The sequence below is a fragment of the uncultured Kocuria sp. genome (assembly GCF_947500125.1).
In the GTDB taxonomy this organism is placed as follows: domain Bacteria; phylum Actinomycetota; class Actinomycetes; order Actinomycetales; family Micrococcaceae; genus Kocuria.
Genome location: NZ_CANMRA010000023.1, coordinates 1 through 53,717, shown reverse-complemented (window position 1 = coordinate 53,717; position 53,717 = coordinate 1). Strand labels below are relative to the sequence as shown.

Below are 53,717 nucleotides of genomic sequence, written 5' to 3'. Positions count from 1 at the left end.
CACATGATCGCGACGGCGCGGTCCTCGGCCAGGCGCTCGAGCTCGGCGAGCGCGGTCCGGAACTCGTCGGTCTGCATGTGGTCGGCGTAGCCGCGGAAGGACTCGTTGCGCCAGGCGGTGTTGACCGAGTCCTTCGAGGTGGGGCGCAGCCCGCCCAGGCCCTTGCAGTAGCTGTGCCCGATGCCGGCCGCCGCGAGCGTGCCCGGCAGCGTGTCGAGGTCGAACTGCGGGTTCGTCCGCGAGCGCGGCACCGTGCGGATGTCGACGAGCTGCTGCACCCCGGACTCCCGCAGCAGCGCCACGAACTCCTCGGCGGAGCGCGTGGAGTGGCCCACGGTGTAGACGGTGTGCGCTGTCATGTCCCCACCCTACTGACCGGGCCCGGAGGGTCCCCCGGCCCGACACGGCCTGCTCCGCGGGAGCCGGGCACGGGGCGTCACGAGCTGCCGGGACCGGCCTCGCTCCAGCGGGCGGAGCCGCCCGGGGTCCGCCGGCCGACGGCCGCCGTGGAGTTCCACGCCTCCTGGTCGGCCATGGTGAAGCGGCGGCCCGTCACGGCGGTCGGGACGATGCGGACGAACTGGTCCTTCATCCCCTCCTGCCAGGGGAACAGCGGCAGCTGCAGGGCTTCCATCAGGGCGTGGCCCGGCCGGACGCTCTCGGCGTCGCCCTTGACGATCACGCTCCACGCCGTGGCGGTCGCGGAGTCGTGCCCGTCGATCTCGAGGGCCACGGCCCGGCCCGCGAGCGCGCCGCTCACCTTGGTGCCCAGGCCCGAGCGGAAGACGATCGTCTCGCGGTCGACCACGTAGTTGATCGGGAAGATCTCCGGCGCCCCGTCCACCACGACGGCCAGCCGGGCGACGCCGTCCGCCCGCAGCCGGTCCCAGCAGTCCCCGGGCGCGAGCTCCTCCACGTCCTTGCGGTACCAGTCCACCGTCGTCCCCTTCCCGTGCGCCTCGGCTGCCCGGACGTGCCCGGCCACCACCTCCAACCTACGGCGCCGCCGCCGCCGGGGGAACAGCACCGGAGCGCGCCGCGGCGCCCGGACCGGGACGTGGAAGAATCGGGGGCATGAGCGTGGTGATCGCGGGATGCGGAGACCTGGGCACGGAGATCGGGCTGCGGCTGGCGGAGCAGGGGCACGAGGTGCTGGGCCTGCGCCGCCGCGCGGAGCTGGTGCCGCCGCCCCTGACCGGGCTGCCGGTGGACCTGAGCACGGAGGTGCCGGAGCTGCCGGGGGACGTCGAGCTCCTGGTCGTCGCCACCGCCGCGGACGCGCGGACGCCCGAGGTCTACCGCGCGGCCTACCTCGACGGACTGCGCCACGTGGCCGACGGGCTGCGCGCCGCCGGGGCCCTCCCACGGCGTGCCCTGCTGATCTCCTCGACCGCCGTCTGCGGGGACGCCGACGGCGGGGAGGTCACCGAGGACACCCCGCCGGACCCCTCGACCCCGACCGCGCAGATCCTGCTGGAGGCCGAGGAGCTGTTCCACGAGCAGTTCCCGCACGGCACGGTGCTGCGGCTCTCCGGGATCTACGGGCCGGGCCGGACCCGGCTGATCGACAAGGTGCGCGCCGGGGACGGCGCGGCCGGGGCCGCATGGACCAACCGCATCCACCGCGACGACGCCGCGGCCGCCGCCGTGCACCTGCTCACCATGGACGCCCAGCCGCTCACCCTGTATCTCGGCACGGACGACGAGCCCGTGCCCGAGCTCGAGGTCCTCGAGTTCCTGGCGCAGGAGCTCGGCGTCCCCCGCCCCGAGGACGTCCCCGAGGCGGACACGCCGCGCCGGGGCTCGAAGCGGCTGTCCAACCGGCGGCTGCGGGAGTCCGGCGTCGAACTCCGCCACCCCACCTACCGGGAGGGCTACCGGGCCGTGCTCGCCGGGGAGGGCGTGCGCCACCCCTGATCGGCACCCACCCGCAGGACGACGTCGCGCACCTCGTAGGCGGCGATCAGCTCGACCCACGAGACCCGCGGCGGGTGCGCGAACTCCAGGGGCAGCCGCAGCAGGCGCTGCAGGAACACGTCGGTCTCCTGGATCGCGAGGAACCCGCCCGGGCACCGGTGGGCGCCGTCCCCGAAGGACATCGCCTCGGGCCGGATCCCCCGCGGCCGGGACCGCTCCGGGCACAGCTGCCGGGCGTCCTCCCCGAACGCCTGCTCGTCGGTGTTCGCCTGGCGGACGTAGAGGTCGAGCAGGGCCCCGGCGGGCACCTCGTGGCGCTCGTCCCCGTCCGCCAGGACCAGCTCCCGGGTGGTCCGGCGGTAGAGGTGGCCCACCACCGGCTCCAGGCGCAGGATCTCGTGCAGGATGCCGTGCCGGACCGGTTCCTCGGCCGCGAGGTACTCCTCCCTCAGCCCGTCGTCCTCGAGCAGGTGCCAGGCGGCCACCGCGATGAACTCGCGGGTGGTGGCCATGCCGGCGGCGGCGTAGGTGAGGCACTCCACGAGGATCTCCCGGTCCGTGTAGCCCTCCGAGAGCAGGTGGGACACGACGTCCTCCTGGGGCCGCCGGCGCCGCGCCCGGACAGCCGGGCGCACGTCCTTGAACTGAAAGGCGGTCATCGCCCACACCGGTCGCAGGGATCCGACGACGGAGCCCACCCGGCCCGGGAGCCGGCGCCGCGGGGCACCGGCGGCGCCGGTGCCGGGACCGCTGAAGAAGCGCTCCAGACGCCGGGACATCCCGTCGATGTCCGAGTTCGTCAGCCCCACCACCTGGGCGGCGACCTCCACGGAGTAGCGCAGGGTGATCGCCGACAGCTCGGCCCCGCCGTCCCGCCGGATCCGCTCGACCAGCTCGTCGGCGCGCTCCTCCATCAGGTCCCGGTAGCGGCGGCTCACCGCGGCCGGGGTGAAGAACCTCGCGGTGGCGGTGCGCTGGCGCCGGTGCTCGGGTCCGTCCGCGTAGAGCACGGGCGGGTGGTCGCCGGTCAGGCCCTGCCGCGCTGTCTCCGCGCTGAAGCCGGCCTGGACCGTGCCCTCGGCCTCCCGCAGCACCTGGCGGACCATCGGCAGGGAGCGGACGTGCCACACCCCGTCGAGGACCTCCACCCGCGGCGTGCCGCGCTCGCCGGGCGGGGCGGTCCGGCGCCGGTCGCCGTGCGGGACGGGGCAGCGGGTCTCGGGACGCGCGTCGTCGTTCATGGGGTCATGCTAGTCGTGGCGACCCGCCGCCACGAGGTGCTCAAGGTGCTCGCGGAGGTCCGCCGTGCCGGCTCCCCGGCCGGGCCGGCTTCGCCGAGCGCTCCCGCCCTCCCCGGCGACCACGCCCGTCGACCGGTCCCGGACCGCCGGCAGCAAGTGGACCAGGTGATCGCAGCCCTCAACGCCCACGACGCCGCGACGTACGCCTCCCTTTCTACCGCCAGGACGCCGTCGTCTACGACCCGGCGGCGCCGGAGCCGCTGCGCGGGAGGGGCGCGATCCAGCAGGACGCAGAGGCGATCCTGACCGGCATGCCCGACGTGGTGATGGAGGTGGAGGACCTGATCGTGGACGGCCCCCAGGCCGTGATGCGGCTGCAGACCGTGGGCACGCACACCGGGCCGATGCTCATGCCCAGCGGTGAGGTCCCGCCCACCGGCCGCCGGGCCTCGATCCCCATGGCCGTCTTCAGCCGCGTGGGCGAGGACGGGCTGATCGCCGAGGAGCACCGCTACTACGACGTGCTGGGCCTGGCCCAGCAGCTCGGGCTCGTCTGAGCCGACCGGGCGCAGAAGGACCGGGCATCCGGCAACGCTCGGCTCGTGCGCCCGGACGAGGTCCTTGCACTTTCCGCGGCGCAGAGCGGTTGCGGGCAGAGCTTCAGATCCGGTCCGCCTGGTCGTTCTCGATCTGCGCCGTGGCGGGCAGGACCAAGGAGGAGGACGGTCCGTCCAGCACGACCAGCAGCACGCGCAGGTCCGCCCCGGAGAGGTAGGCGCCCACGAGGCGGTGGTTGGAGTCGAGGACCACGAGGGACCCCTCGGTCCGGTAGGCCGGGACGGTCAGCTGGACGGGCCCCGACTCCTCCGCGTACTCCTGCCGCAGGTGCTCGATCTTGCCCTGTCGGTCGTCCGGCCACTGCTTCTCCGCCGCCTGGGCGAGGGTCTGCGGCCGGTGCTGCGGGTGCGACCACTCCCCGGGATTGCCCTCGGGGTCCACGTGCCAGACCGTGTAGAGGTCGCCGAGCTCCTGCCGGGAGGAGATCACCAGGTCCTCGATCCGGGAGTTCTGGTCGTCGACCGCGCCCCAGTCGAGCCAGGCCCGGATGTCGTCGCCGAACAGGGTCCTGAAGTCCGAAACGTCCATGCCGTCATCTCAGCAGACTTGGGTGCTCACCGCCACAGGCCCCGGCGACCCGAGGACGCGCCGACCCGGACGTCAGGAGCCCGCGGCGCCCCGCCCGGGCGTGCGGGGTGCCGGGCCGGGCCGGACGTTGAACGCCGAGGCCGAGCGCTCGGGCGGCTCGGTCGGGAAGACCGTGCGCCCCTCCGCCCACTTGTGCCGTGCATAGGCGTGCAGCCGGTCGGCGAAGGGCCCGTCCCGCCACTCCAGATAGGGCATGTCCTGGCTCGCGTCGAGCAGGAAGTAGCTGCTGAACGCCCGGACCACCTCCGGCGGGCGCGGGTCCGCCGCAGGCTCCTCGGCCGCGGCGGGATCCCCGAGCACCAGGTAGATCGGGGCACCGGGCGGACCGTCGTGGACCCGCACCTCCAGCCGTTCGGCGACCACGGGGTCCAGTTCTCCCAGGGCCCGCAGCTGGTGGACCAGCGTGTCGAAGCTGCGCCGCAGGTCCATGGGCGAGAGCCCGTAGTGGTGCCGGATCTCCCGGAGCCGGGACGCGAGCGCGGGCGACTTCGGGTCGAGGACCAGCAGCCGGACGCGGACCCCGGCGCCGAGCGCCTTGTGGATCGCGTCGAGGTCGCCGGCCAGCGTCAGCGGGAAGGTGTCCATCCACCACAGCTCCTGCCCGGGCAGGACGCCCCGGAGCACGTCGACCGCGTCGAGCTCCTCGCGGACCCCCACGAGGCCCAACCGGTCGTCGCGGGGCGCCGAGGGGACGAGGACGGGAGGAGGTTGCGCCTCGACGGGGCCGGCGCCGCGCCACCGTGCCAGTCCGGCATCCAGGAGCAGCCCCACGCCGCCCACGGTGAGCAGGACGGCCCCGGCGTCGAGGAGCAGTTCCGACCCGGCCCGTCCGGCGGCCAGCGCGACCACGACGAGCACCGCGCCGAGGCCGACCAGCACGACCGGCGCCGTGAGCGGGCGCCGCCGCGGCGCGGTGCGTGCGGCTCCGCGCCACCCGTCCCCCGTGGCCCGGTCCTGGGCTGCGCTGCGGGTCTCCAGCACGGGACCCCCCTTCCTCGAGCGGCTCTGCTTCCAGCCTGGCACGGCCCCTGACCTGGGCGTTAGCCCCGCGGACACCGGGGCATTTTGTGACGACCGGTGCGCCGCGCCCGCCCGGACGCCCGTCCCCACTTGTGCGTCACCCCGGGGTGACCATGCGTTTGCATAACTAAACTCGTGCTGGGACGCACGGCGTCACGCCCGCTCCCCCGCCGGGGAGCGACCCACGTCCCGCAGCAGACCGCCCGGCCGCGCTGCCCACCACCTCCGGAAGGCACCTGCCGTGGCCATGACTCTCCACGAACGTCTGGGCGATCGCCACAACCACCTCAACGCCCTTCGCCTGGCCCTCGCGTCCCTCGTCGTCCTCGGCCACGCCTGGCCGCTGACGGGCGCGGACGGCCCGAGTCTCGAGCTCCTGTCCGACGTGGCCGTCAACGGCTTCTTCGTCCTCAGCGGCTACCTCATCGCCGAGAGCAGGGTGCGGACCCGGTTGATGCCGTACTTCTGGCGACGGTTCCTGCGCATCTACCCGGCCTTCCTGGTGAGCCTGCTCGTGGTGGCCGCGATCTTCGCACCGCTCGCGGCCGCGATCGAGGGCACGTCGTTCGACCTGGCCTCCGCAGCCGGCTTCGTGCTGAACAACGCCGATCTGAGGATCTCGCAGTGGGGCGTCGACGGGACCCTGACCCGGGTCCCGGCGCCGGACTCCTGGAACGGCTCGCTGTGGACCCTGTTCTACGAGGCCCTCGCCTACGTGCTGCTCGGCCTCGTCCTCAGCCTCGCGGTCGCGGCACGGCACGCCCGGTGGGTGCTCCCGGCGCTGTTCCTCCTCGTGCTCGTCCTCCGCGCCCTCGCCGAGGGACCGCTGGACGTCACGAGCCACCTCTTCCTCCACGGCGCCCGGCTGGTCGGCTACTTCCTGGCGGGCGCGGCGGTCTGGGCCTGGGCGAGGACGTGGCGCCCCACCTGGGTGCACGTCGCAGGGGCCGCCGTCGTCTACGGCGTCCTGACGGACCTGGGCTGGGCGGACCTGTACGGGCAGCTGCCGCTCGCCGTGCTGCTCCTCGGCCTCGGCGCGGCCCCGTCCGACAACTGGACCACGCGCACGGACCTGTCCTACGGCGTCTACATCTACGCGTATCCGGTGCAGCAGCTCCTCGTGCTGCTCGGCACGGCGTCCTGGGGTGTCGCCGTGAACTCCCTGCTGGTCCTGCTGCTGACGCTGCCCCTGGCGCTGCTGTCGTGGACGCTCGTCGAGAAGCCCGCCCTGCGGGCCAAGGCGTGGCTCGATCCCCGCGACCGGCCCGACCGGCGGGTCCCCTCCCCCGACGCGGCGGACGCGTCCTCCACGGTCCGGGAGGGACGCCGTCCGGACTGACCCGGCCGGCTCCCGCCCGCACGGCCCGGACGGCGCGCCCGGCGCTCCCGGGCCTCCTTGTCCGGCGCCCGGAGGGTGCCTAGCGTGAGGAGCAGGCGCACGCGACGCCGCCGGCCCCGACCCGTCAGGAGCACCCATGGACACCCCGGTGATCGAGGCCCGCGGGCTCGTCAAGACCTTCGGCCCCACCACGGCCCTGGACGGCTTCGACCTCACCGTGGCGCCGGGTCAGGTCGCGGGGTTCCTGGGCCCCAACGGCTCGGGGAAGTCCACGGCGATCCGGGTGCTGCTGGGCCTGCTCCGGGCGGACGCGGGGACGGCATCGGTCCTGGGCCTCGACGCCTGGCGGGACGCCGTGGAGATCCACCGCCGCACCGCCTACGTCCCCGGGGACACGAACCTGTGGCCGAACCTGACCGGGGGCGAGATCGTGGACCTGCTGACCGGCATCCGCGGAGGACGACGACGGCGCCGCCGCCGCGACGAGCTCATCGAGCGCTTCGAGCTCGACCCGACGAAGAAGGCCCGCAGCTACTCCAAGGGCAACCGGCAGAAGGTGGCGCTGGTGGCCGCCCTGAGCGCCGAGGCCGAGCTGTACGTCCTGGACGAGCCGACCTCCGGGCTGGACCCGCTCATGGAGGCCGTGTTCACGGACGAGGTGCGCCGGCTGAGCGGGCAGGGCAGCACGGTCCTGCTCTCGAGCCACATCCTGGCGGAGGTCGAGAAGCTGTGCGACACCGTGACCATCATCCGCGCCGGCCGGGACGTGGAGAGCGGCACCCTCGCCCAGCTGCGCCACCTGACCCGCTCCGCCGTCACGGCCACGACGTCCGCCGACCCCGGCCGGCTGGGCGGCCTGCCGGGCGTGCACCACCTCGTGCACGACGACGGGAGACTGGGCTTCGACGTCGACGACGCCCGGGTCCCCGAGGTCCTCCGGGCGCTCGCCGACCTGGGCGTGCAGAACCTCACCGTCACGCCCCCGTCGCTCGAGGAGCTCTTCCTGCGCCACTACGGCGACCGCCCGGCCGAGCCCGCCGCCCAGGAGGAGGCCCCGCACGGCGCCGGCCGGGACGCGGGGGCGCCCCGATGAGGACCGCCGAGCCGTGGGCAGCGACCGGCCGCCTGTTCCGGCTCAACCTGCGCCTGGACCGGGTGCGGATCCTCGTGTGGGTGCTCGCGCTCACCGGGACCGTGTACGCCACGGTGCTCGCCCTCGCGGAGACGTTCCCGGACGGCGAGGCCCGCCAGGCCCGGGCCGCCCTGCTGGACAACCCGTCCGCCGTGATGATGACCGGCCCGGCCTTCGGCGCGGGCGACTACACGCTGGGCGCCATGACGGTCAACGAGCTGAGCCTGTCGGTGCTCGTGGCCACCGCGATCATGAGCATCCTGCTCGCGAGCCGGCACGTGCGGGCGGAGGAGGAGTCCGGGCGGCTCGAGGTCGTCCGCGCGCTGCCGGTGGGCCGCTTCGCCCCGGCCGCGGCCGCCCTCGGGGCGGTCGCCGTGGCGGACGCGGCGGTCGGCGCCGGGATCACGGCGGGGCTCGTCGCGGCGGGGCTGGGCGGGACGGACGCCGTGGCGTGGGGACTGGCCACGGCGCTCACGGGCCTGGTGTTCGGGGCCGTGGCGGCCGTGACCGCCCAGCTCACCGAGCACGCGCGGGCCGCCTCCGGCACGGCGATGGCCGTGCTCGGCGCGGCCTTCCTAGTGCGCGGGATCGGGGACGTCATCGAGCCCACCGGCTCGTGGCTGTCCTGGCTCTCGCCCATCGCCTGGGCCCAGCAGACCCGGCTCTACGTGGACCTGCGGTGGTGGCCGCTGGCGCTCTCGGCGGCACTGACGGCGGTGCTCCTGGGGACGGCCGTGCTCCTGGCCCAGCGGCGGGACCTGGGCGCCGGGCTGCGACGGGGTCGGCCCGGACCCGCGACGGCCGGGACGTCCCTGCTCTCCGCCACCGGGCTGGCGCGCCGCCTGCTGCGCGGCACGTTCCTCGGGTGGACCGCGGGGCTCGTCCTCTTCGGCCTGGCCTTCGGCTCGCTGGCCGACTCGCTTGAGGACAGCATCGCGGACATCCCGACGATCACCGAGTGGCTCGTGGTGGACCTCGCCGCGCTCACCGAGTCCTTCGCCGCCGCGACGCTGTCCTACCTCGCGCTCGGTGTGGTCGCGTTCGCCGTCTCGGCCGTGCTGCGGCTGCGCGCCGAGGAGGAGTCCGGCCGCACGGGCCTCACCCTGTCGACGGGTCTCGCCCGGTCGCGCTGGGTGCTCGGCTGGCTCGCCGTCGTCGTCGTGGAGGCCCTCCTGGCCCTGGTGCTGTCCGGGGGGCGCTGGGCGCGGGGGTCACCGTGACCACCGGTGACCTGCGCTGGACCGGCGAGCTCGCCCTGGCGGCACTGGCGTACTTCCCGGCCGTGCTCGTGGTGGCCGGGCTCACGGCCGCCCTGGTCGGTCTCGTCCCGCGGGCCGCCGGCCTGAGTTGGGCCGTGGTCGCCTACGTCGTGTTCGTCGCGTGGTTCGGCCTGCTGCTGGACCTGCCCCAGTGGGCGATGGACCTCTCCCCCGTCCAGCTCACGCCGCTGGTGCCGTCCGAGGACTGGGAGGCGACGCCCCTGGTCGCTCTGGCCGCGCCGGCGCTGGTGCTCCTGGCCGCGGCCGCCGCCGGGTTCCGCCGCCGGGACCTGCTGGCCTGAACGGCCTCCGTCTCCCCCTCGGGTGGCGCACACCACGATTGTCCGTAGACTGGCACACCAGGTGAGCCGGGAAGTCTGGTCGGCACGAGAAATCTGCCGCCCGAAAACGGAGGAGCCCCGTGTCCAGCCATGACCCCACGGTCCGCCCGGAGGACCAGCCCGAGAACCGCCCCCAGGACCACAGCACCGACACGCTGCGCCGTGGCAGCTACCGCGAGGTGCTGCGCGTCGGCGAGATCCTCCGCAAGGAGACGATCGGCGGCCTGCTGCTCGTGGTGGCCGCGCTCATCGCGATCGTCTGGGCCAACTCGCCCTTCGCCGACAGCTACTTCGCCCTGCGCGACTTCGAGATCGGCTACGAGCCCTGGCACCTGAAGCTCAGCCTCGGCAAGTGGGCCGCCGACGGCCTGCTGGCGATCTTCTTCTTCCTGGTGGGCCTCGAGCTCAAGCGCGAGTTCGTGGCCGGTGACCTGCGCGAGTTCCGCAAGTCCGTCGTGCCCATCACCGCCGCCGTCGGCGGTGTCGTGGTGCCGGCCGCGATCTACGCCGCGATCAACTTCTCGAACCCCGACACCGTCGACGGCTGGGCCATTCCCACCGCCACCGACATCGCCTTCGCCGTGGCGGTGCTCGCCATCATCGGCTCGCACCTGCCCGCCGCGCTGCGGCTGTTCCTCCTGACGCTCGCCGTGGTCGACGACCTGCTGGCGATCACCATCATCGCCGTCTTCTACTCGGAGGACGTCTCGGTCCAGCCGCTGCTGCTGGCGCTGATCCCCTTCGCCCTCTACCTCTTCCTCGCCCAGAAGTACCGCCGGTTCTTCGGTCTCAAGGCCCCCGCCGCCTGGCTGATCCTGCTGCCGCTCGGCATCGTGGTCTGGGCCCTGGTCCACGAGGCCGGGATCCACGCGACGGTGGCCGGCGTGCTCCTCGGCTTCGCCGTGCCGGTGATCCGCAGCCAGGCCAGCGGTGGGCCGGAGGCCGGGCCCGGTCTCGCCGAGATCTTCGAGCACCGCTTCCGCCCGCTCTCCGCCGGCTTCGCGGTGCCGGTCTTCGCGTTCTTCTCCGCCGGGGTCGCCGTGGGCGGCTGGGAGGGCCTGACGTCCGCGCTCTCCGCCCCGGTGACGCTGGGCATCGTGGCCGGTCTGGTCCTGGGCAAGCCGATCGGCATCGTGGGCGCCACGTGGCTGATCACCAAGGTCACGCACGCCCGGCTCGACCCCACCTTCCAGTGGATCGACCTCGTGGGCGTCGCCCTCCTGGCCGGCATCGGCTTCACCGTCTCGCTGCTCATCGCGGAGCTGAGCTTCGCCCCGGGCAGCCTGCCGGGCGACCAGGCCAAGGTGGCGATCCTCAGCGCGTCCGTGCTGGCGGCGGCAGTGGCCTCGGTGCTGCTGCGGGCCCGCAACAAGCGCTACCGCATGATCGAGAAGCTCGAGTCCGTCGACGCCGACCACGACGGCATCCCGGACGTCTACGAGGAGGACGAGGCCCGGGAGCAGGGCCACCGCTAGCCCGTCCCGCGCGGCCCGCCCGTGCGCGAAGGACCCCCGCCCGGACGTCGTCCGGACGGGGGTCCTTCGCGCACCGGGCTGCCGTCAGCCCGCGAAGAGCTTCAGGGCCTCCCGGTTGAAGGCCTCGAGGTCGCCGGGGTTGCGGGAGGTGACGAGCCGGCCGTCGACGACGACCTCCTCGTCCACCCAGTCCGCCCCGGCGTTCTTCAGATCGGTGGCCAGGGAGTGGTAGGACGTGAGCCGCTTGCCCTGCGCGAGTCCGGCCTCGATGAGGATCCACGGGGCGTGGCAGATGGCGGCGATCGGCTTGCCCGCGGCGTCGAACTCCTGGACCAGGCGCAGCGCGTCCTGGTCCACGCGCACGTTGTCCGCGTTGAGGGTGCCCCCGGGCAGGACCAGCGCGTCGAAGTCCTCGGCCTTCGCCGCGGCGAGGGTCCCGTCGACGTCGTAGCTGCCGGCGCGGTCCCAGTCCCCCTGCATCGCCGTGATGCTGCCCTGCTCCACGGACAGGAGCACGGGGGTGCCGCCGGCCTCCTGGACGGCCTTCCACGGCTCGGTGAGCTCGGGCTCCTCGACGCCGTTCGTGGCGATGAACGCGATCTTCTTGCCGGTGATGTCGGTGGTCATGAACTGTCTCCTGGATCGGTGAATTCGGTGAATTCGGTGGAACGGTGAATCGGTGAATCGGTGAATCGGTGAATCGGTGGAACGGTGCTGGGGTGTGTGCTGCGGCGGCTACTGCGCCCGGATGCCGCCGAGGACGTCGAGCGCCGCCCGCAGCCGGACGCCGGCGTCGTCGGCGACCTCCTGCACGGCGGGGCTGCCGCTGAGCTGGACCATGGTCTGGGGGTCGATGGCCTCGACCGTGGAGCTGCCGGCGTCCGCGCCCCGGCGCACCAGCACGTTGCAGGGCAGGAGCGCGCCGAGCTGGGGCTCCGCGGCGAGGGCCTTGCTGGCCAGCCCGGGGTTGCAGGCGCCCAGGATCACGTAGTCGCCCACGTCCTCGGCGGCCTCGGCGCCGAGCTTCTTCTCGAACGTGGCGCGCACGTCGATCTCGGTGAGGATGCCGAAGCCCTGCTCGGACAGGGCCGCCCGCGTCCTCTCGACCGCCTCGGCGTAGGGCAGCGGGACGACGACGGCGTTGGTGTAGCTCATGCTGGCGCTCCTTCTCGGTCCGGGTTCCTGGCTCGCAGCTCCACTCTTGGCACGTGGGGACCGGAAAGGGAAGAGCAGGACGGCCAGGTTCTCGCTGGGCGATACCGCGGGTGGAGCTGGATACCCCCGGGGGTAGTTGAATACCCCCAGGGGTATCTGTCATACTCGGGACGAACGCCAGGCGCCGAGCCCGGCACCCCTCCACGGCCTGACCACCCCGCCCCGGCCGGCGGGAAGCAAAGGACACGCACCATGACCGTCACCCTCGTACTGACCCTCCTGCTGTCGGTGCTGATCGGGCTCTCGCTCGGTCTGCTCGGCGGCGGCGGATCCATCCTCACCGTCCCGATCCTCACCTACGTCGCGGGCCTGGACCCCAAGGAGGCCATCGCCGCCTCCCTGTTCGTCGTCGGCGTGACCTCCGCCGTCAGCGCCGTCAACCACGCCCGCAACAGACGCGTGAAGTGGCGCACCGGCCTGGTCTTCGGCGCCGCCGGCATGGCCGGGGCCTTCCTCGGCGGCCTGGCCGGGGGCTACATCCCCGGCACCGTCCTGATGATCGCCTTCGCCCTGATGATGGTCGCGACCTCCCTCGCCATGATCCGCGGCCGCAAGAACGGGTCCGCCACGCCCCACGACGGCGACCTGCCGGTCCTGAAGGTCGTCGCCGAGGGCCTGGTCGTGGGTCTCGTCACCGGCCTGGTGGGCGCCGGCGGCGGCTTCCTCGTCGTCCCGGCCCTGGCCCTGCTGGGCGGGCTGTCCATGCCCGTGGCCGTGGGCACCTCCCTGGTGGTCATCGCGATGAAGTCCTTCGCCGGGCTCGCCGGCTACCTCACCACGGTCTCCCTGGACTGGGCCCTGGTGGGGGCGGTGACCGTCGCCGCGGTAGCCGGCTCGTTCGTCGGCGCGCGACTGGCCGGGCGCATCCCCGAGGCCGCACTGCGCAAGGGCTTCGGCATCTTCGTCCTCGTGATGGGGGTGTTCGTCCTGGTCCAGGAGCTGCCCGGCGCGGCCGGGATCGCCGTCGGGATCGCCGCGGCGGCCGCCGGCGCGGCAGCGGCCGTCTGCTGGTTCGCCGTCCCGAAGTGCCCGCTGCGCACGCCCCTCACCGCCTGACCGCCCCCTCCCGCCGAGCACCGACCATCCGGAACCGACCACCGAGCACCGAGCACCGAGCACCGAGAAGGAGATCCCCATGGCCACCGTCGACCTCACCGAGCAGGCCTTCGCCGAGACCGTCCAGGACCACGACATCGTCCTCGTGGACTTCTGGGCGTCCTGGTGCGGCCCCTGCCGCATGTTCGCCCCGACCTACGAGGCCGCGTCGGCCAAGCACCCCGACGTGGTCTTCGCCAAGGTCGACACCGAGGCCGAGCAGCGCCTGTCCGCCGCCGCCGGCATCAGCTCCATCCCCACCCTGATGGCCTTCCGCGAGGGCGTGCTCGTGTTCTCCCAGCCGGGCGCCCTGCCCACCGCCGGGCTCGAGCAGGTCATCACCGCCGTCAAGGACCTCGACATGGCCCAGGTCCACGCCGAGCTCGCCCGGCAGCAGACCGAGCAGAAGACCGGGCAGAAGACCGGACAGCAGGCCTGACCCGCCCCACCTTGAACCCCTATACCCCTGGGGGTACGTTGGGACTGGGGTCACCCCCGTCCCCTCGTTCCGCCACCCGCCACAGGAGGAGAACCATGGACGTCACCGTCATCGACACCCCCCAGCTCGGGGACCGCAGCTACCTCGTGCACGACGGCGAGATCGCCCTCGTCATCGACGCCCAGCGCGACATCGACCGCGTGGAGGCCGCCGTGGAGCAGGCCGGGGTGAAGGTCACCCACGTGGCCGAGACCCACATCCACAACGACTACCTGACCGGCGGCTGCCTCTACGCCCGCAAGCACGGCGCGGCCTACCTCGTCAACGCCGCCGACGACGTCTCCTTCGAGCGCACCCCGATCGCCGACGGGGAAACCGTGCAGGTCGGCGAGCTCTCCGTGAAGGCCGTGGCCACCCCCGGCCACACCCACCACCACCTCTCCTTCGTGGTGGAGCACGGCGAGGAGCAGGCCGTGTTCTCCGGCGGCAGCGTCCTCTACGGCTCCGTGGGCCGCACCGACCTGCTGGGCCGCGAGCACATGGTGGGCCTGACCCACGACCAGTACGCCTCCGCCCGCCGCCTCGCCGCCGAGGCCCAGGAGAAGGCCGCCCTGTACCCGACCCACGGCTTCGGCTCCTTCTGCTCCTCCGGCCCCGCCACCGGCGCGGACGAGTCCACCCTGGGCGAGCAGATCAGGACGAACCACGTCTACACCGATCCGGACGAGGAGCACTTCGTCTCCGAGCTGATCAGCAACCTCACGGCGTACCCGAACTACTACGTGCACATGGGACCGGCCAACGCCGCCGGCCCCACCGAGCCGGACCTGTCCGTGCCGGACTCCCTGGACCCCGAGGAGCTGCGGTCCCGCCTCGAGGCCGGCGAGTGGGTGGTGGACCTGCGCCACCGGGTGGCCTACTCCGCCGAGCACCTCAAGGGCACCATCAGCTTCGAGTACGGCGACGGCTCCAGCTTCACGGCGTTCCTGGGCTGGATCTTCCCCTACGACCGGCAGCTGACCCTCGTCGGCTCCCGCGAGGACGTCGAGAACGCGATCCGGGATCTGTCGCGGATCGGCATCGACTCCCCCGACGCGGCGCTGGGCGAGGACCCGGCGCGGCTCGCCCCCGGGGCGACCCTCTCCTCCTACCCGCGCGTCGACTGGAAGGGCATGCTCGAGGGGCGCCCCGAGGACGAGACCGTCCTGGACGTCCGCCGGGTGGACGAGTACGAGGAGTCGCACCTCCCCGGCGCGGTCAACATCCCGCTGCACGAGCTGCTGCCCCGGATGGACGAGGTCCCCGCGGGCCGGCTGTGGGTGCACTGCGGCTCCGGCTACCGCTCGGGCGTGGCCGCCAGCCTGCTCGAGCGTGCGGGCCGGGACGCGGTGCACGTCGACGCCCTGTTCGCCGACGCGGAGCAGGCCGGCGTCCCGCTGGAGAGCTGACGCCGCCGCGGGGCCGGGTGCGCGCACCCGGCCCCGCGGTCCCTCCCCCGCAGCCCGCCCCACCCAGCGAAAGGCCCGCCGTGAGCACCTCCCGCACCGTCCCCCCGTCCGCCGCCGGACGGCGCAGCGTCACCGTGATCGGCGCCGTGGTCGTCCTCCTGCACCTCGTGGGCTGGGGCGTGCTGCTCGCCCTGGTCCTGGGCACCGACGCCCCCCGGGGCGGCACCGGACTCTTCGTGGGCCTCGCCCTCAGCGCCTACGCCCTGGGCATCCGGCACGCCTTCGACGCCGACCACATCGCCGCGATCGACAACGCCACGCGCTCGCTGATGGCGCGCGGCCGGGAGTCCGCGGCCACCGGCTTCTGGTTCGCCCTGGGCCACTCCTCGGTGGTCCTCCTCTCCGTGCTGCTGCTGACCCTGGGCCTGGAGGCCTTCTCCGGCGGCCTCGCGGACGAGGGCTCCGGGCTGCGCCAGGCCGCCGGGATCTGGGGCGGCACCGTCTCCGGGCTGTTCCTCGTCACCGCGGGGGTCCTCAACCTCGCCGTGCTGCTCCGGCTGCGCCGGGCCCGCCGCGCCGCGCGCACCGGCACCCTGGACGCCGCCGAGCTGGACGCCCACCTCGCCGATCGGGGGGTGCTGCACCGCGTGCTTCACCCCGTGACCCGCGCGGTGGACCGCCCGGCCAGGATGTACCCCGTCGGCTTCCTCTTCGGCCTGGGCCTCGACACGGCGGCCTCGATCGGGCTGTTCGTCATGGCGGGCGGGATCGCCCCCGAGCTGCCCTGGTACTCCGTGCTCGTGCTGCCGGTGCTCTTCACCGCCGGCATGACGCTGTTCGACAGCGCCGACGGCATCCTGATGAACCGCGTCTACGGCTGGGCCTCGGTCGACGCCCGCCGCAAACTGAACTACAACGTCACGGTGACCACCGTCTCGGTCGTCATCGCCTTCGTCATCGGCGGGACGAGCCTGCTGTCCGTGCTCGCCGAGCTCGTGCAGCCGACCGGCGGCGCGCTCGCTCTCGTGGCGGCGGTCGACCTCAACTTCCTCGGCATGGCCGTGATCGTCTTCTTCGGCGTCGTCTGGCTGGGCTCGCGGGGCCTGGACCGGCTCCGCCGCGACGGCCGGCCGCTCCCGGTGCGGGGCTGAGCCCGTGGTCCGTCTCCTCCTGCTCGCCGACACGCACGTCCCCCGGCGCGCCCGCGACCTGCCCACCGCGGTGTGGCGGGCCGTCGAGGACGCCGACGTGGTGCTGCACGCGGGCGACTGGACCGACCTCCCGACCCTCGACCGGCTCGAGGAGCGGGCCGCGCGCCTGGTGGGGGTGTGGGGCAACAACGACGGACCGGAGCTGCGGGAGCGGCTGCCCGAGGTGGCCCGCGAGACCCTGGGGGGCGTGCGCTTCGGCATGGTCCACGAGACCGGCGCCGCCGCCGGGCGGGAGGCCCGCACGGACCGCGCGTTCCCCGGCCTCGACGTCCTGGTCTTCGGCCACAGCCACATCCCGTGGGACAGCACCACCCCGGCGGGACTGCGGCTGCTCAACCCCGGCTCCCCCACGGACCGGCGGCGCCAGCCGTACTGCACCTACCTGACGGCGGTCGCCGAGGGCGGGCGGCTCACCGACGTGGAGCTCGTGCGCCTCCCGCGGCGCTGACGTCCCGCCGGGCCGGTCCCGCAGGGCTCGCCCGCCGGACCCGCCCACCGGCCTGCACGCGGTCGCGGCGTCCGCTCAGAGGAGGCCCCGCAGCCTGTAGTAGCGCCGGCCGACCACGGTCCCGTTGACCCGGACCACCGCCCACACCAGCACGAGCAGCAGCGCCACCAGCACGGCCGGGACGGGCACGAAGACCGCCCACACCACCATCGCCATGCCGGGGACGGTCAGCAGGATCGGCCAGGCGTACTGGACCATCTCCACCGCCATGTAGTCCTCCATCTCCCGCAGGGCCGGGTCCTGCGGGACGGCGTTGCGGCGCACCGCGGTCCGCAGCCCCTTGCTCGCCCGCGCGCGGGCGTCCATGAGGTCGTTGCGGGGCGCGTCGTCCGCGCGGGTCAGCGAGAGGACGATGCCGCTGACCAGCAGGGCCGCCCCGCCGACCAGGAGCCCCCACCGGGCCGGGCTCAGCAGCCGTCCCTCCCCCAGCAGGAGTGCGGCCGCGATGCCGCCCAGCAGCCCGACGACCAGGCTCGACACGAGGGCGAGCACGATCCGCCGGGCCCAGATCGCATCGAGCTCCCCGAGCCGTGGGATCTGCACGTGCGGGTGGTCGGCCCCGCTGAGCCGGATCTCCTCGTCCATGGCGTACCGTCCTCTCGTCGCTCCGGCGCTCCTGCCCGGTCATCTCCAGGATGCGCCTCACCGGCGGCGATGGACAGGCCGTTTCGTCACGGGCCCGGAGAGCCGGGCCGGTCCGGCGTGCACCGCGGCCCCGCACTTGACGGGGCATCGCCGGAGGTATTCGCTGGAGGGACGGCGGCGCCGCCCAGCGGAGCCGCGACGACCACGAGGAGGCTCCATGTCCGCCGGCGACCACTTCTACCTCGACAAGGCGGATCCCGGCAGCTGGCGGGCGCTCAACGGCCTGGCGCGCAAGGTCGCCGCCGCGGCCGAGGACGCCGGGCTGTCCCGGGCGCTGGTGGAGCTGCTCAACATCCGGGTCTCCCAGCTCAACGGGTGCGCCTACTGCCTGGACCTGCACACCCGCTACGCCGTGGAGGCCGGGGTGAGCGCGCAGAAGCTGGCCGTGCTCCCCGCCTGGCGCGACACGGAGCTGTTCGACGACCTGGAGCGGGCCGCGCTGGCGATCGGGGAGGTCGTGGCCCTGCTGCCCGACGAGGAGACCCGGCTGGCGGAGCTGGCGGTGGCCCGGGCGGAGCTGACCGACGAGCAGTACTCCGCGCTGCAGTGGACGGCGGTGGCGATCAACACCTTCAACCGGGTCTCGGTCCTCTCCCGGCACCGGGTCCGCCCCGGGGCGTCCGCCCCGGAGCAGGAGGCAGCGGAGCAGGAGCAGGAAGCCCCGGAGCAGGCGCCGGACCCGTCGCGCGCCCCGTCGACCGTCGCAGGAGGCACGGCGTGACCAATCTGGAGGCGGACCCGCAGGAACTCCTGTGCACCGAGGCCGTCGGGGCCGGCGCGCAGCTGCTGGCCCCGCGCGAGGTGCCCCTGGGCGGGCCGCGGGCGATGACCGTGCGCCGCACCCTGCCGCAGCGGCAGCGCAGCCTCATCGGGGCGTGGTGCTTCGTGGACCACTACGGCCCCGACCTGGTCTCGGAGTCCGGCGGCATGACCGTGGCCCGGCACCCGCACACGGGGCTGGCCACCGTGAGCCTGCTGTTCACGGGCGGGATCGCCCACCGGGACTCGGCGGGCTACGACGCCGTCGTCCGGCCCGGTGAGGTCAACCTGATGATCGCCGGGCGCGGGATCTCCCACCAGGAGTTCTCCACCCCCGGCACCACGCTCCTGCACGGGGTCCAGCTGTGGTACGCCCTGCCGGAGGCGACCCGCCACATGGCCCCGGCCTTCGAGCACCACACCCCCGAGCCGGTGGCCGGCGAGGGCACGGAGCTGCGCGTCTTCCTGGGCTCCCTGGCCGGGGCCACGTCCCCGGTGGACACCTTCACCCCGCCGCTGCTCGCCGCCGAGGCCACCCTGCGCCCCGGGGCCCGGCTGGAGCTGGAGCTCGACCCGGCCCTCGAGCACGGCGTGCTGCTCGACTCCGGGGACCTCACGCTCGACGGCGCGCCCGTGCCGGTGGACCACCTCGCCTACCTCCCGGTCGGGCAGGGGGCGGTGGTGCTGGAGGCCGGCCTGAGCCCGGTCCGGCTGCTGCTCATCGGCGGGGAGCCGCTGGGCGAGCAGATCGTGATGTGGTGGAACTTCGTGGGCCGCAGCCACGAGGAGGTCGTCGCCTACCGCGCCGCCTGGCAGGCGGAGATCGACGCCGAGCCTGCCCCCGCCCCGGCGGCCGGGACCTACGCCGACGGCGCCCCGTACCCGCGCTTCGGGCCCTACCCCGACGGGCAGCCGGCACCGCTGCCGGCCCCGCCGCTGCCCACCGTCCAGCTGCGGCCCCGCGGCTGAGCCCGTCCCCCGGAGACCACCATGAACACCTCCGCCATCACGGTCCGGAACAACCCCGACCGGCACCGCTACGAGCTCCTCGACGGGGAGACCGTCATCGGCTCCGCCCACTGGGTGCCCTTCGAGGGCGCCGACGGGCCGCAGCGGATCTTCTACCACACCAGCGTCGACGACGCCTACGGCGGCCAGGGTCCGGCCTCGAGACTGGCCCGGGAGGCCCTGGACGACACCATCGCGGCCGGACTGCCCGTGGTCCCGGTGTGCCCCTACATCAAGAAGTGGCTGCGCACGCACCCCGACCAGCAGCAGCACGCCGTGCCCGTGCGGCCCGAGCACCTCGCGGCCGTCCCCCGGAAGGGGCAGCGCTGACCCGCCCGCCGGCACGGCGGGCCTGACCACGACCCAGGTGAGCGCCTGCGGCGGGCCCGGTCAGGAGTCGGGCCGCTCGCCCCCCGCCGCGTCGTCCTGCGGTGCCCGGGTGATCCGCACCCGCTCCACCCGGCTGCGGTCCACGGCCAGGACCTCGAGCCGGTGGTCGTCCACGACGACGACGTCGCCCGGGCGCGCCACCCGCCCCAGCCGGTCCATCAGGAACCCGCCCACGGTCTCGTAGTGGCCCTCGGGGATGACGAGCCCGGCCTCCGCCGGGACCTCCTGGATGATCAGCCCGCCGTCCACGAGCACGGCCCCGCCCCGGCGCAGCACCGTGTCCTCGTGCTCCCGGATCCCGGCGTCGAACTCGTCGTAGATCTCGCCCACGAGCTCCTCCACCAGGTCCTCGAGGGTCACGATGCCCGCCGTCCCGCCGTACTCGTCGACCACCAGCGCGATGTGGTGCCCGCCCTTGCGCATGGCCTGCAGGGTGCGCAGCACGTGGTTGGTCTCCGGCAGGAAGGGGATGGGCCGCACCACGTCCCGCAGGGTCCGGGGCGGGGCCTCGATGACCCCGTCCCCGTCCTCGTCCGCGAGCACGAGGTCGCGGATGTGCACGAAGCCCAGGACGTCGTCCACGCCCGTGCCGAGCACGGGGTAGCGGGAGTGCGGCAGGGTCAGCGCCGTGCGGTACGCCTCCGTGACGGGCAGGGTGCCGTCCAGGAAGTGGACGTCGGGGCGGGGACGCATGACCTCGGCCAGACGGCGCTCGCCCGCCTCGAAGACGTCCGTGAGAATCGACCGGGACACCGGGCCGATGCCCCGGGTGTCCACGACCATCTCGCGGATCTCCTCCGCCGAGACCTCCTCGGCGGCGGCGTGCGGGTCCCCGCCCACGAGCCGCACCACGAGGTTCGTGGACACCGACAGCAGCCAGATGACGGGACGCATCAGCTTGGCGAACAGGTTGAGCGGAGGGGCCAGGACCTTCGTGAACCCCACCGAGCGCTGCATGGCCAGCCGCTTGGGCACGAGCTCCCCGAGGACGAGCGAGAGGTAGGCGATGACCAGGGTCATGCCGATCAGCGCCGTGGTCTCCGCGGCGGCGGTGGACAGCCCGGCCCGCTCCAGCAGCGGGGCCACGTCCGGGGCGAGCGTGGAGGCACCGTAGGCCGAGGAGAAGAACCCGGCCACCGTCACACCGATCTGCACCGCCGAGAGGAAGAGATTGGGGTCCCGGACGAGGGCGGCGGTCCGGGCGCCCTTCCGCCCCGAGCGCTCGATCCTCCGGACCTGGCTCTCCCGCAGGCTCACGATGGCCATCTCGGTGCCCGCGAAGACCCCTCCGACCGCCACGAACAGCAGGACCAGGAGGATGTTCACGAGGGTGCTGGAGTCCATGGCGACCACGCTACCGGTCCGCTGCGGGCGGGGCCCGGGAGGGGCACCGGCCCCACGCCGGTATCCTGGGGCGACCGACGAGCCGGCCGCGAGGTCCGGCCGCGCTTCGGGGGAGGAGATCCATGGACGAGGTGTTCACCCTGCTCGGTCTCGGCCTCGTGGGCTTCGGGCTCTACGACGTGTTCCGCGGGCTGCTCCACCCCAGCGGCCGCGGCACGATCAGCTTCTGGGTGCTGCGGCTGGTGTGGCGGCTCTCCCGCAGCACGAACCACCGCTGGGGCTCCCTCGCGGGACCGCTCGGCGTGGTGATCGTCATCGTGCTGTGGGGCATGCTCCAGGCGCTCGGGTGGGCCCTGGTGTACTACCCCTACGTGCCGGAGGGCTTCTACTACGTCGAGGGCATGAACCCCGGGGACTACGACGACTTCGCCGAGGCGCTCTACATCTCGCTCGTGACCCTGGGCACGCTCGGATTCGGGGACGTCGTGCCCACCGGGGCGTGGTTGCGCTTCGTCTCGCCCGTCGAGGCCCTGATCGGATTCGCGCTGCTGACCGCGACGCTGTCCTGGGTCACCCAGATCTATCCCGCCCTCGCCCGGCGACGTGCCCTCGCGGTCCGGCTGCGCGCCCTGCAGTCCGTCGGCTACGCGGAACGGGTCGCGCACCTGGACCGCGGCGGCGCGAGCCGGACCGTGGACCAGCTCACCGCGGAGATCGTCGACGTGCACGTGGCGCTCGTGCAGAACGCGGAGTCCTACTACTTCCGCGAGGTCAAGGAGGACGCGGCGCTGGCCGTCTTCCTGCCCTACGCCATGGAGATCGCTGCCCGCGCCGAGGAGGCGCCCGCCGAGGAGGTCCGGCTCAGCGGCCGGATGCTCTCCTCAGCCGTGTCCGACATCGGCCAGCACCTGCGCACGGAGTTCCACGGCTCGGGCGAGAGCACGGAGGAGGTGCTCGGTGCCTACGCGACCGACCACGGGTACTCCACCGGCCCGGGCGGGTGGTCCCCTGGCTGACCCGCCGCTGGGGGCCGGGCCCGGAGACGGGCGCCGGGGCAGGACCCGGTGTCCGCCTGGACGGGCGAGGGTCCCGCAGCGCCCACCTCCCGGGACCGCCGGGTCTCACCAGAGGTGGCGGCACTGCCTGTTCTGGCAGGAGAACTCGGGAGCGCGCCCGTCGGGCAGCATCATCGACGGGGAGGCCAGCTCGACGTCGCGCGCCTGGTCCCAGTCGTCCGGCATGATCTGCACGTAGACCAGCTCGAACCCGGTCGCGCCGCAGCGCGGGCACGGCGCGGTGGTGCCGCGCAGACCCTCGGACGGGGTGGTGCTCATGGCGTGCCTCCCGTGGGGGAACAGGCCCCGGGCGCTCCGGAGCCGGTGGGCCCAGTGTAGTGGGCGCACCGGCGCCTCCACCGGGCACGGGCCCGGGTGGAGGCGCCGGTGCGGTTCAGGCCCTCGTGCCGGCCTCCCGCTTGGCGCGCTGGATCTCCTCGTAGACGTGGCCGCGCAGCTCGGTGAACCGCGGCAGGCCGCGGGTGGTGAGCTGGTCCCGGTCGTCGGGCAGGTCGATCGGGAGGTCCTCCTGGACCACGGTCGGCGAGCTCGAGAGGATGATGACGCGCTCGCCGAGGTAGACGGACTCGTCGATGTCGTGGGTCACGAACAGCACGGTCACGCCCATCCGGTGCCACACGTCCCGGATGAGGTCCTCGAGGTCGGCGCGGGTCTGGGCGTCCACCGCGGCGAACGGCTCGTCCATGAGCAGGATCTTCGGCTGGTAGGCGACCGCCCGGGCGATCGCCACGCGCTGCTGCATGCCGCCCGAGAGCTGCCACGGGTACTTCTTGTCCGCCCCGCGCAGGTCGACCGCGGCGATCGCCTCCTCCACGAGCCGGTTCCGCTCGTCCCGGGCCAGCTTGGCGTTCTTGAGGGGCAGCTCCACGTTCTCGCGGACCGTCATCCAGGGGAAGAGGCTGCGCCCGTACTCCTGGAAGACCACGGCCATGTCCTTGGGCGGGCCGGTCACCTGTTCCCCGCCCAGCAGCACCTCGCCGGAGGTCGGCGCCATGAGCCCGGAGATGCACTTGAGCAGCGTGGTCTTGCCGGATCCCGAGGGCCCCACGAGGCACGCCAGCTCACCGCGGTTGAGGTCGAACGTGAGGTTGCGGACGGCCTCCACGTCGCCGTGGTCGCTCTGGTAGATCTTCTGCAGCCCGCGCACGGACAGCAGCACGTCCTTCCCGCCGGTGCGCCCGGCGCCGTCGTCCGAGACCCCCGCGGCGGTCCCGTCCGTGCCGGTCCGGGGGGCGGTCGCGCCGCCGTCCACTGCCGAGCTTCCCGATTCAGCCTGCATTCTCCACCTCTTTCAGGCCCCGGTACCAGGCGAGGACCTTGCGTTCAACACGTTGGAAGACGAACGCCAGCACCACTCCGATGAGACCCAGGACGGCGATGCCGCTCCACATCTCGGGGATGGCGAACGATCGCTGGAACTGCACGATGGTGAAACCGAGCCCCGAGGACGAGGCGAACATCTCCGAGATCACCATCAGGATCAGCCCGATCGACAGGGCCTGGCGGATGCCGGCCATCATCTGCGGGCTGGCGGCGGGGATCACCAGGTGGACGATCCTCGACCACCCGTGGATCCCGTACGAGCGCGCCGTCTCGTTCATGACGGAGTCGACCGAGCGCACGCCCTCGATGGTGTTCAGCAGCACGGGCCACACGGACCCGAGCACGATCACCACGACCTTCATCTGGTCGTTGACACCGATGAGCAGCATCAGCACGGGCACCAGCACCGGCGGCGGGATCGCCCGGAAGAACTCGAGCACGGGCTCCAGCAGGTTCCGCAGCCAGCGCACCGAGCCGATCACGAGTCCGGCGACGACGCCGAGCAGGATGGACAGCGCCAGCCCCACCAGGAGCCGGCCGATGCTCGGCAGCACGTCGTCGAAGAACCGCTCCCCGAACCAGACGTCCACGAACGTCGTGGCGAACTCGCCCGGCTCCGGGACGTAGAAGCTGGTCTCCACCAGGGTGTAGACCCACCACAGGAGGATCAGCAGGACGGGCAGCGCGAGGGCGTAGCCCAGGGTCTTGACGAGTCTCACACCGCCACCTCTCCGCGGACGGACGAGTGCCAGGACAGCGCCCGGCGCTCCAGGGCCCGCATCGCCAGGTTGATGAGCACGCCCAGCAGCCCGGCCGTGACGATGAACGCGTACATGGCCGTGACGGCGCCGCCGGACTGGGCCAGCGAGATCTCCCGGCCCAGCCCGGGCGTGCCGATCACGAGCTGGGCGGTCACCGCCAGGATGAGGGCCACGGCCGCCCCGAGCCGCAGCCCGGTGATCACGTAGGGCAGGGACGTGGGCCACGTGACGTACCGGACGCGGGCCACCGGTCCGAGACCGTAGCTCTTGGCCGTGTCCTGCGCCACGGTGTCCACGTCCCCGACCCCGTAGAGCACCTGGATGAGGATCTGCCAGAAGGACGCGTACACCACCAGCAGCAGGGTGGACTCCAGCTGCACCCCGAACAGCAGCACGGCCAGCGGGATGAGCGCGACCGACGGGATGGGCCGGAGGAACTCGATGGTGCTGTGGGTCGCCCGGCGCAGGAACGTGCTGCTGCCGATGACCAGCCCCAGCACTATCGCGGCGACAGCGGCGATCAGCAGCCCGAGGAACCAGGCCCGGACGGTCTGCCAGACCGCCAGCCAGAATCCCGCCGAGCCGAGCTGCTCCCCGAGCTCCAGCAGGACCTCGCTGGCCGGGGGCAGGTACCGGGGGTTGACGATGCCGGTCAGGGGCAGCAGCTCCCAGGTGAGCAGGAATCCGAGGATTCCCAGCACACCGAGGACGCCGGGCCCCCAGGACCGGCCGGCGCGGGATCGTGCCATGTGGTGGTCCCTCCTCCTGTCGATCGGAGCTCCCGCGCTACGGCAGGAGCGTGTCCAGGTCGGGCTCGTTCTCCAGCGAGCCGTACTCCACGGCCGCGCTGCCCAGCTTCTGGAAGGACTCCCGGTCGAACTCGGTCCGGTAGCGGGGCAGGGCCATCTTCTCGCGCAGCTCGTCGCTGATCTCCGTATAGGTCCCGACGATGTCGCGGACCTCGTCCGGGTTCTCGTTCGCGTACTCGAGGGACTTGTTCATGGCGTTCTGGAAGCTCTCGACGAGCTCCGGGTCCTCCTCGATCTTCTGCGCGGTCGTGAAGTAGCCGGCGATGTCGAGCTCCGGGTCGAACTCCACGAAGTTGTAGGACACCGCGCGGGCGCCCTCGTCGAGGACCTGGGTGAGGAACGGGTCGAGGATCCATGCCGCGTCCACCTGGCCGCGGTCGAGGGCCGCCGGGGCGTCCGGGAAGCCGACCTCCACGAACTCGATGGAGTCGGGGTCGCCGCCGGCCTGCTCCACGACGTGGCGGATGGTCGTGTCACCGATGTTGTTGAGGTTGTTCACCGACACGGTCTTGCCGGCCAGGTCCTCGGGGCCCTGGATGTCCGAGTCGGCGGGCACGACGACGGCGCTGAAGTCGCGCTCGGTGTCGCCGGAGGTCGTGGTGCCGTTGGTGACGAAACGGATGTCCAGCCCCTCGTCCTGGGCGACCATCACGGAGAGGGTGTTGCCGAAGGCGAAGTCGAAGTCCCCGCTGACCACGCCCGGCACGGCGGCGGCCCCGCCGGTGGTGGTCTGGATGTCGAGGTTGATCCCCTCCTCCTCGAAGAAGCCCTGCTCCTTGCCCAGCCAGATGGCGGCCGTGTCGACGATGGGGATGACGCCGACGGTGACGTCCTGCATCTCCCCCTCGGCGCCGCCGCCGTCGCCGCCGCACGCGGCCAGCGCCAGTACGGACCCTGCTGCTCCCAAGCTCATGAGCGGACGCCGCATCATGCCTCCCTGTGGTGTTCGGTAATGGTGTTCGGTGCTGGAACTCGGTCGTGGAGCTCCCTGGTCGGTGCCGGGCCCGTCGTCCGCACCACACTGTGCGACCGGCCAGCCGGGGCTGTGATAGGGATCACTCTAGTGGCGTAGCATTCACAAACCAGTGCATGTTGTCGATGGACCGATACATGTCCTCTATGAGTCGCTGATCGAGGAGTGCCCCCGTGGAGCTGGACCTGAACCTGATGCGCGTGTTCTGCACGGTCTACGAGCAGGGCAGCGTCACGGGGGCCGCCGCCGAGCTGCACCTCACCCAGCCGACGGTGAGCCACGCCCTGAAGAACCTGCGCCGGCAGTGCAACGACCAGCTCTTCGTCCGCGAGGGACGCGGCCTGAGCCCCACCCCGTTCGCGGAGAGCATCTTCCCCCAGGTCAAGGCGGGGATCGCCCAGGTGACCGCGGCCGTCTCCTCCGGCGGCCTGTTCGACCCGGGGACCGCACGCGAGCGCTTCACGCTGGCCCTGACCGACCTCGGCGAGCTGGCGTTCCTGCCGTCCGTGATGACGGCGCTGCGGGAGCAGGCGCCCGGCGTGGAGCTGACCGTGCTCCCCCTGGACGTGGAGCACGTTCCGGAGGACCTGCTGCGCAATCAGGTGGACGCCGCGATCTGCGCCCCCTACATCGGCGGACCCGGCATCGTCCGGACGGTCATCGGCACGGACGAGTACGTGGTGATCGCCGCCCGCGGCCATCCGCGCGTCCGGGAACGGCTGACGCTCGAGCAGTTCGCGCAGGAGCCGCGGATCCGGCTCGCCCCGTCGATGGGCCACGAGCTCGCCGAGGTCGCGGCGGAACGGGCGGGCGCCCCGGGCAGCACGGCCCTGCGGCTGTCCCACTTCACGGGCCTGGTGTCCGTCGTGGAGCGCACCGACTGCCTCGCGGTGCTGCCGCGGTTCCTCGCCGAGACGCTCGTGGAGGCCGCCGGGATCCGCGTCTTCCCGCACCCCGTGGAGATGCCGGCCCTGCAGCTGGCCGTCTACACCCGCGAGGCCGACCACCAGCGCCCCGCGCAGCGCTGGTTCGCCCAGCTGATCGTGGACACGCTGCGGGAGTCCGTCTCCCCGGACCCGTCCGCGCCCCTGCATCCCGAGGCCTGGCATCGTCGCCGTCGATGAGGGGATAGAAACGAGGGGATAGAAAACATCGACGGGCCGTGCCCCCGAGCACGTGGAGGAGATCGCCGGCCTGCTGGCCGGCGCCCGCCGCCCCGGGCGCGGCTCAGCGGCAGGAGACCATGAACACCCGGGCGTCACCGGACAGCTCGACGGTGCCGGCGCCGCCCCGGTGCAGCAGCGACTCCCCGCCGCCCAGCTCCCACTCCCGGTCCGCGGCACGCACCAGCACCCGGTCCCCCGTGCTCAGCAGGACCGTGGTGCCCCGCAGCTCGACCGGGACAGCCCGTCCCGGCACGAGCTCGTGGGCGCTCAGCGACAACCGCTCGTCCCACAGCGGGTAGACGCGGCGGCCGTGCTCGTCGGCGGCGGGCTCGACGACCTCCGGTGCCGCCTGCTCGTCGGCCAGCACGGCGAGCAGCTCGGCCACGTCCACGTGCTTGCCCGTCAGACCGGCGCGCAGGACGTTGTCGGACGAGCTCATCACCTCGATCGCCGTCCCGGACAGGTACGCGTGGAGCTGCCCGGCCGGGGTGTGCAGGGACTGCCCGGGGGCGAGGCGGACGTGGTGCATGCACACCGCGACCAGCAGCCCGCGGTCGTCCGGGTGCCGGTCGTGCACGTAGCGGACCAGGGCGGCCACGGGGTCCTCCGGGCCCGCGTCGCGGGCCGCGGCGACGGTCGCCGCCACGGCGGCCCCGGCGGCGTCGTCGTCCATGGTCAGCACGGACGGCAGGACGGGGCGCCCGCCGTCGGCGACCTCGCGCAGCCAGTCCAGTCCCAGCCGCTCGGCCGTGGCGCGCAGCCGCTCCGCCGGCTGCACCCCCGTGAGCAGCTCCACGCCGGTGAGCGCCACCACGGTCTCGGGCTTGGCGGAGCGGTCCTTGTAGTTGCGCCGCGGGTCGTCGAGCGGGATCCCCGCCCGCTGCTCGCGCTCGAAGCCCTCCTCGGCCTGCTCCGTCGAGGGGTGGACCTGGAGGGACAGCGGGGCGTCGATGGCCAGGATCTTGAGCAGGAACGGCAGGCCCTCCAGCGGCTCGTCCCGGCCGTCCCGCACGACCAGGGACGGCGCGGCGGGGTGCCCGCCGACCCACAGCTCGGCCTCGGGCTCGGGGCTCGGCACGGGCCGGCCCTGGAGGCGGGCCAGCACCTCGCGGGAGCCCCACGCATAGTGCTGGACGGGGTTGCGCATGCGGAGGATCTCGACCATGGTCGTCATCCAATCACAGGACCGCCCGCGCCCGGCGGCGCCCGGGAGCGGCCGTGGCCTAAGATCACCCCTTGTGACTATCGATCTCTCAGCTTCGTTCAAGGCCTACGACGTCCGCGGCATCGTGGGCGAGTCCATCACCGCGGAGACGGTCCGGGCCACCGGCGCCGCGTTCGTGGACGTCCTGGGCCTCGCCGGCCTGACGGTCCTCGTGGGCGGGGACATGCGCCCCTCCTCCCCGGAGTTCGTGGACGCCTTCGCCGAGGGCGCCGTCCGCCGCGGCGCGGACGTGGTGAAGATCGGGCTGATCTCCACCGACGAGCTGTACTTCGCGTCCGGGACGTTCGACGCCGCCGGGGTGACCTTCACGGCGAGTCACAACCCCGCCGAGTACAACGGCATGAAGATGTCGAAGGCCGGGGCCGTCCCGGTCTCCTCGGAGTCGGGGCTCTACGACATCCGTGACCTCGCCCAGCGCTATCTCGACGAGGGCGCGGCCCCGGAGGCCGCCATCCCCGGCACGGTCACCGAGCGGGACGTCCTGGCCGGCTACGCGGAGTACCTGCGCTCCCTCGTGGACCTCTCCGGGACCCGCCCGCTCAAGGTGGTGGTCGACGCCGGCAACGGGATGGCCGGGCTGACCACACCGGCCGTGCTGGGCGACGCCGTGCTGGCGCCGCTGCCGCTGGAGGTCGTGCCCCTGTACTTCGAGCTGGACGGCACTTTCCCCAACCACCCCGCCAATCCGCTCGAACCCGAGAACCTGGTGGACCTCCAGCGGGCCGTGCGCGAGCACGGCGCGGACCTGGGCATCGCGTTCGACGGCGACGCCGACCGCTGCTTCGTGGTCGACGAGCAGGGCGGCGCCGTGTCGCCGTCCGCCGTCACCGCGCTGGTCGCCGAGCGCGAGATTGACCGCGCCCGGGCGGAGGGCGTCGAGCAGCCGGTGATCATCCACAACCTCATCACGTCGCGCGCCGTCCCCGAGCTGGTCACGGCCCGCGGCGGCCGTCCCGTGCGCACCCGGGTGGGCCACTCGTTCATCAAGGCCGTCATGGCCGAGGAGGGCGCCGTGTTCGGCGGCGAGCACTCCGCCCACTACTACTTCAAGGACTTCTTCAACGCGGACACCGGTATGCTCGCCGCGATGCACCTGCTGGCCGCCCTGGGCGAGCAGGACCGGCCGCTGAGCGAGCTGATGCACCAGTACGATCCGTACGCCGCGTCCGGGGAGATCAACTCCACGGTCGAGGACAAGGCCGGGGCCGTCCGGCGGGTCGTCGACGCCCTGGCCGGCCGGGACGTGACCGTGGAGGAGCTGGACGGCACCACGCTCAGCCGCCCGGACGAGGGCTGGTGGTTCAACCTGCGGCCCTCCAACACCGAGCCGTTCCTGCGTCTCAACGTCGAGGCGAAGGACCGGGAGACGATGGAGCGGGTCCGGGACCGGGTGCTGGAGCTCGTGCGCGCCTGACGCCCCCGGGACGCACGGAGCCCCGCCGGACAGCTCGTCCGGCGGGGCTCCGTGCGCTGCGGGTGCCTCAGACCGCGGCGGTCTCGCGCGCCTCGTCGTGGAGCATCCACTGGTCGGGGCCCAGGATCTCGTAGGCCACGTTGCGGCCCGGGACGCCCTGGGCGATCACGGCGGAGCGGACGGCCTTCATGAAGGGCAGCGGGCCGCACAGCACCACCTGGGCGTCGGCCGGGACCCGCACGGCGTCGAGGTCCATGAACCCGTCGTGGTCGCCCTCCCCCGGGGTCTCCATCCAGGTCTCCAGGCGGGCGGAGGGCAGCTCGGCGACCAGCAGCTCGTGCAGCTCGCGCAGCGGCCAGGTCGCGGTCGAGCGGTCGGCGTGCAGGACGAGGACCTGCCGCTGCGACTCCTGGCGGACGAGCCGGTCCAGGAACGCGAGCATGGGGGTCACACCGATGCCGGCGGAGGCCAGCACGAGGGGTCCGTCCCCGTCCGGGAGGACCACGTCGCCGTAGGGGTTGGAGACCCGCAGGACGTCGCCCACCTGCACGTCGTGGGAGAGCACCGGGGTGACCTCGCCGCGCTCGTCGAGGCGGACCGCGATGCGGCGGGTCCCCTCGGGCCCCGGCACCAGCGTGAACTGCCGCGGCTGCTCCACGCCGTCGGGCATCCGGACCTCGACGGTCACGTACTGGCCGGGCACCGCGGGGGTCATCGGGGTGTCGTCGGCGGGCTCGAGGGTGATCGCCGTGGTGGTGGTCCCGGTCCGCTCCTTGGCCGCGACCCGGTACGGGGCGAACACCACGGTGTTGGCCTGGCCCGCGTAGAGGCCCTCCTCGATCTTGATCAGGGCGTCGGCCATCAGCCAGTACACCTCGTCCCAGGCGGCCACGACCTCGGGCGTCGCGGCGTCGCCGAGGTCCCGGGCGATGGCGCCGAACAGGTGCTCGTGGACGATCGGGTAGTGCTCGGGCAGCACGCCCAGGGACGCGTGCTTGTGCGCCACGCGGGAGAGGAGCTCGTCCGGGTAGCCCTCGGGGTGGGTCAGCAGCCAGGAGGCGAACATCGCGATGGAGCCCGCGAGGGCCTGCGCCTGGGTCCCGTTCTTCTGGTTGGAGCGGCTGAACATGCCGTCCAGCAGATCGGGGCGCGCCTCGAACATGGACCGGTAGAACTCGGGGGTGATGAACGGGATGCGCTCGGCGACGACGCCGATGGTCTGCTCGATGACGGGACGGGACTGGTCGGACAGCACTGTTGCCTCCTGGGGAGCCGGTGGATGACCTCCCCAAACTAGCATCTCAGATGCTGTATTACCTCATCGGCGCCCCGGCCGGCGCACCGCCTCCCGGCGGCTCGGGCGGGCGCAGCCCGATGGACACCAGCACCGGGCCGACCTGCCGCTCGCTCACCAGGTCCCGCACGCGCACGTCGTCGAGCGCGCCGTAGAAGGCCTCCCGCGCGTCCGCGAGGGCGCGGCGCAGCCGGCAGCCGTGGTCCAGGGGGCAGTTCCCGCCGGCCGACTCGCACTCGACCATCGCGGAGCCGGCCTCCAGCTCGCGCAGGAGCGATCCGACGGTGGCGTCCAGGCCGGCGGGGGTGATCGACACCCCACCGGTGCGGCCGCGGCTCGAGGCGAGCAGACCCAGCCCGCTCAACCGGCCCACGGTCTTGGTCACGTGGTGGTAGGGGGCGCCCACGCCCTCGGCGATGGCGCGCGTGGTGAGCTTCTCCCCCTCGGGAACGGCGCCCGTCAGCAGCAGGACGCGCAGGGCGATGTCCGAGAAGGCGGTCAGCCGCACGGCCGGGTCCTCCACTCGCTCATGGCGGCTCCTTCCCAGACCTCGCGCGTCCCGGCCGACCGCGGGAGCACCCCCATTGTCCCACGTGACCCCCGGACACGGACGAGGGGCCTCCTGCCGGGAGGCCCCTCGTCCGTGTCCGGGCCCGGGACGCGGCGCCCCGGGCGGGGGATCACGCCTGGTTCAGGCGGTCCTCCAGGCCGGCGCGCTGCTCGAGGATGGGCTCGGGCACGTGGCCGAGCCGGTGGAACCACTCGTCGATGCTGGGCAGCTCGGCCTTCCACTCCTCGACGTCGACCTTGAGGGCGGCCTCGAGCTCGTCGTCGGAGACGTCCAGACCCGTGAGGTCGAGGTCCTCCTTGGTGGGCACGGTGCCGATCGGGGTCTCCCGGCCACCGGCCGTGCCCTCGAGCCGGTCGAAGATCCACTTGACCACGCGGGAGTTCTCACCGAAGCCCGGCCAGGCGAAGCCCCCGCTCGGGGTGCGGCGGAACCAGTTGACGTAGAAGACCTTCGGCATCTCGTCCTCGCCGATCCGCTCGCCGACCTCGACCCAGTGCTCGAGGTAGTCGTTGGCGTTGTAGCCGATGAACGGGAGCATGGCCATGGGATCGCGCCGGACGACGCCGACGGCGCCCTTCGCGGCGGCCGTGGTCTCCGAGGACAGCGTGGCGCCCTGGAAGACGCCGTGCTCCCAGCCGAAGGACTGCGAGACGAGCGGGACGGTGGTCTTGCGGCGGCCGCCGAAGACGATCGCCGACAGCGGCACGCCCTCGGGGTCGTCGTACTCGGGGGCGAGGATGTCGGCCTGCTTGATGGGGGTGCAGAAGCGCGAGTTGGGGTGCGCGGCCGGACGGCCGCTCTCCGGGGTCCAGTCGCGGCCCTTCCAGTCGGTCAGGTGCTCAGGCGTCTCGTCCGTCATGCCTTCCCACCAGACGCCGCCGTCGTCGGTGAGCGCCACGTTGGTGAAGATCGTGTTGCCCCGGGCGATGGCGCGCATGGCGTTGGGGTTGGTGGGCCACCCCGTGCCCGGAGCCACGCCGAACAGACCGGCCTCCGGATTGGTCACCCGGGCCTGCCCGTCCTTGCCGAAGCGGATCCAGGAGATGTCGTCGCCGACCATCTCGGCCTTCCATCCGTCGAGGGTGGGCTCGAGCATCGCGAAGTTGGTCTTGCCGCAGGCCGAGGGGAAGGCCGCGGAGATGAACCGGCTCCTGCCCTCGGGGTTCGTGACCTTGAGGATGAGCATGTGCTCGGCCAGCCAGCCCTCGTCGTGGGCGATGGCGGAGGCGATGCGCAGGGCGTAGCACTTCTTGCCGAGCAGCGCGTTGCCCCCGTAGCCGGAGCCGAAGGACCAGATGGCCCGGTCCTCGGGGAAGTGGACGATGTACTTGGCCGGGTTGCAGGGCCAGGGCACGTCCTCCTCGCCCGGGGCCAGCGGGGCGCCCAGGGAGTGCAGGCACTCGACGAAGAAGGCGTTGCTCTCGGTCATCTTCTCCAGCACGGGGGTGCCGATGGTCGCCATGATGCGCATGGAGCACACCACGTAGGCGGAGTCGGTGATCTCCACGCCGTAGCTCGGCCGGGAGGCCTCCAGGTGGCCCATGACGAAGGGGATGACGTACATTGTGCGCCCGCGCATGGCGCCGCGGAACTTCTTGCGCAGGCTTCCCCTCATCACCTCCGGGTCCTCCCAGTTGTTGGTGGGGCCCGCGCCCTTCTCGGTCTTGGTGCAGATGAAGGTCCGCTCCTCGACGCGGGCGACGTCGTCCGGGTCGGAGAACGCGGCGAAGGAGTTGGGGAACTTGTCCTCGTCCAGGCGGACGAAGGTGCCGGCGTCCACGAGCTCGTCGGTGAGCCGCTTCCACTCGGACTCCGAGCCGTCGACCCAGTGGATGCGGTCCGGCTGGGTCAGCTCCGCCATCTCCCGGACCCACGAGAGGAGGTGCGCATGGGTGGTGGGCGCGTTGTCCAGGGCGCCCTTCACAGCCTCGTTCAGCCCGGTGGTCTCCGTCGTTGCAGTGGGGTTGTCAGCCATTGACATGTCTCCTCGTTGAGGCCGTCCGCCGACCGCCCGGGGCTCTCGTGGTGGTGCTCGTCGTCGAACACTCGACCCGGTGTCATCGGGCCCACAGTGAGCGGCGTGGAGGTGGGCGGCCGGTCTCTACTGTGATGTGGCCCCATCCTATCGTCCCGGCGCCGCCCCGCCCCAGCAGGGTTACGCGCGCCGCGGCCCCTCGCTCCGGGTGTCGAGCGGGGCGCCGGCGGATTTTGCGCAGCCGGGGGCCACATGTAGAGTTGTGTCCGGCTTGAACGGCGGTGACGCCGGGACGCCGATGCGCCTGTAGCTCAACGGATAGAGCATCTGACTACGGATCAGAAGGTTGGGGGTTCGAATCCCTTCGGGCGCACCCCACCGAGGAGCCCCTCACCAGCGGAAACGCCGGTGAGGGGCTTTTTCGTGCCCGGCCGCGCCGGGCACGGGCCGCGGACGGGTCAGGCCGGGGCCGCGGCGAGGGCGTGGATGTCGCCCCCGGCCCGGCCCACGAGACCGCGGGTCACCACGGAGTCGAGCCCGGGCAGGGCGGCCAGGCGCAGCGCCAGGCGCCGCGCCTGCCGGCGCGTCCGGGAGGACGGCAGGAACCACTGCGCCCCGCTGCGGGCGACACGCTGCTTCTCGGCCACGACCGGCCGCCAGACCCGCTCCCAGTCCGCCAGCGCCTCCTCGACCGATGCCGCGCGGGCGAGCCGTTCGGCGAGCAGCCACGCCCCGGCGACCCCCAGCGAGGCGCCCTGGCCGCCGAGCAGGGACACCGCCTGGCCCGAGTCCCCGAGCAGCACGACCCGGCCGCTGCTCCACCGCGGCACCTCGATCTGCGCCACCTGGTCGTAGTAGAGCCGGTCCGCGCCGGGGCAGGCCGCCAGGGCGCGGGGCACGATCCAGCCGAGCGAGCCGTGGACGTCGCGCAGGGCCTCGCGCGGATCGGCCGGCAGGGACGGGCCGGGGACCCGGTGCACGGCGAAGGCGGCCACGCGCCCGTCGCGCAGCCCGTAGAAGCCCATGGCCCGGTCGATGCTGTCCGTGAGGCAGAAGCGGTTGCCGACCTGCCGGCGGGCCTCCGGGTCCTCGAACACGTACGCCGCCGTGTGCAGGCCCAGCCAGCGGCGGAAGCGCTCCTCGGGCCCGAACGCGGAACGCCGCACGGCCGAGTGCACCCCGTCGGCACCGACGACCAGGTCCGCGTCGAGCACCGTGCCGTCGTCGAGCACCGCGCCCGCCCCGCCGGGGCGCTGCCGGACCCCGACGACGCCCCGCCCGAAGCGGATCTCCGCGACGCCCCGGGCGTGCTCGCGCAGCACCCGTTCGAGGTCGGGGCGCATCACGCTGACGAGGTGCCCGTCGAGGGCGCGGGCGAAGCGGGCGAACGGCAGCCCGGCCCGGTCGCGGCCGCGGTCGTCCACGTAGGTGAGCCGCTCCACCGTGTAGCCGAGCTCCAGCACCGCGGGCAGCACGCCCATCGCCTCGGCGGCGTCCCAGCCGGGCCCGAAGTAGTCCATCATGTAGCCCTGCTCCCGCGGGCGCGGCGCCCGCTCCAGGACGACGACGTCCCAGCCCTGCCGGCCCAGGCACCCGGCCAGGGCCAGTCCCGCGATGCCCGCCCCGCAGACGACCGCACGCACGGCCCGCGCCGCTCAGTACCGGTCGCCGACGGCGACGACGCCGTCCAGCAGGTCGAGGTCCCCGGCCGTCAGGCGCAGCTCCGCGGCCGCCGCGTCCTCCCGCAGGTGGCCGGGGTCGGTGGTGCCGGGGATCGGCAGCACGTGCTCGCCCCGCACCGTGGTCCAGGCGATCGCGACCGCCGCGGGGGAGGTCCCGTGCCGGCGGGCGACCTCGCGGAGGGGCGCGAGCACGGCGTCCTCGTTGGCGGCCATGGCCTCCGGCGTGAACCGGGGGTTGCGCGAGCGGAAGTCGGAGTCGGAGAACTCCCGTCCCGCGAGGGCGCCGGAGAGGTAGCCGCGGCCCAGCGGGGAGAAGGGGACGAACACCGCCCCGTGCTCGGCGCACCACCCGATGACGTCCCCGGAGGGGTCCCCGTCGGCGGTGGGCCCCGACCCGTCGGGGTTGCGGGTCCACAGGGAGTACTCCGACTGGACGGCCGCGACCGGGTGGATCGCGTGCGCCCGCTCGGCCTGCTCCGTGCTGACCTCGGAGAGCCCCAGGTGGCGCACCTTGCCCGCGGTCACGAGCTCGCCCATCGCGCCCCAGGTGTCCTCGAGGGGCACGTCGGGGTCCACACGGTGCAGGTAGTAGAGGTCCACGACGTCGGTGCGCAGCCGGCGGAGGCTGTCCTCGACCGAGCGGCGCACCTCGTCCGGGTGCCCGCAGCGCTCCGTCCGGGGCGGGTCGAGGGAGGCGGCGCGCAAGCCGGTCTTGGAGCAGAGGAACACCTCGTCGCGGCGCCCGCCGAGGGCGGCGCCGACGAGCTCCTCGTTCGCTCCCCCGCCGTAGAGCACCGCGGTGTCCACGACGTTCATGCCGAGGTCCACCGCGAGCCCGAGCACCTCGTGCTTGCGCCGCTCGGTCAGCCCGTGCCGGTCGTAGACCCAGCTCAGGCCCATGGCCCCGAACCCGATCACGCCCACGCGGTCCCCCGACGGGGTGAATTCGATCTGTCGCATCCTTGGCTCCTTTCGCTCCGGCCGCCGCGCGGGCGCCCGGCGGCCGGGCCGCCGGTCAGCTTCCCCCCGCGGACGGGCGCGGCACCGTGAAGTCCACCAGGCGGGCGTCGGCGCCGTCCAGTCCGGCCCAGGAGCCCGGGACCTCCAGGACCGCCACGCCCGAGGTCGGGCAGCCGTCGGCGAGGGCCATGACGGCGTCGTAGTCGGAGTCCGGGGTGGCCAGACGGAGAGCTGCGTCGCGCAGACCGGGCAGGTGGCCGATGAGCAGCAGGGACTCCACGGTCTCGGGCACGTGGTTGAGCACCGCGATGATCCGGCGGTCCTGGGCCGCGTAGAGGGACTCGTCGAGCCGGGCGGTCGGCGCGAGGTCGCCGAGCTCGCTGCACACCCACGTGCAGGTCTGGCGCGCGCGCAGGGCGCTCGAGCACAGGATCATGTCCGGCACGTGCCCGTGGGCCAGCAGCCAGCGTCCCGCGGCGGCGGCGTCCGAGGCCCCGCTCCGGTCCAGGGGGCGGTCGTGGTCGGCCACACCCCACGGGTGCTCGGCCTCCGCGTGGCGCATGAGGACGAGCTTCTTCCGGTCGTGGCGGGTCATCGGTTCATGATGCCACGCGCCCGCCGGGCACGGAGCGGCCCCGGCACCTCCGCGTCGCGGGAGGGACGCGCAAGGGAACCGGGGCCTGCACGGGTGGGCGGCGGATCGGGGAACGGATCAGATCGAGTACTCGGGGGCCGCCCACACGACGACCTCGGGGTGCTCGTAGAAGCGGTAGCCCTGGCCCCGGACGGTGCGCACGGTGTTCGCGAGCCGGCCGAGCTTGGAGCGCAGGCGCCGGATGTGCACGTCGATGGTCCGCTCGTTGGGCACCTCCTCGGAGTCGCGCCACAGGCTGTGCAGGAGCTCGTGGCGTCCGACGGTCCGGCTGCCGTTCTCCACGAGGTAGTTCAGCAGCTCGAACTCCTTGAACGTGAGGTTCAGGAGACCGCCGTCGAGGAAGACCTCCCGGCGGGAGAGGTCGATGAGCACCCCGGTGGACTGGCTGGTATTCGTCTCGGGCGCCGGCGTCGGCACGGCGGGCGCCGTGGGCCGCACGGCCCCCGAGGTGGGGTCGCCCAGCGCGTTGCGGACGACCTCGAGGTCGGTGCCGGCGGTGTCGGCCGGGGCCAGGGCCACGGCGGCGTAGGAGTCGGCCTGCGGGACCAGCTGCTGGGCGTACGCCCGGATGCTCTGGACCATCTTGACCAGCGAGGTGCCGCTGGCCGCGGCGGTCTCCTCGTTGAGGCCCACGTAGATCACGAAGCCGCGCGCCTCGTTCTCCTGGGCCTGCGGGCGCGGCGCGGCGTCCCGCTGCAGGCGGGTGGGGAGCGGTGCCTCCCCCGGGGCGGCCGGCATGGGGCCGAGCGTGTTCCGGAGGCTGCGGTAGTCGGCGGGGGCCGCCTGCCCCCGCTCGGGGGCCGCAGCCGGACCGCGGGCAGCACGAGCCTCGCTCGTGCGGTTGCGCTGGGAGATGTGCACGTATCCCGGTGTGCCTGGCATCTGGTGCCCCTCGTCTTTCCGTCGTGCGGCGGACGACGTTCCGTCCGCCTGAGTCGATCCGCTCCTCGGAACGGCCTCACCACTCCCAGCTCGCAGATCCCCGGCTCCGTGGTGGTTCGGGGAGGGTCCCCGCGAAGCTGGCAAATCCCTGACAGTGGCGTTGCTCTCATCGTCCACCAGCCCTACCGATCCCGCAAGTAATATTCTCGACGCTATCTCACGATGTGAGATTAGAACGGCTACTGTCCAGATCCTCCGCCAAAATGAACCCCCTTCACCAGGTCGCCGGGGCGCCGCGCGCCACGCCTCCCCCGGAATATCAGACATCTGGAACGTTTTTCGCCCTTCTCAGCACCAAGGGCAGGTTGGCCATCTCTTGTCAAGACACCTCTGACCACCACGATTTCGTCTCACCATGTGAACATTTGCTGAACGGGACGAAAAAGGCCCGCCGATCGCGTCGACGGGCCTTTTTCGCCCCTGATCCGCGGGTTCTCGCGGATGCGGTCAGTCGACCACGCCGTAGAGCCGGTCCCCGGCGTCCCCGAGGCCCGGGACGATGTAGGCGTTCTCGTCGAGCCGTTCGTCCCTCGCAGCCAGGACGATGTTGACCTCCGAGTCCCCCAGCTCCTCCTCGAGGGCGGCCAGGCCCTCGGGCGCGGCCAGGAGGCACACGCAGGTGATCTGCTCCGCCCCGCGGCGGTAGAGGAACTTGATCGCCTCCCGGAGGGTTCCGCCCGTGGCCAGCATCGGGTCGAGGACGAAGACCTGGCGCCCGGTGAGGTCGTCGGGCAGCCGTTCGGCGTAGGTGATGATGTCGAGGGTGTCCTCGTTGCGGGCCATGCCCAGGAAGCCCACCTCGGCCGTGGGGATCAGCCGGGTCATGCCCTCGAGCATGCCCAGGCCGGCACGCAGGATCGGCACGACCAGCGGCCGGGGCTTCGACAGCCCCACCCCCGTGGTGCGCGTGACCGGCGTGTCGATCTCCACCGGTTCCACGCGGACCCCCCGGGTGGCCTCGTACGCGAGCAGCGTCACGAGCTCCTCGACGAGCAGGCGGAACACCGGGGACGTGGTGTTCTTGTCCCGGAGCACGGTCAGTTTGTGTGCCACCAATGGGTGGTCGAGAACGGTCACTCGCATGGACCAAAATTACCACCGGGCCACCGGGGCACCCCGCCCCCTCGCCGGGCCCCGCCCTGCGAGGGGACCCGCCCAGGAGGAGACCTGCATGGCACTGCCCCCGCGCACCCGTTCCGAGGCCCTGGCCGAGGAGTGGATGCGGCTGGCCCTCGCCGAGGCCCGGGCCGCGCTCGGGACGGAGGACGTGCCGATCGGCGCCGTCGTCGTCGGCCCGGACGGAACGGTGGTCGGGCGGGGCCGCAACCGCCGGGAGGCGGACGGCGACCCCACGGCCCACGCCGAGATCCTGGCCCTGCGCGACGCCGCCCGGACTCTGGGCTCCTGGCGGCTGGACGGGTGCACGCTCGTGGTGACCCTCGAGCCCTGCGCGATGTGCGCGGGCGGGATCGTCCTGGCCCGCGTGCCCCGGGTGGTGCTGGGCGCGTGGGACGACAAGGCCGGGGCCGCCGGCTCCGTCCTCGACGTGCTCCGGGAGCGGCGGCTCAACCACTGGGTGGAGGTGACCGGAGGCGTCCTGCAGGAGGAGTGCTCCCGGCTGCTCCTCGACTTCTTCGCGGCGCACCGGCGGGACGGGGACGACCGCGCCGGCCCCGCGGGTTTTGGCGATTGAGCACGCCAGCCGGTACAGTACTGCGAGCTGGTGACGTGTCCGAGCGGCCGAAGGTGCATCACTCGAAATGATGTTTGGTGTAAGAGCCAACGAGGGTTCAAATCCCTCCGTCACCGCCAGTTGAAAGGGCGCTACTCCCCCGGTATTCCGCGGAAGTAGCGCCCTTTCTCATGTCCGAGCAGCGTCGTCTGCCCACATTATGCCCACACTCGACCGTGAGACGGCCTGATCCAGCGCGTCCGCCACGGCGTCCAGATCCCTGTCGAACAGGTCCGCGTAGACGTCCAGCGTCATGGCCGCCGAGGAGTGGCCGAGCATCCTCTGGACCGCCTTCACGTTCGCCCCGGCCGAGACGGCGAACGACGCCGCCGTGTGCCGCAGATCGTGCGGCGTGATCCGGGGCGCTCCGGCCGCGTCCAGTGCCGAGGCGAACCACGAGTAGTTGTCCGCGTGGACGCGCGCCGTCCGCAGGTGCCCACCGTCCGGGCCGGGGAACACGAGGTCCGCTGGCGCTTTCCCCTCGAGTTGCCCGGCCAGCCTCTCCCCCAGGAACCGCGGGAAGGGCACCGTCCGCGCCCGGTGGCCCTTGGGAGTGCCCACATGGATACGCCCGCCGACCTCCACGGCGTTCTCGTGGACCGTCAGCCGGCGGCGCTGAAGGTCCACGTCCTTCACCCGTAGCGCCACGGCCTCGCCCCACCGGAGGCCGCAGTAGGCGAGGACGAGCACGAGGACTGGATACTTCGCGGCATCCGCGACGGCATGAACCTGCTCATGGGACAAGTAGACGTGCTGCTTCCGTGTCTTCCGCGGGAGCGTGTCCACGGTCCGCGCCGGATTGGCGAGGAGGCGCCGGTCCTTCACTGCGGCGTCCAGGATGCCGGCGAGGACCCCGTAGGCGCGGAGGACCGTGGTCGCGGACTTCGCCTTCACGGGCGGGTCCGCGCCCTCATCTCCGGTGGACAGGGCTGTGACCCACGACTGAACATCGGAGGGGCGGACCTCGCCCACGTGGACGGCTGCCCACCGGGGCGCGACGTGGACCCGCCACGCGGCGTCCAGGGGCCGGAAGCTGGACGGCTTCAGGCTCCGCTTGCCGTCCAGCCACGGGCCGGCCAGCTCCCCCACCGTGGCCCGCGCGTCCGCCGGGTCGATCCACTCCCCCCGGTCCTTCGACACCTCGACGGTCCGTGCGAACCGTTCCGCGTCCCGCTTCGTAGTGAAGCCGCGTCTGTCCGTCTGCCGGCGGTCCGGCGTCCGGTAACGGACCCGGTAGCGCTTGCCGGCTTTCGTCGCGTAGCTCTCAATGGTCGCCACTGCTCTACTGATCCCGCCGCTCGAGCACCTGCAACGGCGTCCACAGGGCACTGTCCACGAACGCACGGTCCAGCGGATGCAAGCTTTCCAGCGTGGCCGGCGGGAGGGCCTGGAGGGCCGTCCGCGCCCGCTCCAGCTCGTGCGCCTTCGCCACGAGTTCGCCCTGAAGGTCCCTGATGCGGTCCCCGAGCTGGAGCGCCCGCTCGACGTCCCCGCCCTCCCCGCCCTGACCGAGCAGCGCCGACAGGGGCACGCCGAGCACAGAGGCCAGCGTGAGGGCCTCGTCCAGACGGACGGCGCGCTCCGCGTTCTCCGTGCGCTTCACAGTCACTTGCGAGTACTTGTCCCAGCCGCGATCCACTATGCGGCGCGCTAGCTCCGACTGGTTCCAACCGTGGGCCTCACGGACCTCTCGCACCTTCGCGCCGAAGGCCGCGTTGGGGTCGCGTCCGCTCCATTCATCTTCCATGTCGAACAGTATTCATCACAACAGTTGACAACACCACCCTGCCAGTGGATCATCATTCATGTTGGTTACATATCGACATACAAGATGGAGAAGCTCCCATGACCGCCCCGACCGACAAGCTACTGACCCCTGCCGAGCTGGCCGACTATCTCGGCACCACTACCGGCAATCTCGCGCAGTTCCGCTACCGCGGGACCGGCCCCGCCTTCGTAAAGGTGGGCCGCCGTGTCCTCTACCGCGAGTCCGACGTGACGGCGTGGATCGCGGCCAACGTCCGCACCATGACCGGGACCGCGGCGTGAACGGCGACCGGCGCCGCGACCTCCTCGCCGCGATTGCCCACGCTCACCGCTACGGGCAGACCGCATTCGTCCTGCTCTACGAAGCGCAGCTGCGCACTCTCGACGCGCCCACCATTCATGGCGCCCCCGGACATGCGGAAGGCCGGCGCCTCACCGAACGCCGGCCTTCCTGACCCACCCGAACGACCGCCCCCACTCACAGGGAACAACCGTCCGCGACGCCGCCGCGCATCGCCAAGAGAAAGAGAACCGTTCTCATGTACTCCGATTCTACCGCCGGCGCCGCGGACGTGGGGGCCGCAATCCGCGCCGCAGTTGACGAGCTAGCACTCGCCGGCCTCGCCGTGCTCCCCGTCCAGCCGGAGACCAAGAGGCCCGCCGTCCAGTGGAAGGACCTCCAGGGGAAGCGCCCCACGGAGGCCCAGCTCGCCGCATGGTTCGCCCCCGAACGCCTCGCCGCTGGCGTGGGCGTCGGCGCGATCATGGGCACCGTCTCCGGCGGCCTAGAAATGGCCGAGATTGAGGGGCGCGCCTCCGATCGGCTGCCCACGATCGCTGAAGCCATGCGCGCCGCCGGCCTCGCCCTGCTCTGGAAGCGACTCCAGGCCGGCTGGCTCGAGATTTCGCCAAGCCGCGGCGTTCACTGGCTGTACCGGCTCGAGGTCCCCGTGGGCGAACCGTTCCCCGGGAACACGAAGATAGCTCGCCGTCCGGCCGGCGAGGACGACGGCGGGCGCCCCATCGTGGAGGTCCTCGCGGAAACGCGCGGCGAGGGCGGCTTCGTCGTCCTGCATCCAACTCCGGGAACGCACCACGACACGGGCCGCCCCTGGGTCCGAGTGAAGGGTGGGCCGCTGTTCCCGGCCGTCCTCACCCTCGAGGAGCGCGCCGCCTTCCACGCCGTCCTCCGGGACGTCCTGGACGAGATGCCGTCCCGCCCCGTGCAGGAGGCGCCGCGTACGAACGCGGCGGACCGGGCGGATGCCTACGGGTCCGGGCGCTCGCCGGTGGACGACTTCAACGCCCGCACGGACTGGGCGGACGTCCTCGAGCCGGCCGGGTGGACCTTCCACCACCAGCAGGGCCGGACGCGCTACTGGACCCGCCCAGGGAAGGACCCGGCGGACGGCTTCTCCGCGTCTACCGGCCGCGCCGAGGACGGGGACCGCCTGTTCATCTTCTCCACGTCCACGGACCTCCCTGCGGAGGAGCCGCTCACGAAGGCATGGGCGGCCGCCCAGCTCCAGGGAGTCAGCATGTCCACGTTCTCCTCCCAGCTCCGCGCAGACGGCTACGGGGACCCGCTCGAGCGCCGCCCGGAGATCCTGGACCTGACCGGCCTTCCATGCCGCCAGGAGGCCGCGAGCGCCGCCCTGAGCGCCCTGGACGACGAGGAAGCCCCGGAGGAGACCACCAGCGCCCAGGGCGGCGCGGAGGCGGAGCCGGTGGCCTCCTGGGCGGACATCGACATGGCCGCGGTCCTGGACGGCACCTGGTCCGCCCCGGAGGCCACGCTCATGTCCCGCGAGGACGGCGCGTGTCTCCTCTACCGCGGCATGGTCCACTCCTTCCAGGGGGAGAGTGAGTCCGGGAAGTCATTCCTCCTCCAGGCCGAGGCCGCCCGCGTGCTCGCCGCCGGCGGATCCGTCCTCTACCTGGACTTCGAGTCCGACCAGGGGACAGTCGGCTCCCGTCTCCTCGCCCTGGGCGCCCCCGCGGACGCGGTCCGGTGGCGCCTGTCCTACAAGCGCCCCGAGTTGTCCCCGATCGTCAACGGCGAGGAGACAGCCGCGTGGCGCGCCATGCTCGCCCGGCCTTACGACCTCGCCGTGATCGACGGCGTCACGGAAGCCTTCGCCGTGTTCGGCGTGTCCTCCGTGGACAACGACGAGGTGACGACCTGGGGACGTCAGGTGCCGCGCAAGATCGCCCAGCGCACCGGGGCGGCCGTCGTCGTGGTCGATCACGTCACGAAGGCCACGGAGGGCCGCGGACGGTTCGCGATCGGCGCCCAGGCGAAGATGAGCTACCTCACCGGCGCGTCCTACACGGTGGAGGTGAAGGCTCCCCTGGGCGTGGGCATGCTGGGCGTTCTCTCCCTCCGCGTGGGGAAGGACCGGCCGGGGCGCGTCCGTCCCGTCTCCGGCGCCTACCGGACCACCGACCGGACCCAAGAGACAGCACAGGCCGTCATCGACTCCACGGAGCCGGGGAGAACCTCCTACCTCCTCCGCGCGCCGGACGGTCCCCTGGGCGGCGCAGTGAGCAGCGGCGACCACTCCAACGACTGGCAGCCGACCGGGTACATGGAGCGCGTGTCCCGGGCGCTCGAGATCGCGCCAGGGCACGAGCTGTCCAAGACGAAGATCCGTTCCCTCGTGTCCGGCGGAACGAAGTTCGTGGACGCCGCGATCCTCCACCTCGAGCAGAGCCGCTACATCGGCCGACACTCCAGCAACCAGCCTTACCGACTCCTGAAGCTCTATCGGGAGAACGGCGAGGAGCTGGAGCTGCCCGGGACCCTGACCCTGACTCCTGACTCCCCTAAAGGGGGGGAGTCAGGGAGTCAGGCCTGGTCCGAGGAGGAGTCAGGAACGAGTCAGACCCCTGACTCATGCGGGAGTCAGGGCGAGTCAGGGGGAGTCAGGACCCTGACTCGGGGGGCGAGTCAGGGTCGCAGCACCAAACCGGCCGGCTCCTCCACGCCGACCACCACCGAGGAGAACGGAGAAGACCAGTGACCGCCCGCAAGCCGCCCGAGCAAGCGCTCGCCAACGCTCACGGCCGAGCTCGCCAGGCCCTCGAGCAAGCGCTCGCAGCCGCCGAGCTATCCGGTCGCCCGGTCCCCTGCCGAGGCGCGGAGGCGCCCGCCTGGACCGCGGACGATGCGGAGACGCTCGAGGTCGCCGCCCTCTACTGCACGGACTGCCCGGCACTCGAGGAGTGCCGGAGCTACGCCGTGGCGGCCGGAGAGGACGGCGGTGCGTGGGGAGCCATGACACCTGCCCAAATCAGGCGCGCACGCCGGCGCGCCCAGGAACAGAAGACCCGCCGCGCGGACCGCGCGGCCTGAACAAAGGAAGAACGATGAGCAACGACCAGCACGAGCAGGACACCGTGGCCTACCAGGCGAAGCGGACCGCCGCCCGCCTCGTAGACGCGATCCACCGCCAAGACGGACCGGGCTTCTACGAGGCCCTACGCTTCGCTCTCTCTGGGGAGCTGCCGTTCCTCGCCTCCTCCGTGGTCCAGACCCTCGCCGCGGAGGTAGCGGCCCACCAGGTAACACTCCTGGGCAGGCAGGACGCCCGCGAGTCCACCACGGTCGCCATGCATGACCTCGACTGGACCGGCGACAGCGACGACTACGGGCCGAACGCCGTGGACACGTCCCTTCCCGACCGGCTCCAGGACGGCGAGGAGGAGGGGCGGCCGTGAGCGCCCGTCAACGGCGACGCCCCGTGAATTAAGCTGGGAAGCGTCGGGCCGGAGTTTGATTCAGTCCTTTCGCCGGTCCGACAAGTTGCCTGAAGGTCCCGCCAGCCGGGGCGCTGGGAACGCCGAGGAGTCCACAGGGACCAAGGCGAACCGGGCGCCCCGGCGGCCAGGCCGTAGGGCACACGGATAGGGCACTCCGCCGCGAGTCCTCCGCCGCAAGGCGTTGAGGCCGCCGCCGAGACTCCGCAGGTCCGATCAACACACACGCAAGGCGCACGCGCCGTCATGCCGTGCGCTCACCTGATCGGAGAACCATCATGACTACCAAGACCACTGAGCAGCTCGTGACCGAGGCCCGGACCCTCGTGGAGAAGCACCACAAGGGCACGCTGACCATCGCGGAGGCGGAGCGCATGACCGCTGTCTCCGCGGAGCTGAAGGCCGCCCGCGACGCCAAGGCCGCAGCCGGTCCGACCGACGCCGAGCGCGCCGAGGGCGAGCGCTTCCTCCGCGCTCTGTCCGGCTCCGGCCGGAAGTCCGGCGGGGACACCGGGACCCGGCTCACCTCCGCCTCGTTCAAGTCCGCGGCCGGGGAGCTGGCGACCAAGATCGCCGGCGGGGACCGGCAGATCTACACGAAGACGGCCACGGTCGGGAACTTCGACGGCTCCCTGATCGGCACGCCCGTCGTGGAGCTGCCCGCCCGGGTCCCGAACGTGCTGTCCGCCCTGCCGCTGACCGTGGTCGTGGACCGCTTCTTCGACGTGATGATCCAGCAGTCCCGGACCATCCGCGCCGGCGTCGTGCCCGAGGGCGGCCTGAAGCCGGAGTCCGACATCGCCTACGAGCGGCGCCAGCTCCAGCTCGCCGTCGTCGCCCACACCGTCTCGGACGTGGACGAGTACGTGGTCCAGGACGTCCCGCTGATGCAGTCCCTCCTGAACGCGGAGATGGTGGGCGGCCTGTGGCGCACCATTGAAGGTCAGGTCCTCAACGGCGACGAGAACGCCGGGGAGCTGCCCGGCATCCTCAACGCCTCCGGGATCGGCCTCGTGGCCGCCTCCGCCGCCTCGCCCATGCTCCGGCTCCGGGAGGCGATCACCCTCCTGGAGTCCACCGACCAGGCGCCCGGCCTGATCGTGCTGTCCCCGTCGCAGTGGGCCGGCATCGAGACGGCCCAGGCGACCGGCTCCGGGAACTTCCTCCTCGAGGGGTCCCCGGTCAACGCGGCCGAGCGACGTCTGTGGGGCGTGCCGGTGGCCGTGTCCTCCGTGATGCCGGAGAACACCGGCCTTGTCCTCGACGTCACGGCCGTGACCCTGGCGACGGACAACAGGGTGAAGGTGAACCTGGGCCAGCCCGGCGACGACTTCAACCGGAACCTCTACACGATGCGCGCCGAGACGCGCGTGATGCCCGTCGTGCTCCGGCCGGCCGGCGTCGTGAAGGTGGACCTGGGCGCGGCCGCGTGATGATCCCGCACAGGTTGCTGGCCGTGGTCCTCGCCGTCGTGGAGACGGTAGTCCGGCTGATCCTGTGAGCGGGTGGACCCGGTGCCGGTATCCGGTGCCGGGTCTGTCCCGTTCCGGGGTTCACGGCGGGGAGGGGCGGGTCCGAATGTTGGGGACCGGCTCCCGGCTACGGGGGCTCCGGTAGCCTTCCGCGCGATATGAGACCCCCCACCCCATCGCACGCACGCGCGGGATTGTACCAAAAGTCGTGCTAGACTTAACAGCTTCGGTGCAACCGACAAGGATGCAAAGCGAACCCAAGAGGCCACCCGTGCAGCGTCACGGCATGTTACCTTTTGTGACGATCGGACGGCAAGCGTTCTAGCGGCCGACAAGGGCGCGCCAACAGACGCTTCACCGGCCCGGGAAGAGCAAGTTGCCGACACGGCCGCGGCCCGGCGTAGCGAGTTGACTCCACACCGACTTCGCGCGAAGCTGGGCACACTACGCACTCGACTTGAGTTTTCGAGTCGAGCATGAATAACGGGACGTCCCGAAGGTAGCTCCTGACGCCCCGAAGGAGGGAAGCATGCAGAGCCACACGCCTAGCGAGGTTGAGTTACGCGCTCTGGTTACCTCCATTGGAGAGCAGACACTGCTCTACTTGGGTAAAGACAATTTGACTGCTGCCCGAGTCACGCTCGATCCGAAGATCGAAGCTGCCACTGTTGAGGTCGCCCTAGAAGAGTCCACGCCGGCCAACCGTCAGCGCGCATTCACTAAGTTTATTGAAGTCATCGACCTTTTCGATGATGAGGTCGATCTGATGTTGCGCATCGCCGACCACGAGTCCCTGCAAAGTGATATGGCTGAAAGCCGAAAGCTGGCACACTGCGCTTTATGAGTGACAGTGGACTCAATGTGGACCAACGTCTGGCCCGTGTTCAGGAACATCTGAGCACGGGCCAGATGCTCATGGGCCAGAGAAACGACTGGGCAGGGGTCTGCTTTTTCTATGCCGCGTACCACCAAATGTGCGCAGCCCTTGTAAGCGACCCCATTTTTCAGGACGAGGCGCGGCTGACCAGCATCAATGTTTATCTGACCCGGATGGACTGCTACGCAGAGCATCACCAAGGTCACCCTAAACGGGGTCGGGGATACGGCATCTCCGACCTAGTCCGCATTCTTTATCGGACCTACTCCCCCATGTATGAACAGTTGCACTCGGCCAGCAACGACGTGCGGTACCACGCTGGTCTTGGGATGACCTCACTGGAAGAGCTAGAAGAGCACGTTTCCTGCATCACGCAAGCATTCAACGATGGGAAGCTACTAGCCCCCGCCTGAGCGGACCACGACGATCCGTGATTCGTGCCCACATTCTGCCCACACCTGCCCATGATCCACACGCATTTGGCGTGAGCTGAACTGAGCGAGAACTGCGTCATTCCGGGCCATAGACGAAGGACGTGGACCGCTGAGGGGTTTCAAATCCCTCCGTCACCGCCAGTCGGAAAGACCCCGGGTCCTGAGGGACCCGGGGTCTTTCGCGTGCCCGCCCGCACCGTCCGCTGCCCCGAGGGCCGTCGGGCGCCCACAGGAGGACGTGGCCGGCCGGGGCCCGGAGCGGCTCGCGGCGAGGAGTGCGTGCCGCCATTGGATACCGTGGTGGCGACCACCACGCCCGCCGAGCGGCGGGCCCGGACGGAAGAGGCGCAGCATGACGACGTCGGCGCAGGCAGTCGGACACCTGGGAACGGACGGGGAGGAGTACCCGGACGCGTATTTCGTGCGGCTGGACGGCACCCGGTTCCGCTCGACGCTGCACTCGCAGGGGGCGTGGAACGAGGCCGAGCAGCACATGGGCGCCGCCTCGGGGCTGCTCGCCCACGCCGTGGAGGTCGACCATCCCCGCGAGGATCTCCTGCCCGCGCGCTTCTCCTACGACATCCTCGGCTTCATCCCCGGCGGCGAGGTCGAGGTGACCACGCGCGTGGTCCGCCCGGGGCGCACCATCGAGCTGGTCGAGGCCACGATGAGCCACTCCGGCCGCTCCTGCATCCGGCTGAGCGTGTGGCGGCTGGTCCGGGGCGAGACCGCGGGCTCCGCCGGCACGCACCGGGAGTCGCTGCCGCCCGTGACCGACGCGCTGCCCACCACGATGACCGGGCGCTGGCCGGGCGGGTACATCGCGTCACTCGAGGGCCGGACCGTGCGAGAGCACCGGCCCGGCCGGGCGGCCATGTGGCTGCGCGCGCCGCACGCCGTCGTCGCCGGTGAGGAGTCGTCCACCACGGCGCGGTTCCTGGCGGCGGTGGACGCCGCCAACGGCATCGCCGTGCGGGTCGGCCCCGACGAGATGGCCTTCCCCAACGTGGACCTCGGCGTGCACCTCGTCCGGGATCCGGTCTCCCCGTGGGTGGGCCTCGACACGCACGTCACCTTCGGCGACACCGGCGTGGGCCTGACCGAGTCCGCGCTGTACGACGAGGCCGGCTACCTGGGCCAGGTGGCCCAGTCCCTGACGATCCGGCCGCTCCCGGTCTCCGGCTGAGCCGACCCGGACCCGGAGGGCACGGCACCCGTCCGTCCGGGGCGCCCGCCGCGCGACCGTACAATGGGGCGGGATTCCCGACGTCGAGACCAGGGGCGACCGTGCCCCGAGGAGGCCATCGAAGTGAGCAGCATCAACATCACCGTGATCGATCGCGAGGGCAACCGCACCGAGGGTGTCGAGTGGAAGGACTACGAGAGCCTCATGGAGGCCCTCACGCGCCACAAGTACCCGATCCTGGCGACCTGCGGCGGCAACGCGTCCTGCTCCACCTGCCACTCCTACCTCGACCAGGGCTCCTTCTCGAAGGCCAACGAGATCAACGACGAGGAGGAGGACCTCCTCGACATGCTCGACGACACCCGGCACGACACCTCGCGGCTCAGCTGCCAGGTCGAGTGGGCGGAGGAGCTCGACGGCGCCGAGGTCACCATCGCCCCCGAGTGGTGAGCCCCTCGTCCCCGCGGGGACGATCCCGCCAGCTCTGACCAGACCCCGGACGGACCGCCGCCGGCGCCGCGCAGGAAGTGGACCATGACCGACATCCGTGACGACCTCACGACCCGCGCCGCCTACGTCTCGGACGCGTCGATCTACCGCCGGCTGCCCGAGGCGGTGGCCGAGCCGCGCAGCGTCGAGGAGGTCCGCGAGCTGCTGGCGCTGGCGAAGGAACGGGGCTGGCCGGTGGTCTCCCGCGGCGGCGGCACCTCCGTGGCGGGCAACGCGATCGGCGAGGGACTGGTCATCGACACCTCCCGGCACTTCAACCGGATCCTGTCGATCGACCCCGAGGCGATGACCGCCACCATCGAGCCCGGTGTGATCTGCGACCAGCTGCGCACCGCGGCGTCCGAGTTCGGCCTCACCTACGGCCCCGACCCCTCGACGCACTCGCGGGCCACGATCGGCGGGATGGTCGCCAACAACGCGTGCGGCTCCCACTCCGTGGCGTGGGGCACCTCCGCGGACAACTTGGTCTCCCTGAAGGTCATGCTGGCAGACGGCCGGGTGGTCGAGCTGCACGAGGGCGGCACCTCCGAGCCGAGGATCGACCGGGCGCTGACCGGGATCCGGGACCGGCACCTGGCGATGCTGCGCACCGAGCTCGGCCAGTTCCCCCGCCAGGTCTCCGGCTACGGGCTGCACTACCTGCTCGGCGAGAAGGGCTTCGACGCAGCCAAGGCCTTCGCCGGCACGGAGGGCACCTGCGGGATCATCACCGAGCTCACGGTCCGCCTGGTGGCCAAGCCCGCCCACACCGCCCTGGCCGTGCTGGGCTTCGAGGACGCGTTCGAGGCCGCCACGGCGGCGCCGAAGCTGCGGGTCCCGGGGGTGTACACGATCGAGGGCATGGGCTCGGACCTGCTCGAGGCCCTGCGCACCCGCCAGGGGCAGGAGCGCGCCGGCTCGGAGCTGCCCCGCGGCGGCGGCTGGCTCTACTGCGAGGTCGGCGCGGACACCCTCGAGGAGGCCGAGGCGGCCGCCCGCACGCTGCCGGGGCTCGTCCCGGAGAACGTCGTGGACTCCGTGATCGTCTCCGACGCGGGGCAGGCGCGGGCGCTGTGGCGGATCCGTGAGGCCGGGGCGGGCATCGTGACCCGCCTGCCCGAGGGCGGGGAGGCCTGGCCCGGATGGGAGGACTCCGCGGTCCCGCCGGCGCGCCTGGGCGAGTACCTGCGCGACCTCTACGACCTCCTGCACGAGCTGGGCCTCACCGGCATCCCCTTCGGGCACTTCGGGGAGGGCTGCGTGCACATCCGCATCTCCTTCGACTTCTCCGACGAGGCCGGGGTGGCGGCCTATCGGACGTTCATCGAGCGCGCCGCCGAGCTCGTGCACCGCTACGGCGGCTCGGTCTCGGGCGAGCACGGGGACGGCCGGGCCCGCTCCGAGCTGCTGGCCACGATCTACTCCCCCGAGGCGCTGTCCTCCTTCGCGGAGTTCAAGGCCGTCTTCGACCCGGACGGCGTCTTCAACCCCGGCGTGCTGGTGGATCCCGAGCCCATCGACCAGGGCATCCGGCCCGGGCCCGGCGCCCGGACGTTCGACCTGACGCCGGTGCACGCGTTCTCCCGCGACGGCGGCTCGTTCTCCAGCGCAGTGAACCGGTGCGTGGGCGTGGGCGCGTGCCGCTCCGACGTCGGTGCCATGTGCCCGTCCTTCCAGGCGACCCGGGACGAGGTGCACTCGACCCGGGGCCGCGCCCGGTCCCTCGCCGAGATGCTGCGCGGGGAGTCCATCACCGACGGCTGGAAGTCGAAGGAGACCCTCGAGGCCCTGGACCTGTGCCTGTCCTGCAAGGCGTGTGCCACCGAGTGCCCGGTCAACGTGGACATGGCGACCTACAAGGCCGAGTTCCTGCACCACCACTACCGGCACGGCCTGCTCTCCTTCCTGGGCCGGGACCGGCGGCCGATGGCGCAGTTCACGATGGGCTGGATGCCGTGGCTGATGCGGATCGCCGAGAAGGTGCCCTTCTCCTTCCGGGTGATCAACCTCCTGGAGTCCAACCGGGCCGTCGAGGAGCTGACCAAGCGGCTCGGCGGCATCGAGCCGAGGCGGCGGATGATCTCCTTCGCCGAGCAGCCGCTCACCCGCTGGTTCCGCGGCCGTTCCGCCGCGCACCGCCCCGCTGACGACGCCGAGGGCCGGCCCACCGTGGTGCTGTGGCCGGACACGTTCACGAACTTCTCCGCCGACGCCCCCGGCAGGGCCGCCGTGGAGGTGCTCGAGGCCATGGGCTACCGGGTGCTGATGCCCATGGGCAACGTCTGTTGCGGGCTGACGTGGCACTCCACCGGGCAGCTGGACATGACGCAGAAGGTGCTGCACCAGACCCTCGACGTCATGGAGCCGCTGCTGGAGGCCGGGTACCCGATCATCGGGCTCGAGCCCTCGTGCACGGTCATGCTCCAGGAGGAGATCACGGAACTGCTCCCCGACGACCCCCGGGCCCGGCGCGTCACCGAGCTGACGACGACGATCGGCGCGTTCGCGGCCCGCCACCTGGCCGAGGGCGGCCAGTGGCCGTTCCAGCAGCTGGCCACCGAGGCGGGTCCCGCCGGTGCCGTGTGCCAGGTCCACTGCCACCAGCAGTCGATGAGCGGATACGGCCCGGAGCTGGAGGTCCTCGCGAAGCTGGGCGTGGACACCGCCGTGGTCGGCGGCGGTTGTTGCGGGCTCGCGGGCAACTGGGGTTTCGAGCCCGGCCACTACGAGGTCTCCCAGACCCTCGGCGAGCGGGAGCTGTTCCCCGCGATCCGCAACGCCGCGGACGGGACGATCGTGCTGGCCGACGGCTTCTCGTGCCGCACCCAGATCGCGCAGGGCACCGGCGCCGACGGCGTCCACCTCGCCGAGGTGATGCGCGCGGCGCTGCCCCCGGCGGAGCCGGACGGGCGGTAGCGCGGGCCCCGGGAGCGGCACCGGCCGGGACCGCGCGTCGTCCGCCCGGGACGGTGCCGCTCCCGGCCGCCGTGTCGGTGGCCCTGCCTAGAATGAGGGTCCCGGGAGGGAACCCCTCCCGGCGCGTGGCACGCCACGTCGTCCGCACGAGGAGGATCTCCCCCCATGTCTTCGCTCTTCCCCGCGTCCCGCCCCGTCCTGGGCGCTCTCGCCCTCGCCTCCGCCCTCCTCCTGTCCGCCTGCGCGGGCGAAGCACCGGAGGCGACCGGCGCCGCCGATGCCGCCGCCGGGAGCGGGACGTCCCCGTCCGCGGCGGCGCCGGCCGAAACCGGCCCGGCCACCGGGACGGGGGACGCCACGGAGCCGGCCGGAGCAGGAACGGGGGAACAGACCGGCGAGCAGCCCGGCGACCGCTCCCCCACCGAGCCCGCGGAGTCCCGCGCGGCGGACGCCCCGCCGGAGGGGCCTGCCGCGGCCGGGGGCGGGTCGGCCGGGGACGGAACGGACGGCGGCGGGACGAACGGCGCCGACGCGGACGAGAACGGCACGGCTGCCGGGGGCGGCACCGCGGGCGCGCGCACAGGGGGCGGCGCCCCGCTGTGCACCACGTCCCAGCTCGAGGCCGCGGCCGCTCCGGTGGGCGGCGCCGCCGGCTCCGTCCACGTGGACCTCGTCCTCACCAACGCGGGCGGGAGCCCGTGCACGCTCGCCGGCTACGCCGGGGTGTCCCTCGTCGACGCCGCCGGCACCATGATCGGCTCCCCGGCGGTGCGGGACGCCGCCGTCCCCGGCGCCGGCCGGGTCGTGGCGCCCGGGGAGTCCGTCAGCGCCGGCCTGCGCGTGAGCCAGGCCGGCAACTACCCGACCTGCGACGCCCGGACCGCCTCCGGGCTGCGCGTCTACCCGCCCGAGAACACGGAGTCCGTCGTGATCCCCTTCCCCGTGGAGGCCTGCGGCGATCCGCAGATCCACCAGCTCGAGATCCAGGGCTTTGGCGCCTGAACCAGCCCTGAACCTGTTCACCGAGCACACCCGGGCCTGGTTCTCGGGTGCGTTCGCCGCGCCCACCGCCGCCCAGGAGGGCGCGTGGCGGGCGATCGCCGCGCGGCGCCACGCCCTGATCGTGGCGCCCACCGGCTCCGGCAAGACCCTGGCCGCGTTCCTGTGGGCCCTGGACCGGTTCGTGGCGGGCCACTACGGAACCGTGGACCTGAGCACCGACCCCGCCAACGCGAAGCGCCGGGCCATCCTCACCGCCGTGCGCGAG

56 protein-coding genes, 2 tRNA genes and 1 pseudogene (1 of these 59 running past the window's edge) are annotated in these 53,717 nt (G+C 72.5%); 34 read left to right on the top strand and 25 right to left on the bottom strand.

Going from position 1 to position 53,717, the window contains the following annotated elements; all coding sequences use genetic code 11:
• On the bottom strand, positions 1 to 359 hold the 5' portion of the coding sequence (locus Q0817_RS14515) for a DUF488 family protein (RefSeq protein ID WP_298589631.1). Its footprint begins 181 nt before the window's first position; 359 of the gene's 540 nt are visible here — the first part of the coding sequence; it begins with the start codon at positions 357 to 359; its stop codon lies off the left edge, out of view.
• Positions 360 to 436: 77 nt separating this feature from the next.
• Positions 437 to 937, bottom strand: a complete 501-nt coding sequence (locus tag Q0817_RS14510) for a pyridoxamine 5'-phosphate oxidase family protein (protein ID WP_298589628.1) — start codon at positions 935 to 937, stop codon at positions 437 to 439.
• A 137-nt stretch (positions 938 to 1,074) separates the two neighbouring features.
• Here Q0817_RS14510 and Q0817_RS14505 point away from each other — a divergent pair, with 137 nt between their 5' ends.
• Positions 1,075 to 1,917: an SDR family oxidoreductase gene (locus Q0817_RS14505; protein ID WP_298589625.1), complete on the top strand. Its 843-nt coding sequence runs from the start codon at positions 1,075 to 1,077 to the stop codon at positions 1,915 to 1,917.
• Here Q0817_RS14505 and Q0817_RS14500 read toward each other — a convergent pair.
• Positions 1,875 to 3,158: a cytochrome P450 gene (locus Q0817_RS14500; protein WP_298589622.1), complete on the bottom strand. Its 1,284-nt coding sequence runs from the start codon at positions 3,156 to 3,158 to the stop codon at positions 1,875 to 1,877. The genes Q0817_RS14505 and Q0817_RS14500 overlap by 43 nt on opposite strands.
• Positions 3,159 to 3,379: 221 nt before the next feature.
• On the opposite strand from Q0817_RS14500, the pseudogene Q0817_RS14495 reads away from it, so the two are divergent.
• Positions 3,380 to 3,715: pseudogene (locus Q0817_RS14495) on the top strand (ester cyclase); the annotation flags it as partial.
• Between the two features lie 103 nt (positions 3,716 to 3,818).
• Here the strand turns inward: Q0817_RS14495 and Q0817_RS14490 are convergent.
• Positions 3,819 to 4,304, bottom strand: a complete 486-nt coding sequence (locus Q0817_RS14490; protein WP_298589619.1) for a hypothetical protein — start codon at positions 4,302 to 4,304, stop codon at positions 3,819 to 3,821.
• A 72-nt stretch (positions 4,305 to 4,376) separates the two neighbouring features.
• A complete protein-coding gene (locus Q0817_RS14485; protein WP_298589616.1) occupies positions 4,377 to 5,345 on the bottom strand; it encodes a hypothetical protein in 969 nt (322 codons plus the stop codon).
• Positions 5,346 to 5,631: 286 nt separating this feature from the next.
• Between Q0817_RS14485 and Q0817_RS14480 the strand changes: the two genes are divergently transcribed.
• The 5 genes from Q0817_RS14480 (at position 5,632) to nhaA (ending at position 10,930) form a co-directional block, all read left to right on the top strand.
• A complete protein-coding gene (locus Q0817_RS14480) occupies positions 5,632 to 6,723 on the top strand; it encodes an acyltransferase (RefSeq protein WP_298589688.1) in 1,092 nt (363 codons plus the stop codon).
• Between the two features lie 136 nt (positions 6,724 to 6,859).
• The gene (locus Q0817_RS14475) at positions 6,860 to 7,816 is read left to right on the top strand and encodes an ABC transporter ATP-binding protein (RefSeq protein WP_298589613.1); all 957 of its coding nucleotides are present in this window, start codon (positions 6,860 to 6,862) and stop codon (positions 7,814 to 7,816) included.
• Complete coding sequence (locus tag Q0817_RS14470; RefSeq protein WP_298589610.1) at positions 7,813 to 9,075, top strand: ABC transporter permease; 1,263 nt, start codon at positions 7,813 to 7,815, stop codon at positions 9,073 to 9,075. The genes Q0817_RS14475 and Q0817_RS14470 overlap by 4 nt, the downstream gene beginning before the upstream one ends.
• Positions 9,072 to 9,416: a hypothetical protein gene (locus tag Q0817_RS14465; protein WP_298589607.1), complete on the top strand. Its 345-nt coding sequence runs from the start codon at positions 9,072 to 9,074 to the stop codon at positions 9,414 to 9,416. Before Q0817_RS14470 ends, Q0817_RS14465 begins: the two co-directional genes overlap by 4 nt.
• Positions 9,417 to 9,610: 194 nt before the next feature.
• The gene (gene nhaA / locus Q0817_RS14460; protein ID WP_298589685.1) at positions 9,611 to 10,930 is read left to right on the top strand and encodes a Na+/H+ antiporter NhaA; all 1,320 of its coding nucleotides are present in this window, start codon (positions 9,611 to 9,613) and stop codon (positions 10,928 to 10,930) included.
• An 84-nt stretch (positions 10,931 to 11,014) separates the two neighbouring features.
• Here nhaA and Q0817_RS14455 read toward each other — a convergent pair whose 3' ends face one another.
• Both Q0817_RS14455 and Q0817_RS14450 read right to left on the bottom strand, forming a co-directional pair.
• Complete coding sequence (locus tag Q0817_RS14455) at positions 11,015 to 11,557, bottom strand: type 1 glutamine amidotransferase domain-containing protein (RefSeq protein ID WP_298589605.1); 543 nt, start codon at positions 11,555 to 11,557, stop codon at positions 11,015 to 11,017.
• A gap of 108 nt (positions 11,558 to 11,665) precedes the next feature.
• Positions 11,666 to 12,085 (bottom strand): DUF302 domain-containing protein, encoded by a 420-nt coding sequence (locus Q0817_RS14450; protein ID WP_298589602.1) that lies wholly within the window; start codon positions 12,083 to 12,085, stop codon positions 11,666 to 11,668.
• Between the two features lie 252 nt (positions 12,086 to 12,337).
• On the opposite strand from Q0817_RS14450, the gene Q0817_RS14445 reads away from it, so the two are divergent.
• The 5 genes from Q0817_RS14445 to Q0817_RS14425 all read left to right on the top strand — a co-directional run bounded on the left by Q0817_RS14445 (position 12,338) and on the right by Q0817_RS14425 (position 16,786).
• A complete protein-coding gene (locus Q0817_RS14445; RefSeq protein ID WP_298589599.1) occupies positions 12,338 to 13,201 on the top strand; it encodes a sulfite exporter TauE/SafE family protein in 864 nt (287 codons plus the stop codon).
• Between the two features lie 79 nt (positions 13,202 to 13,280).
• On the top strand, positions 13,281 to 13,679 hold the full coding sequence (gene trxA, locus Q0817_RS14440; RefSeq protein ID WP_298589596.1) for a thioredoxin: 399 nt from the start codon (positions 13,281 to 13,283) through the stop codon (positions 13,677 to 13,679).
• A 95-nt stretch (positions 13,680 to 13,774) separates the two neighbouring features.
• Entirely contained in the window at positions 13,775 to 15,127 is a 1,353-nt protein-coding gene (locus tag Q0817_RS14435) for a rhodanese-like domain-containing protein (RefSeq protein WP_298589593.1), read from the top strand.
• Between the two features lie 80 nt (positions 15,128 to 15,207).
• Complete coding sequence (locus tag Q0817_RS14430) at positions 15,208 to 16,278, top strand: HoxN/HupN/NixA family nickel/cobalt transporter (protein ID WP_298589590.1); 1,071 nt, start codon at positions 15,208 to 15,210, stop codon at positions 16,276 to 16,278.
• 4 nt (positions 16,279 to 16,282) lie between these two features.
• Positions 16,283 to 16,786: a metallophosphoesterase gene (locus tag Q0817_RS14425; RefSeq protein ID WP_298589587.1), complete on the top strand. Its 504-nt coding sequence runs from the start codon at positions 16,283 to 16,285 to the stop codon at positions 16,784 to 16,786.
• A 75-nt stretch (positions 16,787 to 16,861) separates the two neighbouring features.
• Here the strand turns inward: Q0817_RS14425 and Q0817_RS14420 are convergent, their stop codons facing one another.
• Complete coding sequence (locus Q0817_RS14420; RefSeq protein WP_298589584.1) at positions 16,862 to 17,431, bottom strand: hypothetical protein; 570 nt, start codon at positions 17,429 to 17,431, stop codon at positions 16,862 to 16,864.
• Between the two features lie 217 nt (positions 17,432 to 17,648).
• On the opposite strand from Q0817_RS14420, the gene Q0817_RS14415 reads away from it, so the two are divergent.
• Genes Q0817_RS14415 through Q0817_RS14405 form a run of 3 tightly spaced genes read left to right on the top strand, consistent with a single transcriptional unit; the run spans position 17,649 to position 19,588 of the window.
• Positions 17,649 to 18,212: a carboxymuconolactone decarboxylase family protein gene (locus Q0817_RS14415; RefSeq protein ID WP_366139883.1), complete on the top strand. Its 564-nt coding sequence runs from the start codon at positions 17,649 to 17,651 to the stop codon at positions 18,210 to 18,212.
• Positions 18,209 to 19,219 carry a pirin family protein gene (locus Q0817_RS14410; RefSeq protein ID WP_298589581.1) on the top strand — a complete coding sequence of 337 codons (1,011 nt, stop codon included), beginning with the start codon at positions 18,209 to 18,211 and terminating at the stop codon, positions 19,217 to 19,219. Before Q0817_RS14415 ends, Q0817_RS14410 begins: the two co-directional genes overlap by 4 nt.
• Positions 19,220 to 19,240: 21 nt before the next feature.
• Positions 19,241 to 19,588, top strand: coding sequence for a GNAT family N-acetyltransferase (locus Q0817_RS14405; protein WP_298589579.1), 348 nt, complete (start codon positions 19,241 to 19,243; stop codon positions 19,586 to 19,588).
• Positions 19,589 to 19,648: 60 nt separating this feature from the next.
• Here the strand turns inward: Q0817_RS14405 and Q0817_RS14400 are convergent, their stop codons facing one another.
• Entirely contained in the window at positions 19,649 to 20,992 is a 1,344-nt protein-coding gene (locus Q0817_RS14400; protein WP_298589577.1) for a hemolysin family protein, read from the bottom strand.
• A gap of 122 nt (positions 20,993 to 21,114) precedes the next feature.
• Between Q0817_RS14400 and Q0817_RS14395 the strand changes: the two genes are divergently transcribed.
• Positions 21,115 to 22,008, top strand: a complete 894-nt coding sequence (locus tag Q0817_RS14395; RefSeq protein ID WP_298589575.1) for a potassium channel family protein — start codon at positions 21,115 to 21,117, stop codon at positions 22,006 to 22,008.
• Between the two features lie 105 nt (positions 22,009 to 22,113).
• Here the strand turns inward: Q0817_RS14395 and Q0817_RS14390 are convergent, their stop codons facing one another.
• The 5 genes from Q0817_RS14390 to Q0817_RS14370 form a co-directional block, all read right to left on the bottom strand.
• Positions 22,114 to 22,326, bottom strand: a complete 213-nt coding sequence (locus Q0817_RS14390) for a hypothetical protein (protein ID WP_298589572.1) — start codon at positions 22,324 to 22,326, stop codon at positions 22,114 to 22,116.
• 115 nt (positions 22,327 to 22,441) lie between these two features.
• Positions 22,442 to 23,347 (bottom strand): ABC transporter ATP-binding protein, encoded by a 906-nt coding sequence (locus Q0817_RS14385; protein WP_298589569.1) that lies wholly within the window; start codon positions 23,345 to 23,347, stop codon positions 22,442 to 22,444.
• On the bottom strand, positions 23,337 to 24,110 hold the full coding sequence (locus tag Q0817_RS14380; RefSeq protein ID WP_298589566.1) for an ABC transporter permease: 774 nt from the start codon (positions 24,108 to 24,110) through the stop codon (positions 23,337 to 23,339). The genes Q0817_RS14385 and Q0817_RS14380 overlap by 11 nt, the downstream gene beginning before the upstream one ends.
• On the bottom strand, positions 24,107 to 24,901 hold the full coding sequence (locus Q0817_RS14375) for an ABC transporter permease (RefSeq protein ID WP_298589563.1): 795 nt from the start codon (positions 24,899 to 24,901) through the stop codon (positions 24,107 to 24,109). The genes Q0817_RS14380 and Q0817_RS14375 overlap by 4 nt, the downstream gene beginning before the upstream one ends.
• 37 nt (positions 24,902 to 24,938) lie before the next feature.
• A complete protein-coding gene (locus Q0817_RS14370) occupies positions 24,939 to 25,874 on the bottom strand; it encodes an ABC transporter substrate-binding protein (RefSeq protein WP_298589561.1) in 936 nt (311 codons plus the stop codon).
• A 233-nt stretch (positions 25,875 to 26,107) separates the two neighbouring features.
• On the opposite strand from Q0817_RS14370, the gene Q0817_RS14365 reads away from it, so the two are divergent.
• Positions 26,108 to 27,058, top strand: a complete 951-nt coding sequence (locus tag Q0817_RS14365; RefSeq protein WP_298589558.1) for a LysR family transcriptional regulator — start codon at positions 26,108 to 26,110, stop codon at positions 27,056 to 27,058.
• A 103-nt stretch (positions 27,059 to 27,161) separates the two neighbouring features.
• Here the strand turns inward: Q0817_RS14365 and manA are convergent, their stop codons facing one another.
• Complete coding sequence (manA, locus tag Q0817_RS14360; RefSeq protein ID WP_298589555.1) at positions 27,162 to 28,274, bottom strand: mannose-6-phosphate isomerase, class I; 1,113 nt, start codon at positions 28,272 to 28,274, stop codon at positions 27,162 to 27,164.
• A gap of 64 nt (positions 28,275 to 28,338) precedes the next feature.
• Between manA and Q0817_RS14355 the strand changes: the two genes are divergently transcribed.
• Positions 28,339 to 29,739: a phosphomannomutase/phosphoglucomutase gene (locus Q0817_RS14355; RefSeq protein ID WP_298589552.1), complete on the top strand. Its 1,401-nt coding sequence runs from the start codon at positions 28,339 to 28,341 to the stop codon at positions 29,737 to 29,739.
• Positions 29,740 to 29,806: 67 nt separating this feature from the next.
• Here Q0817_RS14355 and Q0817_RS14350 read toward each other — a convergent pair whose 3' ends face one another.
• The 3 genes from Q0817_RS14350 to Q0817_RS14340 form a co-directional block, all read right to left on the bottom strand.
• The gene (locus Q0817_RS14350) at positions 29,807 to 30,994 is read right to left on the bottom strand and encodes a globin domain-containing protein (RefSeq protein WP_298589549.1); all 1,188 of its coding nucleotides are present in this window, start codon (positions 30,992 to 30,994) and stop codon (positions 29,807 to 29,809) included.
• Between the two features lie 58 nt (positions 30,995 to 31,052).
• The gene (locus Q0817_RS14345) at positions 31,053 to 31,541 is read right to left on the bottom strand and encodes an Rrf2 family transcriptional regulator (protein WP_298589546.1); all 489 of its coding nucleotides are present in this window, start codon (positions 31,539 to 31,541) and stop codon (positions 31,053 to 31,055) included.
• A gap of 172 nt (positions 31,542 to 31,713) precedes the next feature.
• On the bottom strand, positions 31,714 to 33,579 hold the full coding sequence (locus Q0817_RS14340; protein ID WP_298589544.1) for a phosphoenolpyruvate carboxykinase (GTP): 1,866 nt from the start codon (positions 33,577 to 33,579) through the stop codon (positions 31,714 to 31,716).
• Between the two features lie 300 nt (positions 33,580 to 33,879).
• Between Q0817_RS14340 and Q0817_RS14335 the strand changes: the two genes are divergently transcribed.
• A tRNA-Arg gene (locus Q0817_RS14335) sits at positions 33,880 to 33,952 on the top strand.
• 85 nt (positions 33,953 to 34,037) lie between these two features.
• On the opposite strand, the gene Q0817_RS14330 is transcribed toward Q0817_RS14335, so the two are convergent.
• From Q0817_RS14330 to upp, 5 genes are all read right to left on the bottom strand, one after another.
• Positions 34,038 to 35,222 carry an FAD-dependent monooxygenase gene (locus Q0817_RS14330; RefSeq protein ID WP_298589541.1) on the bottom strand — a complete coding sequence of 395 codons (1,185 nt, stop codon included), beginning with the start codon at positions 35,220 to 35,222 and terminating at the stop codon, positions 34,038 to 34,040.
• A 12-nt stretch (positions 35,223 to 35,234) separates the two neighbouring features.
• A complete protein-coding gene (locus Q0817_RS14325) occupies positions 35,235 to 36,221 on the bottom strand; it encodes an aldo/keto reductase (RefSeq protein ID WP_298589538.1) in 987 nt (328 codons plus the stop codon).
• A 55-nt stretch (positions 36,222 to 36,276) separates the two neighbouring features.
• Complete coding sequence (locus Q0817_RS14320) at positions 36,277 to 36,816, bottom strand: histidine phosphatase family protein (protein WP_298589535.1); 540 nt, start codon at positions 36,814 to 36,816, stop codon at positions 36,277 to 36,279.
• A gap of 117 nt (positions 36,817 to 36,933) precedes the next feature.
• Positions 36,934 to 37,758, bottom strand: a complete 825-nt coding sequence (locus Q0817_RS14315) for a winged helix-turn-helix domain-containing protein (protein WP_298589532.1) — start codon at positions 37,756 to 37,758, stop codon at positions 36,934 to 36,936.
• Positions 37,759 to 38,265: 507 nt separating this feature from the next.
• Positions 38,266 to 38,901, bottom strand: coding sequence for a uracil phosphoribosyltransferase (gene upp / locus Q0817_RS14310; RefSeq protein ID WP_031283230.1), 636 nt, complete (start codon positions 38,899 to 38,901; stop codon positions 38,266 to 38,268).
• Between the two features lie 88 nt (positions 38,902 to 38,989).
• Between upp and tadA the strand changes: the two genes are divergently transcribed.
• Positions 38,990 to 39,511 (top strand): tRNA adenosine(34) deaminase TadA, encoded by a 522-nt coding sequence (tadA, locus tag Q0817_RS14305; protein WP_298589516.1) that lies wholly within the window; start codon positions 38,990 to 38,992, stop codon positions 39,509 to 39,511.
• Between the two features lie 29 nt (positions 39,512 to 39,540).
• Positions 39,541 to 39,630, top strand: a tRNA-Ser gene (locus Q0817_RS14300).
• A 49-nt stretch (positions 39,631 to 39,679) separates the two neighbouring features.
• Here the strand turns inward: Q0817_RS14300 and Q0817_RS14295 are convergent.
• Both Q0817_RS14295 and Q0817_RS14290 read right to left on the bottom strand, forming a co-directional pair.
• Positions 39,680 to 40,690 carry a site-specific integrase gene (locus tag Q0817_RS14295; RefSeq protein ID WP_366139882.1) on the bottom strand — a complete coding sequence of 337 codons (1,011 nt, stop codon included), beginning with the start codon at positions 40,688 to 40,690 and terminating at the stop codon, positions 39,680 to 39,682.
• 142 nt (positions 40,691 to 40,832) lie between these two features.
• On the bottom strand, positions 40,833 to 41,297 hold the full coding sequence (locus Q0817_RS14290) for a helix-turn-helix transcriptional regulator (protein ID WP_298589510.1): 465 nt from the start codon (positions 41,295 to 41,297) through the stop codon (positions 40,833 to 40,835).
• Between the two features lie 98 nt (positions 41,298 to 41,395).
• Between Q0817_RS14290 and Q0817_RS14285 the strand changes: the two genes are divergently transcribed.
• From Q0817_RS14285 to Q0817_RS14230, 13 genes are all read left to right on the top strand, one after another.
• The gene (locus Q0817_RS14285; RefSeq protein ID WP_298589507.1) at positions 41,396 to 41,599 is read left to right on the top strand and encodes an AlpA family transcriptional regulator; all 204 of its coding nucleotides are present in this window, start codon (positions 41,396 to 41,398) and stop codon (positions 41,597 to 41,599) included.
• Complete coding sequence (locus Q0817_RS14280) at positions 41,596 to 41,772, top strand: hypothetical protein (protein WP_298589504.1); 177 nt, start codon at positions 41,596 to 41,598, stop codon at positions 41,770 to 41,772. Before Q0817_RS14285 ends, Q0817_RS14280 begins: the two co-directional genes overlap by 4 nt.
• Before the next feature lie 84 nt (positions 41,773 to 41,856).
• Positions 41,857 to 44,340, top strand: coding sequence for an AAA family ATPase (locus Q0817_RS14275; protein WP_298589501.1), 2,484 nt, complete (start codon positions 41,857 to 41,859; stop codon positions 44,338 to 44,340).
• A complete protein-coding gene (locus tag Q0817_RS20090) occupies positions 44,337 to 44,672 on the top strand; it encodes a WhiB family transcriptional regulator (RefSeq protein ID WP_366139881.1) in 336 nt (111 codons plus the stop codon). Before Q0817_RS14275 ends, Q0817_RS20090 begins: the two co-directional genes overlap by 4 nt.
• Before the next feature lie 14 nt (positions 44,673 to 44,686).
• Entirely contained in the window at positions 44,687 to 45,037 is a 351-nt protein-coding gene (locus Q0817_RS14270; protein ID WP_298589498.1) for a hypothetical protein, read from the top strand.
• Between the two features lie 317 nt (positions 45,038 to 45,354).
• Positions 45,355 to 46,509, top strand: a complete 1,155-nt coding sequence (locus Q0817_RS14265) for a phage major capsid protein (protein WP_298589497.1) — start codon at positions 45,355 to 45,357, stop codon at positions 46,507 to 46,509.
• A gap of 568 nt (positions 46,510 to 47,077) precedes the next feature.
• Positions 47,078 to 47,392 (top strand): hypothetical protein, encoded by a 315-nt coding sequence (locus tag Q0817_RS14260; protein WP_298589494.1) that lies wholly within the window; start codon positions 47,078 to 47,080, stop codon positions 47,390 to 47,392.
• Positions 47,389 to 47,838, top strand: coding sequence for a hypothetical protein (locus Q0817_RS14255; RefSeq protein ID WP_298589490.1), 450 nt, complete (start codon positions 47,389 to 47,391; stop codon positions 47,836 to 47,838). The genes Q0817_RS14260 and Q0817_RS14255 overlap by 4 nt, the downstream gene beginning before the upstream one ends.
• A 373-nt stretch (positions 47,839 to 48,211) precedes the next feature.
• Positions 48,212 to 49,045, top strand: a complete 834-nt coding sequence (locus Q0817_RS14250; RefSeq protein ID WP_298589487.1) for a thioesterase family protein — start codon at positions 48,212 to 48,214, stop codon at positions 49,043 to 49,045.
• A 123-nt stretch (positions 49,046 to 49,168) separates the two neighbouring features.
• Positions 49,169 to 49,495: a 2Fe-2S iron-sulfur cluster-binding protein gene (locus Q0817_RS14245; protein ID WP_298589485.1), complete on the top strand. Its 327-nt coding sequence runs from the start codon at positions 49,169 to 49,171 to the stop codon at positions 49,493 to 49,495.
• 84 nt (positions 49,496 to 49,579) lie between these two features.
• A complete protein-coding gene (locus tag Q0817_RS14240) occupies positions 49,580 to 52,450 on the top strand; it encodes an FAD-binding and (Fe-S)-binding domain-containing protein (protein ID WP_298589482.1) in 2,871 nt (956 codons plus the stop codon).
• Positions 52,451 to 52,615: 165 nt separating this feature from the next.
• The gene (locus Q0817_RS14235) at positions 52,616 to 53,452 is read left to right on the top strand and encodes a DUF4232 domain-containing protein (RefSeq protein WP_298589479.1); all 837 of its coding nucleotides are present in this window, start codon (positions 52,616 to 52,618) and stop codon (positions 53,450 to 53,452) included.
• Positions 53,442 to 53,717, top strand: a 276-nt coding sequence (locus Q0817_RS14230) for a DEAD/DEAH box helicase (protein ID WP_298589475.1), incomplete at its 3' end; no start/stop codon positions are given. The genes Q0817_RS14235 and Q0817_RS14230, both read left to right, overlap by 11 nt.

What these genes read in the sequence shown, in the direction of transcription:
- Q0817_RS14505 (WP_298589625.1), top strand. Translation starts at nt 1,075, where the DNA reads ATGAGCGTGGTGATCGCGGGATGCGGAGACCTGGGCACGGAGATCGGG.
- Q0817_RS14500 (WP_298589622.1), bottom strand. Translation starts at nt 3,158, where the DNA reads ATGAACGACGACGCGCGTCCCGAGACCCGCTGCCCCGTCCCGCACGGC.
- Q0817_RS14490 (WP_298589619.1), bottom strand. Translation starts at nt 4,304, where the DNA reads ATGGACGTTTCGGACTTCAGGACCCTGTTCGGCGACGACATCCGGGCC.
- Q0817_RS14480 (WP_298589688.1), top strand. Translation starts at nt 5,632, where the DNA reads ATGACTCTCCACGAACGTCTGGGCGATCGCCACAACCACCTCAACGCC.
- Q0817_RS14475 (WP_298589613.1), top strand. Translation starts at nt 6,860, where the DNA reads ATGGACACCCCGGTGATCGAGGCCCGCGGGCTCGTCAAGACCTTCGGC.
- Q0817_RS14470 (WP_298589610.1), top strand. Translation starts at nt 7,813, where the DNA reads ATGAGGACCGCCGAGCCGTGGGCAGCGACCGGCCGCCTGTTCCGGCTC.
- Q0817_RS14455 (WP_298589605.1), bottom strand. Translation starts at nt 11,557, where the DNA reads ATGACCACCGACATCACCGGCAAGAAGATCGCGTTCATCGCCACGAAC.
- Q0817_RS14450 (WP_298589602.1), bottom strand. Translation starts at nt 12,085, where the DNA reads ATGAGCTACACCAACGCCGTCGTCGTCCCGCTGCCCTACGCCGAGGCG.
- Q0817_RS14445 (WP_298589599.1), top strand. Translation starts at nt 12,338, where the DNA reads ATGACCGTCACCCTCGTACTGACCCTCCTGCTGTCGGTGCTGATCGGG.
- trxA (WP_298589596.1), top strand. Translation starts at nt 13,281, where the DNA reads ATGGCCACCGTCGACCTCACCGAGCAGGCCTTCGCCGAGACCGTCCAG.
- Q0817_RS14435 (WP_298589593.1), top strand. Translation starts at nt 13,775, where the DNA reads ATGGACGTCACCGTCATCGACACCCCCCAGCTCGGGGACCGCAGCTAC.
- Q0817_RS14420 (WP_298589584.1), bottom strand. Translation starts at nt 17,431, where the DNA reads ATGGACGAGGAGATCCGGCTCAGCGGGGCCGACCACCCGCACGTGCAG.
- Q0817_RS14415 (WP_366139883.1), top strand. Translation starts at nt 17,649, where the DNA reads ATGTCCGCCGGCGACCACTTCTACCTCGACAAGGCGGATCCCGGCAGC.
- Q0817_RS14405 (WP_298589579.1), top strand. Translation starts at nt 19,241, where the DNA reads ATGAACACCTCCGCCATCACGGTCCGGAACAACCCCGACCGGCACCGC.
- Q0817_RS14400 (WP_298589577.1), bottom strand. Translation starts at nt 20,992, where the DNA reads ATGGACTCCAGCACCCTCGTGAACATCCTCCTGGTCCTGCTGTTCGTG.
- Q0817_RS14395 (WP_298589575.1), top strand. Translation starts at nt 21,115, where the DNA reads ATGGACGAGGTGTTCACCCTGCTCGGTCTCGGCCTCGTGGGCTTCGGG.
- Q0817_RS14390 (WP_298589572.1), bottom strand. Translation starts at nt 22,326, where the DNA reads ATGAGCACCACCCCGTCCGAGGGTCTGCGCGGCACCACCGCGCCGTGC.
- Q0817_RS14385 (WP_298589569.1), bottom strand. Translation starts at nt 23,347, where the DNA reads ATGCAGGCTGAATCGGGAAGCTCGGCAGTGGACGGCGGCGCGACCGCC.
- Q0817_RS14375 (WP_298589563.1), bottom strand. Translation starts at nt 24,901, where the DNA reads ATGGCACGATCCCGCGCCGGCCGGTCCTGGGGGCCCGGCGTCCTCGGT.
- Q0817_RS14370 (WP_298589561.1), bottom strand. Translation starts at nt 25,874, where the DNA reads ATGAGCTTGGGAGCAGCAGGGTCCGTACTGGCGCTGGCCGCGTGCGGC.
- manA (WP_298589555.1), bottom strand. Translation starts at nt 28,274, where the DNA reads ATGACGACCATGGTCGAGATCCTCCGCATGCGCAACCCCGTCCAGCAC.
- Q0817_RS14340 (WP_298589544.1), bottom strand. Translation starts at nt 33,579, where the DNA reads ATGGCTGACAACCCCACTGCAACGACGGAGACCACCGGGCTGAACGAG.
- Q0817_RS14325 (WP_298589538.1), bottom strand. Translation starts at nt 36,221, where the DNA reads ATGCGACAGATCGAATTCACCCCGTCGGGGGACCGCGTGGGCGTGATC.
- Q0817_RS14320 (WP_298589535.1), bottom strand. Translation starts at nt 36,816, where the DNA reads ATGACCCGCCACGACCGGAAGAAGCTCGTCCTCATGCGCCACGCGGAG.
- Q0817_RS14315 (WP_298589532.1), bottom strand. Translation starts at nt 37,758, where the DNA reads ATGCCAGGCACACCGGGATACGTGCACATCTCCCAGCGCAACCGCACG.
- upp (WP_031283230.1), bottom strand. Translation starts at nt 38,901, where the DNA reads ATGCGAGTGACCGTTCTCGACCACCCATTGGTGGCACACAAACTGACC.
- tadA (WP_298589516.1), top strand. Translation starts at nt 38,990, where the DNA reads ATGGCACTGCCCCCGCGCACCCGTTCCGAGGCCCTGGCCGAGGAGTGG.
- Q0817_RS14290 (WP_298589510.1), bottom strand. Translation starts at nt 41,297, where the DNA reads ATGGAAGATGAATGGAGCGGACGCGACCCCAACGCGGCCTTCGGCGCG.
- Q0817_RS14285 (WP_298589507.1), top strand. Translation starts at nt 41,396, where the DNA reads ATGACCGCCCCGACCGACAAGCTACTGACCCCTGCCGAGCTGGCCGAC.
- Q0817_RS14275 (WP_298589501.1), top strand. Translation starts at nt 41,857, where the DNA reads ATGTACTCCGATTCTACCGCCGGCGCCGCGGACGTGGGGGCCGCAATC.
- Q0817_RS14270 (WP_298589498.1), top strand. Translation starts at nt 44,687, where the DNA reads ATGAGCAACGACCAGCACGAGCAGGACACCGTGGCCTACCAGGCGAAG.
- Q0817_RS14265 (WP_298589497.1), top strand. Translation starts at nt 45,355, where the DNA reads ATGACTACCAAGACCACTGAGCAGCTCGTGACCGAGGCCCGGACCCTC.
- Q0817_RS14260 (WP_298589494.1), top strand. Translation starts at nt 47,078, where the DNA reads ATGCAGAGCCACACGCCTAGCGAGGTTGAGTTACGCGCTCTGGTTACC.
- Q0817_RS14255 (WP_298589490.1), top strand. Translation starts at nt 47,389, where the DNA reads ATGAGTGACAGTGGACTCAATGTGGACCAACGTCTGGCCCGTGTTCAG.
- Q0817_RS14250 (WP_298589487.1), top strand. Translation starts at nt 48,212, where the DNA reads ATGACGACGTCGGCGCAGGCAGTCGGACACCTGGGAACGGACGGGGAG.
- Q0817_RS14240 (WP_298589482.1), top strand. Translation starts at nt 49,580, where the DNA reads ATGACCGACATCCGTGACGACCTCACGACCCGCGCCGCCTACGTCTCG.
- Q0817_RS14235 (WP_298589479.1), top strand. Translation starts at nt 52,616, where the DNA reads ATGTCTTCGCTCTTCCCCGCGTCCCGCCCCGTCCTGGGCGCTCTCGCC.